Source organism: Sphingobium sp. B1D7B, from assembly GCF_025961965.1.
In the GTDB taxonomy this organism is placed as follows: Bacteria; Pseudomonadota; Alphaproteobacteria; order Sphingomonadales; family Sphingomonadaceae; genus Sphingobium.
This window is the reverse complement of sequence record NZ_JAOQOR010000001.1, coordinates 3,428,493-3,482,650: the sequence shown is the minus strand read 5'-3', so window position 1 is coordinate 3,482,650 and position 54,158 is coordinate 3,428,493. Positions and strand designations below refer to the sequence as shown.

The 54,158-nt window shown below is 65.1% G+C and carries 60 protein-coding genes, 1 tRNA gene and 2 pseudogenes (2 of these 63 cut by a window edge); 29 read left to right on the top strand and 34 right to left on the bottom strand.

The window, feature by feature from the left end; translation table 11 throughout:
• Together M2336_RS16320 and M2336_RS16315 are read right to left on the bottom strand one after the other, a co-directional pair.
• On the bottom strand, nt 1–891 hold the 5' portion of the coding sequence (locus M2336_RS16320; RefSeq protein ID WP_264573294.1) for an efflux RND transporter periplasmic adaptor subunit. The gene continues 456 nt to the left of window position 1, outside the view; 891 of the gene's 1,347 nt are visible here — the first part of the coding sequence; it begins with the start codon at nt 889–891; its stop codon lies off the left edge, out of view.
• A gap of 14 nt (nt 892–905) precedes the next feature.
• The gene (locus M2336_RS16315; protein WP_264573293.1) at nt 906–2,348 is read right to left on the bottom strand and encodes an efflux transporter outer membrane subunit; all 1,443 of its coding nucleotides are present in this window, start codon (nt 2,346–2,348) and stop codon (nt 906–908) included.
• A 692-nt stretch (nt 2,349–3,040) separates the two neighbouring features.
• Between M2336_RS16315 and M2336_RS18075 the strand changes: the two are divergent.
• Nucleotides 3,041–3,136: pseudogene (locus tag M2336_RS18075) on the top strand (PEPxxWA-CTERM sorting domain-containing protein); the annotation flags it as partial.
• Nucleotides 3,137–3,194: 58 nt separating this feature from the next.
• Here the strand turns inward: M2336_RS18075 and M2336_RS16305 are convergent.
• On the bottom strand, nt 3,195–3,509 hold the full coding sequence (locus M2336_RS16305) for a hypothetical protein (protein WP_264593266.1): 315 nt from the start codon (nt 3,507–3,509) through the stop codon (nt 3,195–3,197).
• A 15-nt stretch (nt 3,510–3,524) separates the two neighbouring features.
• Entirely contained in the window at nt 3,525–5,810 is a 2,286-nt protein-coding gene (locus tag M2336_RS16300) for a glycosyl hydrolase 115 family protein (RefSeq protein ID WP_264593207.1), read from the bottom strand.
• A gap of 467 nt (nt 5,811–6,277) precedes the next feature.
• On the opposite strand from M2336_RS16300, the gene M2336_RS16295 reads away from it, so the two are divergent.
• Nucleotides 6,278–6,610, top strand: coding sequence for a hypothetical protein (locus tag M2336_RS16295; RefSeq protein ID WP_264573290.1), 333 nt, complete (start codon nt 6,278–6,280; stop codon nt 6,608–6,610).
• A 47-nt stretch (nt 6,611–6,657) separates the two neighbouring features.
• On the opposite strand, the gene M2336_RS16290 is transcribed toward M2336_RS16295, so the two are convergent.
• The 8 genes from M2336_RS16290 to dapB form a co-directional block, all read right to left on the bottom strand.
• A tRNA-Thr gene (locus M2336_RS16290) sits at nt 6,658–6,732 on the bottom strand.
• A 65-nt stretch (nt 6,733–6,797) separates the two neighbouring features.
• Complete coding sequence (locus M2336_RS16285; protein WP_264593206.1) at nt 6,798–7,262, bottom strand: hypothetical protein; 465 nt, start codon at nt 7,260–7,262, stop codon at nt 6,798–6,800.
• Nucleotides 7,259–7,741: a lysozyme gene (locus M2336_RS16280; protein WP_264573288.1), complete on the bottom strand. Its 483-nt coding sequence runs from the start codon at nt 7,739–7,741 to the stop codon at nt 7,259–7,261. Before M2336_RS16280 ends, M2336_RS16285 begins: the two co-directional genes overlap by 4 nt.
• Nucleotides 7,738–8,001 carry a hypothetical protein gene (locus tag M2336_RS16275; RefSeq protein WP_264573287.1) on the bottom strand — a complete coding sequence of 88 codons (264 nt, stop codon included), beginning with the start codon at nt 7,999–8,001 and terminating at the stop codon, nt 7,738–7,740. The genes M2336_RS16280 and M2336_RS16275 overlap by 4 nt, the downstream gene beginning before the upstream one ends.
• A complete protein-coding gene (locus M2336_RS16270) occupies nt 7,998–10,391 on the bottom strand; it encodes a sialate O-acetylesterase (RefSeq protein ID WP_264573286.1) in 2,394 nt (797 codons plus the stop codon). Before M2336_RS16270 ends, M2336_RS16275 begins: the two co-directional genes overlap by 4 nt.
• A gap of 104 nt (nt 10,392–10,495) precedes the next feature.
• Nucleotides 10,496–10,762 carry a spike base protein, RCAP_Rcc01079 family gene (locus M2336_RS16265; protein ID WP_264573285.1) on the bottom strand — a complete coding sequence of 89 codons (267 nt, stop codon included), beginning with the start codon at nt 10,760–10,762 and terminating at the stop codon, nt 10,496–10,498.
• Between the two features lie 104 nt (nt 10,763–10,866).
• The gene (gene nth / locus M2336_RS16260; protein WP_264573284.1) at nt 10,867–11,523 is read right to left on the bottom strand and encodes an endonuclease III; all 657 of its coding nucleotides are present in this window, start codon (nt 11,521–11,523) and stop codon (nt 10,867–10,869) included.
• A gap of 3 nt (nt 11,524–11,526) precedes the next feature.
• Nucleotides 11,527–12,294: a 4-hydroxy-tetrahydrodipicolinate reductase gene (gene dapB, locus M2336_RS16255; protein ID WP_264573283.1), complete on the bottom strand. Its 768-nt coding sequence runs from the start codon at nt 12,292–12,294 to the stop codon at nt 11,527–11,529.
• A 112-nt stretch (nt 12,295–12,406) separates the two neighbouring features.
• On the opposite strand from dapB, the gene M2336_RS16250 reads away from it, so the two are divergent.
• From M2336_RS16250 to M2336_RS16215, 8 genes and pseudogenes are all read left to right on the top strand, one after another.
• Nucleotides 12,407–13,033, top strand: a complete 627-nt coding sequence (locus M2336_RS16250) for a restriction endonuclease (protein WP_264593205.1) — start codon at nt 12,407–12,409, stop codon at nt 13,031–13,033.
• Nucleotides 13,034–13,079: 46 nt separating this feature from the next.
• Nucleotides 13,080–13,781, top strand: coding sequence for an NAD-dependent deacylase (locus tag M2336_RS16245; protein WP_264573281.1), 702 nt, complete (start codon nt 13,080–13,082; stop codon nt 13,779–13,781).
• A 57-nt stretch (nt 13,782–13,838) separates the two neighbouring features.
• The gene (locus M2336_RS16240; protein ID WP_319801479.1) at nt 13,839–14,516 is read left to right on the top strand and encodes an MBL fold metallo-hydrolase; all 678 of its coding nucleotides are present in this window, start codon (nt 13,839–13,841) and stop codon (nt 14,514–14,516) included.
• A 229-nt stretch (nt 14,517–14,745) separates the two neighbouring features.
• The gene (gene rpmF, locus M2336_RS16235; RefSeq protein ID WP_264570885.1) at nt 14,746–14,925 is read left to right on the top strand and encodes a 50S ribosomal protein L32; all 180 of its coding nucleotides are present in this window, start codon (nt 14,746–14,748) and stop codon (nt 14,923–14,925) included.
• A 22-nt stretch (nt 14,926–14,947) separates the two neighbouring features.
• On the top strand, nt 14,948–15,994 hold the full coding sequence (plsX, locus tag M2336_RS16230; RefSeq protein ID WP_181560212.1) for a phosphate acyltransferase PlsX: 1,047 nt from the start codon (nt 14,948–14,950) through the stop codon (nt 15,992–15,994).
• Nucleotides 15,991–16,962: a beta-ketoacyl-ACP synthase III gene (locus M2336_RS16225; RefSeq protein WP_319801478.1), complete on the top strand. Its 972-nt coding sequence runs from the start codon at nt 15,991–15,993 to the stop codon at nt 16,960–16,962. The genes plsX and M2336_RS16225 overlap by 4 nt, the downstream gene beginning before the upstream one ends.
• Nucleotides 16,963–17,118: 156 nt before the next feature.
• Nucleotides 17,119–17,415: an integration host factor subunit alpha gene (locus M2336_RS16220; RefSeq protein ID WP_264570883.1), complete on the top strand. Its 297-nt coding sequence runs from the start codon at nt 17,119–17,121 to the stop codon at nt 17,413–17,415.
• Nucleotides 17,416–17,500: 85 nt separating this feature from the next.
• Nucleotides 17,501–17,731 (top strand): annotated as a pseudogene (locus M2336_RS16215) (MerR family transcriptional regulator); the annotation flags it as partial.
• Nucleotides 17,732–18,016: 285 nt separating this feature from the next.
• On the opposite strand, the gene M2336_RS16210 reads toward M2336_RS16215, so the two are convergent.
• From M2336_RS16210 to M2336_RS16200, 3 genes are read right to left on the bottom strand one after another with little or no spacing between them, the layout of a single operon-like run.
• Nucleotides 18,017–18,568 carry a SixA phosphatase family protein gene (locus M2336_RS16210; protein WP_264573280.1) on the bottom strand — a complete coding sequence of 184 codons (552 nt, stop codon included), beginning with the start codon at nt 18,566–18,568 and terminating at the stop codon, nt 18,017–18,019.
• Complete coding sequence (locus M2336_RS16205; RefSeq protein WP_413716184.1) at nt 18,565–21,363, bottom strand: ATP-dependent DNA helicase; 2,799 nt, start codon at nt 21,361–21,363, stop codon at nt 18,565–18,567. The genes M2336_RS16210 and M2336_RS16205 overlap by 4 nt, the downstream gene beginning before the upstream one ends.
• Before the next feature lie 54 nt (nt 21,364–21,417).
• The gene (locus M2336_RS16200) at nt 21,418–22,791 is read right to left on the bottom strand and encodes a PLP-dependent aminotransferase family protein (RefSeq protein ID WP_264573278.1); all 1,374 of its coding nucleotides are present in this window, start codon (nt 22,789–22,791) and stop codon (nt 21,418–21,420) included.
• 89 nt (nt 22,792–22,880) lie between these two features.
• Here M2336_RS16200 and M2336_RS16195 point away from each other — a divergent pair, with 89 nt between their 5' ends.
• Entirely contained in the window at nt 22,881–23,321 is a 441-nt protein-coding gene (locus M2336_RS16195) for a DUF983 domain-containing protein (protein ID WP_413715978.1), read from the top strand.
• A complete protein-coding gene (locus M2336_RS16190) occupies nt 23,318–23,530 on the top strand; it encodes a hypothetical protein (RefSeq protein WP_264573276.1) in 213 nt (70 codons plus the stop codon). The genes M2336_RS16195 and M2336_RS16190 overlap by 4 nt, the downstream gene beginning before the upstream one ends.
• A 12-nt stretch (nt 23,531–23,542) precedes the next feature.
• Here M2336_RS16190 and M2336_RS16185 read toward each other — a convergent pair whose 3' ends face one another.
• The gene (locus M2336_RS16185; RefSeq protein WP_264573275.1) at nt 23,543–23,902 is read right to left on the bottom strand and encodes a PilZ domain-containing protein; all 360 of its coding nucleotides are present in this window, start codon (nt 23,900–23,902) and stop codon (nt 23,543–23,545) included.
• Between the two features lie 179 nt (nt 23,903–24,081).
• On the opposite strand from M2336_RS16185, the gene M2336_RS16180 reads away from it, so the two are divergent.
• The gene (locus tag M2336_RS16180; protein WP_264573274.1) at nt 24,082–25,683 is read left to right on the top strand and encodes a lysine--tRNA ligase; all 1,602 of its coding nucleotides are present in this window, start codon (nt 24,082–24,084) and stop codon (nt 25,681–25,683) included.
• A gap of 44 nt (nt 25,684–25,727) precedes the next feature.
• On the opposite strand, the gene M2336_RS16175 is transcribed toward M2336_RS16180, so the two are convergent.
• The 8 genes from M2336_RS16175 to M2336_RS16140 form a co-directional block, all read right to left on the bottom strand.
• Nucleotides 25,728–26,174: a hypothetical protein gene (locus M2336_RS16175; RefSeq protein WP_264573273.1), complete on the bottom strand. Its 447-nt coding sequence runs from the start codon at nt 26,172–26,174 to the stop codon at nt 25,728–25,730.
• A 141-nt stretch (nt 26,175–26,315) separates the two neighbouring features.
• Nucleotides 26,316–28,148: a DUF885 domain-containing protein gene (locus M2336_RS16170; protein ID WP_264573272.1), complete on the bottom strand. Its 1,833-nt coding sequence runs from the start codon at nt 28,146–28,148 to the stop codon at nt 26,316–26,318.
• A 185-nt stretch (nt 28,149–28,333) separates the two neighbouring features.
• Entirely contained in the window at nt 28,334–28,774 is a 441-nt protein-coding gene (locus M2336_RS16165; protein WP_264573271.1) for an RcnB family protein, read from the bottom strand.
• A gap of 161 nt (nt 28,775–28,935) precedes the next feature.
• Nucleotides 28,936–29,625, bottom strand: a complete 690-nt coding sequence (locus M2336_RS16160) for a 2OG-Fe(II) oxygenase (RefSeq protein ID WP_264573270.1) — start codon at nt 29,623–29,625, stop codon at nt 28,936–28,938.
• Nucleotides 29,626–29,773: 148 nt separating this feature from the next.
• Nucleotides 29,774–30,718, bottom strand: a complete 945-nt coding sequence (locus M2336_RS16155; RefSeq protein ID WP_264573269.1) for an RcnB family protein — start codon at nt 30,716–30,718, stop codon at nt 29,774–29,776.
• Between the two features lie 121 nt (nt 30,719–30,839).
• Nucleotides 30,840–31,400 carry a (2Fe-2S)-binding protein gene (locus M2336_RS16150; protein WP_181560199.1) on the bottom strand — a complete coding sequence of 187 codons (561 nt, stop codon included), beginning with the start codon at nt 31,398–31,400 and terminating at the stop codon, nt 30,840–30,842.
• 10 nt (nt 31,401–31,410) lie between these two features.
• Complete coding sequence (locus M2336_RS16145) at nt 31,411–33,513, bottom strand: prolyl oligopeptidase family serine peptidase (protein ID WP_264593203.1); 2,103 nt, start codon at nt 33,511–33,513, stop codon at nt 31,411–31,413.
• A gap of 58 nt (nt 33,514–33,571) precedes the next feature.
• Entirely contained in the window at nt 33,572–34,330 is a 759-nt protein-coding gene (locus M2336_RS16140) for a class II aldolase/adducin family protein (RefSeq protein WP_264573267.1), read from the bottom strand.
• A gap of 174 nt (nt 34,331–34,504) precedes the next feature.
• On the opposite strand from M2336_RS16140, the gene M2336_RS16135 reads away from it, so the two are divergent.
• The 3 genes from M2336_RS16135 to M2336_RS16125 all read left to right on the top strand — a co-directional run bounded on the left by M2336_RS16135 (nt 34,505) and on the right by M2336_RS16125 (nt 37,255).
• Entirely contained in the window at nt 34,505–36,238 is a 1,734-nt protein-coding gene (locus M2336_RS16135; protein WP_264573266.1) for a bifunctional metallophosphatase/5'-nucleotidase, read from the top strand.
• Nucleotides 36,239–36,414: 176 nt separating this feature from the next.
• Nucleotides 36,415–36,621, top strand: coding sequence for a 30S ribosomal protein S21 (gene rpsU / locus M2336_RS16130; protein ID WP_181560196.1), 207 nt, complete (start codon nt 36,415–36,417; stop codon nt 36,619–36,621).
• 67 nt (nt 36,622–36,688) lie between these two features.
• Nucleotides 36,689–37,255, top strand: a complete 567-nt coding sequence (locus tag M2336_RS16125) for an FKBP-type peptidyl-prolyl cis-trans isomerase (protein ID WP_264573265.1) — start codon at nt 36,689–36,691, stop codon at nt 37,253–37,255.
• 82 nt (nt 37,256–37,337) lie between these two features.
• Here M2336_RS16125 and M2336_RS16120 read toward each other — a convergent pair whose 3' ends face one another.
• Nucleotides 37,338–37,700, bottom strand: coding sequence for a darcynin family protein (locus M2336_RS16120; RefSeq protein ID WP_264573264.1), 363 nt, complete (start codon nt 37,698–37,700; stop codon nt 37,338–37,340).
• A 77-nt stretch (nt 37,701–37,777) separates the two neighbouring features.
• Here M2336_RS16120 and M2336_RS16115 point away from each other — a divergent pair, with 77 nt between their 5' ends.
• A complete protein-coding gene (locus tag M2336_RS16115) occupies nt 37,778–38,389 on the top strand; it encodes a TetR/AcrR family transcriptional regulator (RefSeq protein ID WP_264593202.1) in 612 nt (203 codons plus the stop codon).
• Between the two features lie 25 nt (nt 38,390–38,414).
• Here the strand turns inward: M2336_RS16115 and lepB are convergent, their stop codons facing one another.
• From lepB to pyrE, 4 genes are read right to left on the bottom strand one after another with little or no spacing between them, the layout of a single operon-like run.
• Nucleotides 38,415–39,332 carry a signal peptidase I gene (gene lepB, locus M2336_RS16110; RefSeq protein WP_264574899.1) on the bottom strand — a complete coding sequence of 306 codons (918 nt, stop codon included), beginning with the start codon at nt 39,330–39,332 and terminating at the stop codon, nt 38,415–38,417.
• Between the two features lie 14 nt (nt 39,333–39,346).
• A complete protein-coding gene (gene acpS / locus M2336_RS16105; RefSeq protein ID WP_264573262.1) occupies nt 39,347–39,748 on the bottom strand; it encodes a holo-ACP synthase in 402 nt (133 codons plus the stop codon).
• Nucleotides 39,745–40,503: a pyridoxine 5'-phosphate synthase gene (locus M2336_RS16100; RefSeq protein ID WP_264593201.1), complete on the bottom strand. Its 759-nt coding sequence runs from the start codon at nt 40,501–40,503 to the stop codon at nt 39,745–39,747. The genes acpS and M2336_RS16100 overlap by 4 nt, the downstream gene beginning before the upstream one ends.
• A complete protein-coding gene (gene pyrE, locus M2336_RS16095) occupies nt 40,500–41,078 on the bottom strand; it encodes an orotate phosphoribosyltransferase (RefSeq protein WP_264573260.1) in 579 nt (192 codons plus the stop codon). The genes M2336_RS16100 and pyrE overlap by 4 nt, the downstream gene beginning before the upstream one ends.
• A gap of 189 nt (nt 41,079–41,267) precedes the next feature.
• Between pyrE and coxB the strand changes: the two genes are divergently transcribed.
• From coxB to M2336_RS16045, 10 genes are all read left to right on the top strand, one after another.
• Nucleotides 41,268–42,287, top strand: a complete 1,020-nt coding sequence (gene coxB, locus M2336_RS16090) for a cytochrome c oxidase subunit II (RefSeq protein WP_181560189.1) — start codon at nt 41,268–41,270, stop codon at nt 42,285–42,287.
• An 11-nt stretch (nt 42,288–42,298) separates the two neighbouring features.
• Nucleotides 42,299–43,969 carry a cytochrome c oxidase subunit I gene (gene ctaD / locus M2336_RS16085; RefSeq protein ID WP_181560188.1) on the top strand — a complete coding sequence of 557 codons (1,671 nt, stop codon included), beginning with the start codon at nt 42,299–42,301 and terminating at the stop codon, nt 43,967–43,969.
• 157 nt (nt 43,970–44,126) lie between these two features.
• Nucleotides 44,127–45,056 carry a heme o synthase gene (locus M2336_RS16080; RefSeq protein ID WP_264573259.1) on the top strand — a complete coding sequence of 310 codons (930 nt, stop codon included), beginning with the start codon at nt 44,127–44,129 and terminating at the stop codon, nt 45,054–45,056.
• On the top strand, nt 45,053–45,175 hold the full coding sequence (locus M2336_RS16075) for a hypothetical protein (protein ID WP_264570860.1): 123 nt from the start codon (nt 45,053–45,055) through the stop codon (nt 45,173–45,175). The genes M2336_RS16080 and M2336_RS16075 overlap by 4 nt, the downstream gene beginning before the upstream one ends.
• An 11-nt stretch (nt 45,176–45,186) precedes the next feature.
• Nucleotides 45,187–45,762, top strand: coding sequence for a cytochrome c oxidase assembly protein (locus tag M2336_RS16070; RefSeq protein WP_264573258.1), 576 nt, complete (start codon nt 45,187–45,189; stop codon nt 45,760–45,762).
• 53 nt (nt 45,763–45,815) lie between these two features.
• A complete protein-coding gene (locus M2336_RS16065) occupies nt 45,816–46,646 on the top strand; it encodes a cytochrome c oxidase subunit 3 (protein WP_181560186.1) in 831 nt (276 codons plus the stop codon).
• Between the two features lie 136 nt (nt 46,647–46,782).
• Nucleotides 46,783–47,211, top strand: coding sequence for a DUF983 domain-containing protein (locus M2336_RS16060; protein WP_264573257.1), 429 nt, complete (start codon nt 46,783–46,785; stop codon nt 47,209–47,211).
• Complete coding sequence (locus M2336_RS16055; RefSeq protein WP_264573256.1) at nt 47,208–47,846, top strand: SURF1 family protein; 639 nt, start codon at nt 47,208–47,210, stop codon at nt 47,844–47,846. Before M2336_RS16060 ends, M2336_RS16055 begins: the two co-directional genes overlap by 4 nt.
• A 44-nt stretch (nt 47,847–47,890) precedes the next feature.
• Nucleotides 47,891–49,294, top strand: a complete 1,404-nt coding sequence (gene thrC, locus M2336_RS16050; RefSeq protein ID WP_264573255.1) for a threonine synthase — start codon at nt 47,891–47,893, stop codon at nt 49,292–49,294.
• Between the two features lie 136 nt (nt 49,295–49,430).
• Nucleotides 49,431–50,324, top strand: a complete 894-nt coding sequence (locus tag M2336_RS16045; RefSeq protein ID WP_264573254.1) for a class I SAM-dependent methyltransferase — start codon at nt 49,431–49,433, stop codon at nt 50,322–50,324.
• A gap of 192 nt (nt 50,325–50,516) precedes the next feature.
• Here the strand turns inward: M2336_RS16045 and M2336_RS16040 are convergent, their stop codons facing one another.
• Both M2336_RS16040 and ccmA read right to left on the bottom strand, forming a co-directional pair.
• Nucleotides 50,517–51,158, bottom strand: coding sequence for a heme exporter protein CcmB (locus M2336_RS16040; RefSeq protein WP_264573253.1), 642 nt, complete (start codon nt 51,156–51,158; stop codon nt 50,517–50,519).
• The gene (gene ccmA, locus M2336_RS16035; protein WP_264573252.1) at nt 51,155–51,769 is read right to left on the bottom strand and encodes a heme ABC exporter ATP-binding protein CcmA; all 615 of its coding nucleotides are present in this window, start codon (nt 51,767–51,769) and stop codon (nt 51,155–51,157) included. Before ccmA ends, M2336_RS16040 begins: the two co-directional genes overlap by 4 nt.
• 57 nt (nt 51,770–51,826) lie before the next feature.
• On the opposite strand from ccmA, the gene M2336_RS16030 reads away from it, so the two are divergent.
• Nucleotides 51,827–52,120 (top strand): 4a-hydroxytetrahydrobiopterin dehydratase, encoded by a 294-nt coding sequence (locus M2336_RS16030; RefSeq protein ID WP_264573251.1) that lies wholly within the window; start codon nt 51,827–51,829, stop codon nt 52,118–52,120.
• 27 nt (nt 52,121–52,147) lie between these two features.
• On the opposite strand, the gene M2336_RS16025 is transcribed toward M2336_RS16030, so the two are convergent.
• A complete protein-coding gene (locus tag M2336_RS16025; RefSeq protein WP_264573250.1) occupies nt 52,148–52,762 on the bottom strand; it encodes a DNA-3-methyladenine glycosylase family protein in 615 nt (204 codons plus the stop codon).
• Nucleotides 52,763–52,856: 94 nt separating this feature from the next.
• Between M2336_RS16025 and M2336_RS16020 the strand changes: the two genes are divergently transcribed.
• Entirely contained in the window at nt 52,857–53,174 is a 318-nt protein-coding gene (locus M2336_RS16020; RefSeq protein ID WP_264570850.1) for a 2Fe-2S iron-sulfur cluster-binding protein, read from the top strand.
• Nucleotides 53,175–53,214: 40 nt separating this feature from the next.
• Here M2336_RS16020 and M2336_RS16015 read toward each other — a convergent pair whose 3' ends face one another.
• A complete protein-coding gene (locus tag M2336_RS16015) occupies nt 53,215–53,628 on the bottom strand; it encodes a DUF2147 domain-containing protein (protein WP_264573249.1) in 414 nt (137 codons plus the stop codon).
• Nucleotides 53,625–54,158, bottom strand: the 3' portion of a protein-coding gene (locus M2336_RS16010) for a hypothetical protein (RefSeq protein ID WP_319801645.1). 240 nt of this gene lie beyond the right edge of the window; the window shows 534 of its 774 coding nt (coding positions 241–774); the start codon falls outside the window, past its right edge; it ends in the stop codon at nt 53,625–53,627. The genes M2336_RS16015 and M2336_RS16010 overlap by 4 nt, the downstream gene beginning before the upstream one ends.

Here is a 54,158-nt window from a genome sequence, read left to right as displayed (position 1 = left end):
CGACGTCGAGGAGGTGCTGGCCGCGCTGGCCGAGAGATTGGAGCCGATGTCGACACGGGTGATGACGGCCGGGAAGGTCCGCTCAGGGAAGGCATCCACGATGAACGTCGCCTTCTGGCCCTCCTTGACCGTGCCGACATCGGCTTCGTCAATGGCGACTTCCAGCTTCATCTTGGAGAGATCCTCGGCGATCACGAACAAGGTCGGCGTGTTGAACGAGGCCGCGACCGTCTGGCCGGGGTCGACCTGACGAGCGAGCACGACGCCCGCCACGGGCGAGCGGATGATCGCGCGGGCCCGCTGTGTCTGGTTCTGGGAAAGCGCGGCCTGGCTGGCGACGACATTGGCCTCGGCCACCCGCAGCGCAGCCTGCGCGCGCTGCACATTGGCGCGTCCGGTCTGCAATTCAGTCTTGGAAGGGACGCGTCCGCCGGAAAGTCGGGCGACCTCTTCCAGCCGGGCAAGCTGCGCCTGCGATTCGGAGAGGGTTGCCTTGGCCTGCGCCACCTGCGCCTGATTGGCAGCAAGCTGCGCGCGGCCCTGGCGAATCTGGTCTTCGATCTGCTCGGGGTCGATTTCGGCGAGTGGCTGGCCCTGCGTCACGCGGTCGTTCACGTCCACCAGCACGCGCACCACCAGTCCGGAGAGCTGCGAGCCGACCGTCACCTGATTGGTCGGCGCCAGCTTGCCGGTCGCCGAGACAGTGGTGACGAGGTGGCTGCGCTGCACCGGCGCGGTCACATAGCCGGGCGCCTCCGCGCTGCCGAAGAAGCGCCAGGCGAGCAGAATGAGTAGCAGCGCGCCGGCGACGATGGCGACCCATTTGAAATGGCGACGCCAGGCCGGCTGCGGCTTCACGCCGAGGAAATCATCGAGTTGCTGATCTGCCATGCTTGTGCTTCCGGTCATTGAGGCGCGGTCGGCGTGACGGTGGAATCCCACCCGCCACCCAGTGCGGTGTAAAGAGCGATCAGGGCGGTTGCCTTGTCGGCGCGGGCTTGCACCAGGCCGTTGCGGGCCGAGATGAGCGAGGCTTCCTGCGTGTTGAGCGTGGTGAAGTCAGTTAGGCCGGTGCGATACTGGTCCCGCGCGAGCAAAGCGGAGGTGTTGGCCGCATCGAAGGCGATGGCGAACTGTCGTTCCCGCTCACCGGCGGTGCGCAGCGCAACCAGCGCGTTCTCGACATCTTCCAGCGCGGTCAGCACGGTCGACCGATAGCTGGCGAAGGCGCCTTCCGCACCCGCCTGCGCGGAGCGGATCTGGGCGCTGGTGCGGCCGCCATCGAAAATGAGCTGGCTGAGGCTCGCAAACAGGCTGCCGGTGATCGTATCGAGCACGCTGCCGATGCTGGTGGCGCCCGCGCTGAGGCTACCGCCGATGCTGAGTGCCGGGAAAAGCTGCGCGCGCGAGACGCCGATCTGCGCGGTAGTGGCGGCGAGGTTTCGCTCGGCGGTACGCACGTCGGGGCGCTGGCGCAGCACGTCGGCGGGGATGCCGGCAGCGATCTCCTCCGGCCCATGGGGGATCGGCTTGGGCGCTGCCAGCATCTCCTTGAGCGCGCCGGGTGCCTGCCCGGTCAACACGCCGATGCGGGAGACGGCGGCATTATACTGCTGCTCGATCTGCGGCACGCTGGCGGCAGTCTGTGCCCGGCTTGCCCGCGCCTGCTCGGCATCCAGCGAAGAAACCAGCCCCGCCTGCACGCGGAAGCCGGCAATCTCCAGATTATCATCCTGGATCGCGAGGCTCGACCGCGCATTCTCGATCTGCGCCTGATAGGCACGCGCCAGCACATAATTGCGCGCGACCTCGCTCTGCACCGAGAGCAGCACGGTCGCATAATCGAAGCCCGCGCCTTCATATTGCGCCCGGCTGGTCGCCACGGAGCTGCGCACGCCGCCGAAGAGATCGAGCTGGTAGCTGGCGTCCAGCCCCAGCGAGAAGCTGTCGGTGCCGCCGTCGCCGACGGTCACGACCGAGCCATCCGGCAGCGTCGTCGTCCTGTCGCCGCCCCGCAGCGGTTCGGTTCGGCGGTAACCGGCCGAGCCGCTGGCCGATGGGAGAAGGCTCGAGCGGCTGATCACCAGCGCCTCGCGCGCCTGCCGCAGCCGCGCCGTCGCCTGTGCGAGGTCGAGGTTGGATTGCGCGGCCTGCTCCACCAACTGGCCCAGCACCGGATCATCGAAGCTCAGCCACCAGCGGGTCAGGTCCGCCCGGTCCGGCGTTGCCGGCACGGACCACTGATCGGGCACCCCCAGAGCGGAGGCGCTTTTCGGCTCATAAGCGGGAGCCATGGTGCAGGATGGCAGCAGGACGATGCCCGATAGCAGCAGGAATGCGCGGTTCATGCCCGATGAATGGGTGAGCGCGCATTTTTCGTCCAGCCGCAAATTGTCACAAATTATACCGAACGGGTGGATTGCCGCTACGGAACGCTGCGCGGAGAGGCCTTATCCATTCCTTAAGATATTGATGGTTAAGGAAGTTGTTCGGTGAATGCGCGTCGATTATCATGGCTGCAACAGGGCCGGATCGTCGATAGCGAAGCACCAGGACGGAGCCCGATCTTCTTCGAGAGAACAGCATGATGAACGTGAGGCTTGGCGCTGCGGCGCTCGCATTGTCTTTGGTGTCGGTCCCCGCTTTGGCGACCTCGACCATTACCGACGGGATCAACAACCCAGCAGGCCAGTGGGCCGGCATCGATTATTGGGGCGTCCAGGTCTCCCAATTCTCGACGGTGGACCAGACATTCACGTTCAATCTGCCCACCTACAGCAAGGTGGATCTGTTTCTGAGCGGTTCGCCGAAATTCCAGTTCACGGACATTTTGCTCAACGGCACGAGCATCGCCAGCAATCTGACGCCGGGCTGGAGCAACGCGCTGATCGGCTCCGGCTTTGCCGATGCCGGGTCGGTAACCCTGCAGTTCAAGGCGAACTACACCTGCCCCGATTGCTGGGGCGACTGGTTCGGCGGCTATGTGCAGGTGAGCGAGGCGGCCTATAATCCGCCTGTGACGCCGCCGGCCTCTAATCCCATTCCTGAGCCTGCGACCTGGGCGCTGATGCTCGGCGGTCTGGCGCTGGTGGGTATTATGATGCGCCGCCGCAAGGTGTCGGTCAGCTTCGGCTGACCGGTTTCGTTCGCAGCGAAATGAAGAGAGGGCCGGATTTCCGGCCCTTTTTCATGGGTCATGCCGGAGCGGGCGCGCGGCCCTCTTCGCCGGCCATGCTCAGCACCAGCTTTTCCAGCACGACATTGTCGTCGATCCGCCAGATGCTGATCCGGTGCCGCCCGGCCTGAACCGGGCCGAGATCGGCGGTCAGGCGCACGCTGTTGTCGATGACCGCCTGGGCCCAGCGCTGCTTGGCGGATGTGTCCTGCGCGCCGCCCGTCGGCTCCAGCACGGCTCGCAAGACCGTGACCGGGCCATCGTCCAGAGACACGCCGAGCGCGACTCCGGCCTGTCCCATCGTATCCAGCGTGGGGACGAGATAGGCCGTGATCTGGCCGGTCCCGGCCTAGGGGACGTCCACCTCATAATCGAGCGCGACCCCGTCGGTCGGGGTGGTCGCCGGCCTGCCTTGCGGCAGAGCCACCATCGCGCTGCCGCCCTGGCCGAGATGGGCAATGGGGGTCCAGCGCAGACCCTTGGCATGGCGCGCGCGGGAGAAGTCGTTCGCCGCGATCGTGATGACGCGGGGGTCTGCAGGGCGGGGCGTGACGAAGAGGGGGGCGCCCTTCGTCGTGCCATCGCCGACCCGCGATATGCTGGGCATGCTCTGTTGGGTCGGCTGCTGCCAGATGACATAGCCGATGTGCACCTGCGCCATCATGCCATCCCACTTGCCGCCATTGAGCGTATGATAGTGTGCGGTCAGATCGGCATCGCGCTGGTAGCTCGTTTCCACCATGTCCGCGAAATGGTTGGCGCGCGGGTCGTTGTCCTGCGCCAGCCGCTTGTTCCACGCCGCGCCATAATAGAGCCGATACAGATTGGCCATCGCGCTGATCGGATAGGCGAGGAGCTGATCATAAGCATCGTGCTGCTCGGGGCGTAGCCGCGTCCGCGTGGCGAGCATCCGGCGTTCGAGCGCATCCCACTCAGCGACCAGCGCCCCGAACACGCCGCCGTCCAGCGCTCGCGGTGTGATGTCGCCCAGCGGGAAGCTGTCCTGATCGATCAGTTCGGGTTTCCGCCGCGCGGCATATTGGCTGTAGGCCGTTATCATCGCACCGATCGCCTCGGCCTGTTCGGGGCCGAAGATCGCCGCCGCCCAGCGCGCCGGATAAGCGGCCAGCGCCTGCGGCGTCATGGCCTCGGGATTCCAGGCCATCGCCAGGAAGAAGCTTAGCGGATGTTCCATGGGCTTGATGTCACCGACATTGACGATCCACATCGCCCGGGCATCGCGCTGATAGGCGAGGTCCATCTGCTGCCAGACCTTCTCGATCTGGTTGGTGTTCAGCCACTTATAGTTGCGCGGCACGCCCACATAATCGAAGTGATAATAGACCCCATAGCCGCCGCTGCGGGGTTTCGCGGCCGGATCGGGCAGGCGGCGGATTTGGCCCCAATTGTCGTCGGCGAACAGCAGGATGACATCGTCGGGCACCTGCATGCCGTGGTCGTAATAATCCTGCACTTCCTTGTAGAGCGCCCAGACCTGCAGGATATTGTCTGCGCTCTGGCCGGTCACCTGGGCGATAATGGCGCGCTGGTCCGTCACGATCTGTTCGAGCAGCGGGATCGCGGTGCCTTCCGCCATGGCTTCGTCGCCATCGCCGCGCATCCCGATGGTGACGACGGACTCATAGCGCCCGCCGTTCCCTTTCGACATCATGCGGGCGATCCCGCCGCGCCAGAATTCGCGCAGATTGTCGGCGTTGGTCGTGTAATCCCAGCGTCCGCCGGTCACGCCGCCCTCATGATTGCGGTGCCACTCGTCCTGCGCCCGGAGCATCGGCTCGTGGTGGGAATTGCCCAACACCACGCCCATTTCATCGGCAAGGATCATGTTCTGCGAGTCGTCGGCGGCGAAAGCGCGCGGCGCCCACATCGCCGGCCAGAGATAATTGCCCTTGAGGCGCAGCAGAAGCTCGAAGACATGGGCGTACATCGCGGCATTGAAGCCGCCGAATGTCTTTTCCGCCCAACCGCTCAGGCAGGGTGCCTCGTCGTTTATGAAGAACCCTCGGTAGCGCACCTTGGGCTGATCCCGCACCGGCGTGGCGGCGATCGACACGTCCGGCCGTCGCCTGACCGGCACATCGGCAAACCAGTGCCATGGCGAGACGCCGATCTGCTCGGAGACATCATAGGTGCCGAACACGGCGCCGCGCCGATCCGACCCCACGATCACCAGCGCGCGCTCGATCCCCTTGGCCGGATGATCCACGACGATTCGCCGAAAGGCTTCCCAGGCCCCCGCGAGATCGCCCACGTCGATCTTTCCGGCAGCGATCAGACCGTCGATCAATCGGCTTTGGCCCAGCACGCCTATGATGACAGCCACGCCGGAAGGCGCGCTCCCATAGCCTTTCGACACGCGCGCAGCCGTGCCGCACACCCGCCCAATATCTTCCGCGAATCGCGTGGCGACATGCCCCACCGCAGTGTCGGCCTCGCTATCGATTATCACCGCAGCCGGCACGCCGCTGCGGATCAGCGGGAAGGGCGCTTGCGCTCCCAATCCCAGCGCCCCGGTGCGCGCGGCGAGTGGTGAACCGAGCAAAGCGAGCGTCCCGGCAGCCGCGCCTCCCATCAGCCGTCGCCGCGTGACTCCGCTGGCCGCGTGCTCGCGCATGATCCGCTCCCTTCACTCTTCGCCTGTCTGCGGCGCCTCAGCGCATCATCACGCGTTTTACTCCGACAAATAAAGTGCAAATAGTTGAGCCCGCTGTCAAATGCATCGTGCCGTTTTAATACGGTTTTCGGTCGAGCAGAGGCATGCCGGTGGCAGTGCTTCTGCGGTCATCAATTGGGCATGACGCGCTAACGCTAGCGCGGTCGGAGCGTGCCATATCCCAGAATTTCTGCCATTCTGGCGGGGTTTGGACTTCCGCGCTCAACGCCGTTGGCGCAGGGAACTCTCCATCGCGGCGCCAAACGATCCATTTTTTGCCTCAAATCGAGTGCCCGCAGCGCCGCTCGGCGCGCGATTTTTCCCACGCGGATGGCAATTGCTCCGCCCAAAAAAGGGTGTAAACGCTCAAGGCAGCAGAAGGTTGCACCGGCCTGTAAATGCTTCGGGGCGTCGACGGGGGACTTTACGTGATCAAAGATGTGATTGTTGGTTGGCGTCGCCGTTCCATGAGCCCCGTCTCCTATGCCAACCCTGTGGGCGATGCGCTCCAGGCGTCCGGTTCGCTGAGGGATTCCGTCGTTCGATTGATGGACGGAATTGCCGGCTACAAGTGGGCCGGCGAGACCAAGCCCGAGGTCTCCAACACTGCTGCAGACGCGCCTCTCAACCGAGCGAAACAGCAGCGCGTTTTTGCTGGACTGTCGCGCAGTTTTCATCCCGATGAGCGCTCGGATGCAATGCACCTGAGCGCCGACCTGAATGCTCTCGACGATCGCCGGACATCCATCCGCGCGCTTTGAGGCGAAATAGGGCGAGGTTTTGCATCCACCCTCACATCATGAGGAAATGGTGCCGGATGCAGGATTTGAACCCGCGACCTTCGGTTTACAAAACCGCTGCACTACCACTGTGCTAATCCGGCAAGGTCGCAACTCCCTATGATTTCGCCGCGCGGGGGTCAATCCGCAATGAGGCTCGGCCGCAAGGTCACGGCCCGGTCTGCATCTCCAGCGCCCAGGCGCGCGCCGCCTCCAACCGGGCAGTATTGGTCGCGCAGATCAGGGCGTCGGCGCGGTCAAGAAGGATGGGATCGCGACCGGATCGGTCAACAGGCTGGGCATCGCCGGGCGCGGGCAGGCCGGGGCGATTGGAAGCACAGGCAGCGGGCGCGACTGGCAGGCGCACAACGCGATCGCGATAGACAAGGGTGAGAGCCTCGCTCTTCTGTTCGGCAGCATCGTTGAGCCTCCTGTTGTGGACGCGTAGCGCGGCGACCTGCGCGTCGAAATCCGCCTGCGCCTTGGCCTGGGCGGCGCGATAATCCTGACGAGCCTGTGCGAGTGCGGCGGCATGGCGTTCGCGCAGATGGTCTACACGCATCCCCCATGCCAGCGCGAGAATAAGAGCCAGGGCGAGCGCGCCGGTGGCGGCGGGCCATCCCCGCGGCGTCACAGGTTGGTCAGGCAGAGCCGGCGCTCTGCCTCCCGCCGGTTGACCAGCCCCTGCACGCGCCGCTCATCGACCATCACCCAGAGCCGGAACGCATCGCAGCCGCCGGGCCAATCGCCCGCGTTGAATCGCCGCGCGACTGTCGAGCGCGCAAAGGCCGCCTCGCCAATATTGTAGGTGAGCGAGATGGCTGCCGCGAACTGGTAAGGCCGATCCTTGAGCGCTGGCACGGCGCGCAGCACCGCGGGCGCCCAGTCGGCGGCCAGCGTTCGATCCAGCATCGCTGCGCATTCGGAGGGCGTGTAACGCCGCATCGGCGCGCGGGTCTCGCCGGTGCAGACCGTCCAAATGCCGGCAATGTCGCGATAAGGGTCGGTCCGTGTCCCTTCCCATCGCGCGATGAACGGCGCCGCGATCATGATGGCGAGGCCGATGAAAGCGCTGCCGACCGCGCCGCCCAGCAGCGTGTCCCGCGCGTTCATTTGCTCAAGCCCTTGAAGGCCGCGAACGCGGCGATCATCGAGGCGATGAAACCCGCCACCCATCGGCTCCAGCGCAGCCAAAGCTTCGCCGCGCGCCAGGCTTCGATCACTTCCATGGTCCGCTTGGTGTCCTGCTCGACCAGCGCAAGCCGTTCGGATGCGCGGCCGATTTCCTGCGCCTGCCGGTCGACCGTCTCGGCAAGGCTTTCCACCTTGCCGATCAGTTGATCCAGCTTCCGCGCGAGTTGCGGGCCGGTCATCGTGTCACCGCATCCTTTGCGTCGCCATCGCAGCGATAGAGCGCGACGATATCCGCTTCATCGCCGGTGAACGGGCCGCTCGGGCAGGCGTAGCTCGTGCCACTGTAGCGCTCGCTGTTGAACACCGCCCATTCATCCAGCGCGCCGCCGGTGAGCCCGTATTCGCCGTTATGGTTGCGGAGCGAATAGCCCGAGGCGGCCGGCACGATCGTCTCGCCGAACGCGGCATAGCTCTCGCGGGTGCCGGGAAGGCCATCGGTGACGTTGGTCACATAGAGCGCCAGCCCTCCCGGCCCGGCCTGGCAGGCGACATGGTAGCGCTTGCCGGGCGCCAGCACGGTGGTGCCGGTCAGGCCGCTCCAGACCCGCAGCTTGCCGGCGCCATCGATGGCGACAAAGCGGGAGCCGTTGCTTCCGAACCCGCCGAACAGGACCTGGATCGCGCCCGGGAGCGGGTCCGGGCAGGTGAAGAAGCCCTCCACGGTAATCGGCGCGAAGACCGGGCTGTAACTGCCACGGGCGGAGCCGCCGGTGATCTGCTGGCCGAACGCCGCGCCCCCGGTGCTGGCGGCGTAGGTCGTGCTTGTCTCGGCCATGCTGAGCGGGCTGATCGGCGCGATGAAGCCGCTCGGCGGGGCATTGATCGCGCCGCCCGGCGTCGGCGCCGCGATGGCGATGGGGAGCGTGCTGCCCTGCACGATGCGTCCAGTGGTGATGCCGTCTCCATCGGTCCGGTCATCGCGGATCGTGTCGGTCGCTGCATTGGCAGGGCCGCTCGGGAAGTAGACCCAGAGGTCGAGCTCATGTCCGGGGCCGGGATCGTTGGCGAGCGTGATCGCGAGCGTCGTGGCGTTCACTGCGCTGACCGATGCCACCGGGAAGCGGTTGTCGGTCGCGTTGTTGGCCATCGGGTTCACCCGGCCGCGCGGGAACACCCACAAGCGGTTGCCCGGCGTGCCGCTCAGCACGAGAGCGCTCTGGCCGACATTGCTCAGCGTAAGCGTGATGGTGGTGCCGGATCGGGTGGCGGAGAGGGGCGCGGGGCCAAGGCCTGCGCTCGCGCCATAAGAACTGCGCAGCGCGCGATACAGGTGGCGCGCCATGGTCAGCGAGCCGGCTTGTGTCTGGTGGATGCCGTCGCCGCTCATCAGCGTATCGTCCATGTGGACATACGTCGCACCATTGGCCGCGCACCAGTCCTGCGCGCCTTTGCGGATGCGGCTCACCTGCCACGGCGTGCCCCAGCTCCGCAGCAACCCCATGGAGGGGATGGTCCAGACGAGACGGGCGAAGGATGGCAGGCTGTTGAGCGCGGTCAGCTGGCTGAAGAGGGTGCTCAGGGCCTGACCATAAGCCTTGGGCGGGATGCCATAGAGGGCCTCGGTATGGCCCTGGCCCCAGACAAAGGCCTCGAAGCCATTGCCGGCCCGGTTCATCACCTCGGTGAGCGCCGTCCAGTTGCTCTGCCCGCTAAAGAAGCTGGCGATAGTGGTGCCGCCGACCGCATGGCCGACAACGCCACAGTTGACGCCGGTCAGCGCAATCATGCGGTTGAGATATTCACCGACGCCGACGGAATTGGGGCCGGTGCTATTGCTCATGTCGCCCGGCGTCTGCCAGGGCATGGTGGCGGAGGCGGGATTGTAGGTGTTGCCATCCACATATCGCGCCAGCACAGCGCTGTTAGGATCTGGCACGATGCCCAGCGAGGCGAAGGTCGCTGTCGAATCGGTGGCCTGGCGCCCCAGCATCCGCACGGTGAGCGATTGACCCGCAAAGCCGGTCAGCATGCCCATGCCGACCTTGACGGTGCCGAGCTGCCAAGCGCCATCCGCGCCCTTCAGATCGACGAAGAACCAGCCAAGCCGCGCGTCCACGCCGGTTACGTCGACATAGGTGGCGCCGCTTGCGATCGTGCCGGCGGTCCATGGCCCCTGCAGGATCGTCGTGCCATCATCGGCGGAACGGATGCGCACCCCGACCGTGCCGGCGGTGACGGTGCCAGACAGCGGCACGCGGATCGTGCCGGTGCCCTTGCCCTGGCCACCGCCGCTGGTTGTGGCGCGCTGGTAAATCCGCTTCTCTTCGTAGCTCGGAAACTGCGCCAGCGTGAAGCCTGCGCTGTAACTCGCCGCGATGAGCGCCGCAGCGACCGGCCCGACGGGGTCCGCATCGGCCGACCCACTGCCGCTGGCCCCGTTCGCCAGCTCGCGCGGGCCGATCATCGATCCCGTATCGGCTGCGGACAGCACATAGCTGTTGGCGGTGGCGCCTGCGATCGGTACGCCATCGCGCAGCCATTGCCAGCCCGTCGCCGCGCCGTTCACGATGATGCCGCCCAGAGCGGTGAGCATATCGCCGACGCGCGGAGGGCTGGCGGCGCCGGTCATAGCGGGTCTGCTCGTCCAACTGGGGGCGGGCGTCGGGGAGACGCCAAGGGGCCGATGGCGGCGCCCAGACCCTGCAGCGCCGAATCCAAATCCGGGACCGACCATCAGGCAAGGCCCACAATGTCGGCCGCGGTCGTGCCGCTGGCCCGGATGAAGCGGGCGCGAATGTCAAGGATCTGCCCTGACGCGACATTCTTGAGCACCACGTCCGTGCTGGATCCCGCCGCGCGCAGGGTGATGGCGCCGCCTGTTCCAACATAAATGGCCTTGGGCAGCGGGTCGATTTCGTTGGTGGCGTGGGGCGTAATGGCAAAGGCCTCGCGCGCCGGCTGGGTGAGGGTGTCGGTCTGGGTTTCGAAGCGGTCGGCCATGTCCGTGTCTTTCCTGTGGCAGGTGCCGCGGCCGAATCGCCGCAGCGCCCTTAAGCCACCGAATCGGTGCTGTAGGACAGGGAAAATTTACCTATATGGTGAAATCAGGGTGCGGGCGTCTTTTCTTTGAATAGGCATACATCGCTGATGATGCAGCGCCAGCATTCGGGCTTACGGGCTTTGCAGACATAGCGGCCGTGCAGGATCAGCCAATGGTGGGCATCACGTCGGAAGGGCTGAGGGACGCGCTTTTCCAAGCCGTTCTCGACGGTAAGAACCGTCTTGCCAGGGGCCAGCCCCGTCCGGTTGCCGACCCGGAAGATGTGCGTGTCGACCGCAAAGGTTTCCTCGCCGAACGCCGTGTTCATCACCACATTGGCTGTCTTGCGCCCCACGCCCGGCAGGGTGGTCAGCACGTCCCGGTCGCGCGGCACTTCGCCGCCATAGGTCTCCACCAAGGCCTGCGAGAGCGCGATGACATTCTTGGCCTTGGTGTTGAACAGGCCGATGGTCTTGATGTGTTCCTTGAGCGCCTCCTCGCCGAGCGCCACCATGTCCGCCGGCGTTTTCACCGTTTCGAACAGCCGCCGTGTCGCCTTGTTGACGCCTGCATCGGTCGCCTGCGCGGAGAGGACGACGGCCACCAGCAACTGGAAATCATTGCCATAATCCAGCTCGGTGCGCGGCTCGGGATTATGTTCCGCCAGTCGCGAGAACAGCGTGAAAATCTGGTCGCGGTTGAGAATGCGCTGGCGGCTCAAGACCTACAGCCCCAGCACATCCGTCATGGCATAGCGTCCCGGCGCCTTGCCGATCAGCCATTGCGCGGCCTTCACCGCACCACGGGCGAAGATGATGCGACTTTCGGCCCGGTGACCCAGCTCGATCCGCTCCTGATCGGCGGCCAGCACCACAAGATGGTCGCCCGCGACCGATCCCCCGCGCAGCGCCGCAAAACCGATGTCGCCGGCCTTGCGCGCGCCGGTGATCCCGTCGCGCCCCCGCGCGCTATGCTCGGCAAGGCTGATCCCGCGCCCGGCCGCCGCCGCTTCGCCGAGCAGCAGCGCCGTGCCGGAAGGAGCGTCCACCTTGTGGCGGTGATGCATCTCCAGAATTTCGATGTCCCAATCGTCGCCCAGTCGCGCGGCCGCTTCCCGAACGAGCGCAGCCAGCAGATTGACGCCGAGCGAGGTATTGCCCGTCTGCAGCACTGCGATGTGCGCCGACGCGCGGTCGATGGCGGCGTGATGCGCTGCTTCGAGGCCGGTCGTGCCAATCAGCAGCGGCTTCCCCGCCGCGACGCAGGCATCGAGATGCGCCTGCAGCGCGCCGGGCACCGAGAAGTCGATCAGCACGTCCGCGCTGTCTGCAAGACCCATCGCGTCGCTGGTGATCGCCGCGCCTTCTGCGCCGATGGTCCCGCCCGGCTGACTGTCCGTTCCGCCGGCCACCGCAATCCCGGCATCCGCAGCAACCCCCGCGATCGCCTGACCCATGCGCCCCCGCGCGCCAAAGATGCCGATCGCCGTCATGATGCTTGCGTCCTTCGCCCCAAATCTGTCTCATCGCGCCGATGCCAGACTCGAACGCACTTGTCATCCCACCGGCTGAGGCGTTCCCCTTGGGGGATGTCGGATTGCCAAAGTGGCAACCAAAGGGCATGGTCTTGATATGGTAGGGATGGGGTTAGGTCTGGGCTTGGATCTCGGTACGAGGCCATCGTTGGCAATTCGTCCGCGGGGCTCGCCGGAATTGCTTCTTCAGGCCGAGCTCATCTTCCGTGGCGACAAAACCAACGAAGGCGTTTTGATCCGTGCTGCCGGATTACCGTGGCTGGCGATTGTTGAAGAGCTTGGGCGCGATCCCAACTTTCTTTTCCGTTTCGTACAGGAGCCAAGGAAATTTGAAGAGTTCATCGCCGCCTGTTATGAAAAAGCAGGTTTCGACGAGGTCACCTTGACCCCTCAGAAGGGGGACAAGGGCAGGGACGTGATCGCTGTGAAACGCGGCCACGGCTCCATAAGAATTCTAGAGCAAACGAAGGCTTACAAGCCCGGACATCGCGTGACACACGATGATGTCCGAGGAATGCTGGGAGCGTTGATGATAGATGATGGCGCGTCCAAAGGGATCATCACAACAACCTCTGAGTTTCAGCCCGGGATATTAAAGCCAAGTAGCGAATTCGCGCGATTTATGCCTCACCGACTTGAATTGAAAAACGGTCCAGCGACCTTGGACTGGGTGAACTCCCTCGCTGCAAAAAGATGAGAAGGATCCGCTTTGACTTTCTGAAGCCGTGGCTTTCCGAAACGTCATGACGGAACGTGGTAATATCGTCATCCTCACCGGCGCCGGCATCTCGGCAGAAAGCGGCTTGGAGACCTTCCGCTCGGAGGGTGGCCTTTGGGCGCAGCATCGGATCGAGGATGTCTGCACGCCTCAAGCGCTGGCGCGCGATCCTGCGCTGGTCCATCGCTTCTATGATATGCGTCGCGCCGCGTTGGACCGCGTTGAGCCCAATCCCGCGCATGAGGCGCTCGCCCGGCTGGAAGCGCATTGGCACGGCGAGCTCCTGCTGGTCACGCAGAATGTCGATGATCTCCACGAGAGGGGCGGCTCGCGCAACCTCCTCCATATGCATGGCGCGTTGAACAGCGCGCTGTGTGCCGCCTGCGATCATCGTCTGCCGTGGACCGGTCTTCTCCCGCCTGCAGCGGCGTGCCCTATCTGCGGCGCGCGCGACCTACGGCCCGACATCGTGTTTTTCGGAGAGATGCCTTATCAGATGGCCCGGATCGAAGCGGCGCTGGCCCGTGCCGATCTGTTCGTGTCGATCGGCACGTCGGGCGCTGTCTATCCGGCCGCCGGGTTCGTCCGCATGGCGCAGGCCTACGGCGCGCGCACGCTGGAGCTGAATCTCGAACCGTCAGAAGGCAGCGCCTGGTTCGACGAATCCCGCCTCGGCCCCGCGAGCCAGCTGGTGCCGGCATGGGTCGAGGAGATGCTGGCGTCCTGAACGGCGCTGCCCCGCGCAACCCTTGCGCCGGGCGGGTTCGACTGCCAGATCAGGCTCATGACTGCCGATCCCCAAAATCCGCCGATGCGCGCCGCGATGATCCCGGTGACGCCGCTCCAGCAGAATTGCTCGCTCATCTGGTGCACCAAAACCATGCGGGGCGCGTTGGTCGATCCCGGCGGGGATCTGGCGCGGCTCAAGAAGGCGGTGGCGGATGCCAGCGTAACGCTGGAGAAGCTGCTCGTGACGCACGGTCATATCGATCATTGCGGGCAGGCCGGCGTGCTCGCCAAGGAATTGGGCCTGCCTATCGAGGGGCCCCATGAGGATGATCGCTTCTGGATCGCGCGGCTGGATGATGACGGCAAGCGCTGGGGCGTACCCGGCGAGCCGTTCGAGCCGACGCGCTGGCTGGTCGATGGGGACACGGTCACCGTCGGCGAGCTGGTGCTGGATGTCATCCATTGCCCCGGCCACACGCCGGGTCACGTCGTGTTTCATCATGGCCCGTCAAAGCTCGCCATTGTAGGCGATGTCCTCTTTCAGGGCTCCATCGGCCGCACCGATTTTCCGCTTGGCAATCATGGGGATCTGATCGCCTCGATTACGCGCAAGCTCTGGCCGCTGGGTGGTGAGACCATCTTCGTGCCGGGCCATGGCCAGCCCAGCAGCTTTGCGCATGAGCGGGCAAGCAACCCCTTTGTGGGCGACAGCATCACGGGCGTGCGCGACTGATGGCGCGATGCGGCCTTCCTATCACCCAATGTCCGGTCTGGTCCCGCAAGCGCCCAGTTTGTCCAATGAATCGGTTGCACCATCAGGAAAAAGCGCTATAGGCGCTCACTCTCGCGAACGCCCGGCTCTCGGTTGGCCGCGGTCCTCTGTGGCCGCCAAGACGCCTTTGCAGGCGGCCAGGCAAGCGAACCCGTTATTGATGTTTTGCGTTTTTTAGACAGGTGCCCTCATGGCTGTCCCAAAGAGAAAAACTTCGCCGTCCAAGCGCGGCATGCGTCGCAGCCATGACTCGCTGCGCGTGGAATCCTATCAGGAATGCCCCAATTGTGGTGAGCTGAAGCGCCCCCACAATCTGTGCACCGCTTGCGGGCACTATAACGGCCGCGAAATCATCGCGATCGGCGCCTGAGGCCCGACCGGGGAATCATGCTGTGAAGACGCCGCGGATCGCGATTGATGCGATGGGCGGTGACGAGGGCGTCCGCGTGATGATCGCGGGCGTTGCCTTGGCGCGTCGTCGGCATGAAGGGCTGCAATTTCTGCTCTTTGGTGACGAGACGCGGATTCGTGCCGCGCTCGCCAACCACCCCAATCTCTCGCAAGCCGCTGAAATCGTTCACACCGACAAGGTGGTGAACGCGGGCGACAAGCCCAGTCAGGCGATCCGCCAGTCACGCCAGAGCTCGATGGGCTTGGCGATTCAGGCTGTGAAGAACGGCGAGGCGCAGGCTGCCGTCTCCGCCGGCAATACCGGCGCGCTGATGGCGATTGCCAAGCTTGCCCTGCGCACGCTGCCGGGGATCGACCGGCCCGCCTTGGCTGCATTCCTGCCCACGCTGGGCGACAATGATGTCGTCATGCTCGATCTCGGTGCGAACACCGAGTGCGACGCGCGCAATCTCGTCGAATTCGCGGTCATGGGCGCCGCTTATGCCCGTGTCGTGCTCGATCTCGAGATGCCGCGCGTGCGCCTGCTCAACATCGGCACCGAGGATTTGAAGGGCACTGACGAAATTCGCGATGCCGCTGCGGTCCTTCGCAAGGGTATTGGCCTGCCGCTCCGCTTCGATGGTTTCATCGAGGGAGACAAGATCGGCTCGGGCGATGCGGATGTGATCGTCGCCGAGGGCTTTGCCGGCAATATCGCGCTCAAGACGGCCGAAGGCACCGCCCGGTTCGTAACCGACGTGCTGCGCCGTGCCTTTACCAGCTCGTTGCGCTCCAAGGCCGGTTTCCTGCTCTCCAAGCCGGCGCTGCACCTGCTCAAGGTGCATCTTGATCCTAACAATCATAATGGCGCCGTCTTCCTCGGCCTCAACGGCATGGTGGTGAAGAGCCACGGCAGTGCCGACGAGAAGGGCATCGCCAATGCCGTCCACGTCGCCGCGCGGCTGGTGGAGGAAGATTTGAGTGCCCGCATCGCGCAGGACATCGCCCGCGTTGGGCCTATTGGAAAAGAGGAACTGGTCGCCAAATGACCTTGCGGTCCGTGATCGAAGGGACCGGGTCCGCCCTGCCCCGGCGCCGTGTCGACAATCATGAGTTGGCGCAGACAGTGGACACGAGCGACGAGTGGATCGTCGAGCGGACCGGCATTCATGCTCGCCATCTCGCCGGGGAGGGCGAAACGACCTCCACGCTCGCGGTCGAGGCGGCGCGCAAGGCTTTGCAGGCGGCAAATGTCCCGGCCACCGAGGTCGATCTCATCATTCTGGCGACGACGACGCCCGATCAGACCTTCCCGGCGACGGCCACGCGCGTTCAGACCGGTTTGGGCATCAATGATTGCGTCGCATTCGACGTGGCAGCGGTATGCTCGGGCTTTCTGTACGCGCTGACTGTCGCGGACAACATGATCCGTGGCGGCGCGGCAAAGACCGCGCTGGTGATCGGCTCGGAGACGATGAGCCGGCTGCTCGACTGGGAAGATCGCGGCACCTGCGTGCTGTTCGGCGATGGTGCGGGCGCCGTGCTGCTGCGCGGGCAGGATACCGATGAGGAGACCGGTCGGGGCATTCTCGCCAGTCGCCTCCACGCCGATGGCCGGCATAACTGCCTGCTCCATACCGATGGCGGCGTCTCGACCACGGGAACGGTCGGCAAGCTGCGGATGAAGGGGCAGGACGTCTTCCGCCACGCGGTGGTCAACCTTGCGCAGGTTCTCCGCGAAGTGCTGGAGGCGGCCGATATCGCGGTCGAGGATATCGACTGGGTGGTGCCGCATCAGGCCAATGCCCGCATTCTCGATGCCACGGCGCGCAAGCTCGGGCTGGAAGCGGAGCGGGTGATCGTCACCGTCGATCAGCATGCCAACACCTCGGCCGCGTCGGTCCCGTTGGCGCTCGATACCGCCGTGCGGGACGGGCGCATCAAGCGGGGCGAACTCCTCGTGCTTGAAGCGATGGGCGGCGGCTTCACCTGGGGCGCGAGTGCTCTGCGGTTTTAGCCCGTGTTCTGATAATCTTATTTTTCAATAATATCGCGAAATAACTGCGGCTTGTTTCGATTCTTGCCGATTGCATTGTAAGAGTTTCTGCCGCAGAGACGGCGATGTGGCCTGTTGGGGGACAGGGCGCGCTTGGTTTCGTTATTTGGGGGCGAAATGAGTTCAGAAGACACGTTGACCCGCGCTGAGATCGCTGATCGGCTCAACCGCCAGATCGGCCTCTCGCGGTCTGAATCCGCACAGATTGTCGAGCAGGTGCTCGATCTTGTGAGTGAGGCACTTGAGCAAGGCGAGAATGTCAAAATTTCCGGTTTCGGGACGTTCGTGCTGCGCGACAAGAACGAGCGCGTCGGGCGCAATCCGAAAACTGGTGTCGAGGTACCGATCACGCCGCGTCGGGTTCTCACCTTCCGGCCGAGCCAGACGCTGCGCGAACGCGTCGCGGGCGCCTGAATATCTCACGGCTGACTGTCGCGTGATGGGCTCGTGCGGTCGGTCGCGGATTGACCCGCGCGCGTATCTCGTTGCAGAATAAGGCATGGCCAAAGATGACGGCGCGTTTCTGACGATTGGAGAGCTTGCTCGTGAACTGGGCGTGGCGCAGCATATCTTGCGCTACTGGGAGACCCGGTTCTCGCAGCTTCGTCCGCTCCAGCGTTCTGGTAATCGCCGCTATTATCGGCCGGCTGACGTGGAACTTGCGCGTCGGATCCATCGACTGTTGAACGAGGAAGGCTTTACTGTGCCAGGTGCGCAGCGGGCCTTGGCCGGCGTGCGCAAGGCGGCGTCGGCGCCTTCCTTCCATGAGGCAGATGCGGCGCAACCCGCCGAGCGGGTCGTGCGAGCCGCTGCGCAGGCACCGAGCGACGAGCGCTCCAGTCCGGCACGGACCGCAATGGACGACCTGTTTTTGGGGGCGGGCGTCGATCAGCCGATCCGCCCGCGCGCGCCGGACTCGCCGGACATCTCCACGGTGATCGCAAGGCTGAGGGTGATCCGCAACAATCTCGAGGAGGCGCTCAACCCCGGTTGAGCGGCCTGCCGGTGATGCGAATCAGCGCTGATCCGGCCCCAGACTCGGATCCAGATCGCGTGGCCGTACAAAGGCTTCAAGCGTCGCCGCATCAGCGAATCCGCTGGCGAGGTCCGCCCAGCCCGCCACATCGAAGGTCAGCACGGCCATGGCGGCGGTCGGAAATTTCGTTTCGACGGATGCGCGCAGTCCGGCCAGCCGCTCTTGGCCGCTGGCCGTCAGGATGAAATCCTCAAGGCCGGGACTGTGGGCGGCCAACAGAACCGAGGCCCGGTCCGGCGCGGTTTCGCTCAGCACCTCTGCTATGGTTCCGGCAGAAGCCAGATAGAGCCGCATGTCCCGCATGGGTTCGGGGCAGGGGCCATAAGCGTCGCGAAAACGCGCCAATGTCTGCGTCACGCGGACGGCGGGCGATGCCATGATCGTCTCGAAGGTCACGCCGTGACCGGCGGCCCATTGGCCCATCACGGCCGCCGCGCGTTCGCCGCGGCCGTTCAGCCCGCGGTCGAAGTCGCGCAGCGCGGCATCGCTCCAGTCGGACTTGGCATGGCGCAGAACGATAACCGTCTTCATTCCTTGGTGGACACCCTAGTCTCATAAGATCCGTCCAGCGGTCTCTGCCCGATATCGGCCGAGGAACCAAGGCGTGAGCGCACGCGAGCGATGGCTTCATCGAGCGGAATGCGCAGGATGGGGACATCGGCTGGGAAAGCACTCAACAACCGGCTGGGCATGGCCGAGGAGAGCATCACGAACTGGCCGCTGTCGTCACCCCGGCGGATCAGCCGCCCGAATGCCTGGGCGAGGCGGGCGCGGACCAGCCGATCATCATAGGCGGTCGGCTCACCACTGGCCTGCCGCCGCGTTGCGTGCAGCACTGAAGGTTTGGCCCAGGGCACGCCTTCCATCACCACCAACCGCAGCGAATCGCCCGGCACGTCGATCCCGTCACGCAGCGCGTCCGTGCCGAGCAGGGAGGCGCGCGGATCGTCCCGGAACATGTCGATCAGGGTTGCCGGGTCGAACGGGTCGACGTGCTGCGCATAGAGCGGCAGGCCGGCACGGGCGAGCCGATCGGCAATGCGCTTCTGCACGGAGCGCAGCCGGCGAATGGCCGTAAACAGTCCCAGCGTCCCGCCGCCCGCCGCCTCGATCAGCCGGGCATAGGCGCCGGCCAGCGCGGGCAGATCGCCGCGCTTGATGTCGGTGACGATCAGCACTTCGCTCTGCCGCGCATAGTCGAAGGGGCTGGCCGCCTCGAACCATTTAGGCGCGCGCCCCAGATGCACCGCGCCCGATCGCTCGACGGCCGTCTGGGTATCGCCGCCGGCCCGCAGTGTCGCCGACGTGACGAGCACGCCATGGGCCGGCCGCATCACCGTCTCGGCCAGGGGCTTGGTCGGGTCCAGCCAGTGGCGGTGCAGGCCGATGTCATATTCCTTGCCCTCGACGCGATCCACCGCCAGCCAGTCGACAAAGGCCGGCTCGGGCGGCCCGCCGACGCGCAGCAGGAGCGCAATCCAGGCGCGCAGCAGATCGCACCGCCAGCCAAGGGCGGAGATCGCGCCATCGATGCGCGCGCGTGCCGGGCCATCCAGCCAGTCCGGCGCCAGCTCAATGACGGCGACGAGGCGCTTGCCCAGCCGCTGGAGCGGCCCCAGCAGCGCCTCCAACGCGCGCGCGGCATCCGTGGCAGCATCGATCAGTGCGCCGTCCGCTTCGCTCAGGTCCACTTCCAGCCCATAGCCCGGATCGGTGTCGCGTCCGTCCCGTTCGGCGCGGGCGTAGACGGTGTCGCGCACGGCGGCGAGCACCGCCTCGATCGCTCCCTCGGCGCCATGCTCGACGACGCGGCGCAGCCAGTCCTCGCCCGGCAGGGCGCGAGCGGCTTCGCGTGCGGCGTCGATGGCCTCGGCGCCTTCCTCGTCATAGCTTGCGACATCGGAGAGACGGGCGGCGAGGCCCCGCCGGCGGCCCTTGCGCTCGCTTTCCGGCCCCATGATCCAGCGCCGCAGCTCGATCGCCTCGCGCCCGGTGAGTGCCGCGCCGAAGGTCGAATCCGCTGCATCGAACAGATGGTGCCCCTCGTCGAAGACGATCCGGGTCGGCGTGCCTTGGGCTTCCCGCCCGCGCGCAGCGTTGATCATCACCAGCGCGTGATTGGCGATCACAATGTCCGCATTCTGGCTGGCGCGGGTCGCCCGTTCGATGAAGCAGGTGCGGAAATGCGGGCAGCCTGCATAGATGCACTCGCCGCGCCGGTCAGTGAGCGCTGTCGCGCCCGCGCGGCGGAACAGGGCCATCAGCCAGCCCGGCAGATCGCCCCCGACCATATCCCCGTCGCGCGTATAGCCCGCCCAACGCGCCACGAACTGCGCCAGCACCGCCGCGCGCCCGGCGAAGCCGCCCTGCAGGGCATCTTCCAGGTTGAGCAGGCAGAGATAATTCTCCCGGCCCTTACGGATGACGACATGGCGGCGGAAGGCGGCATCGTCCGGATAATGGCGCCGGGTTTCGCGGTCGAGCTGGCGTTGCAGGGCCTTGGTGTAGGTGGCGATCCACACCGTCCCGCCGGATTGCTCGGCCCATAGCGTCGCGGGCGCGAGATAGCCGAGCGTCTTGCCGATGCCGGTGCCGGCCTGAGCGAGCACGACATTGGGCGTATCTTCACGCGGCCGGGGCGCGAAGCTGCCGGACGCGGCGGCGGCGAAATCGCGCTGGCCCTGCCGCGTTTCGGCGCCGCTGCCGGTGAGGCTGCGCAGGCGCGCCAACACATCCGCCTCGCCGAGGGTCACCGGGCGCGGGGCAGGGCGGGGCGCCTGCTCCTCCCATTGCGGCAGGCGCGTGAACAACCATCGCTCGGCCTCAGCCGGTTGACGAATGCGCGGGCGCAGCAGCGGCGCCCAGCTCCACCGCAGCCGCTCGAGCTGATTGAGGCTGGTCCAGGCGCCTTCACGTTCCGCCCAGTCGGCCCGCTCGGTCCAGCCGAGCATGGAGCTGGCAATCTGCGGGATGAGCCGGGCCGTCTCGGCATCGCTGGCCGGCGGCGCCAGACCCATGGCCCGGGCCAGTCCTGCGACGGTGGGAATCACGAATTGGGCGGGGAAGAGGAAGGCAAATAGCTCCAGCAGGTCGAGGCCAGAGAGATCCGCATAGCCCAATCGCGATCCCAGCAGCGGCGCATTGACAAGCAGCAGCGGCGTATCTGCGGCGCGCGCAAGGGCCTGGCCGCGACCAAGCCCGATGGTCTGCTCGCCGCTGCCATCGGTCAGCCAGATGCCGGCATGGCTGGCATGGAGCGCCGGTGGCAGGCCCGGCAGGATCGGATCGGATGGGGACACCCGGCAGCCATAGCGTGCTTGGTCCATAAGGGGAACGCGCGTTCGGTCATTTTACCGCATAACCGCCCGCCGGGGTCGGGCTCAGCGCACCAGTCGGTCCCGGAGGTGCCGCAGCGCACGTTCGATTGCCCCATGGTCGAGCGCGCCGCCGACGGACAGACGCATATGCGTGGACGAGTCATCTTCAACGGCGAACGCACTGCCGGCCACGGCAGAAAGGCCCATGCCGCCTAACACACCGATCAGCGCGTCGATATCCGGCGCCCGTCCGCTGGTATCGCGCAGGTCCAGCCAGAGATGGTAACCCTCGGGCTGCATCCGGTAGGGCAGGCCGCCGAGATGGCGCGTCACGAGCCGGTGCCGCGTGACCGCTTCCGCCCGCACGCCATCGATCAGCGCACCGAACAGCCCCTCGCGCAGCCAGTGGCTGACCAGAGCGACGTTCAGCGGCGGCGCCATCACGGCACTGTCGCCCAGCGCCGCGCCCAGTTGCAGATTCTGCTCTGCGGAGGGCGCGCGAACATGCGCGACGCGCAAGGCCGGCGAGATGAGCTTGGACGTGCCGGCGATATACCAGCTTTGCACCGGGATCAGCGCCGCGCAGGGCGGATGGGCGGCGCGGCAGAGCTGCCCATAGGCGTCGTCCTCGATCAGTGTCGCGCCATGGGTGACGATGACGGCGGCAATCTCCTCCCGGCGCCGCAATCCCATGGTGATGCAGGTGGGATTGTCATTGGTGGGCGTGAGATAGACTGCGCGGGCGCCCTCGCGCAGGGCAGCGTCCAGCGCATCCGGTATCAGCCCATCATCATCGACATCGACGGGCGTGAGCACCAGCCCCCGCCGCCGCACCAGCGCGATCATGCCGGGATAGATGAACGGCGCACAGCACAGGCGGTCGCCCGGCTCCAAGATGGTGTGGACCAGCCCGTGCAGGGCATGTTGGGCGCCTGCCGTAATGGCGATCTGGTCCGCCTCGCTCGGCAAGCCGAGCGCCGCCAGCCGCTCAGCCCCCTGCGCGCGGTCCGCGATGTTGCCGAGGCTCGGCTGATACTGGAGGATCGGGGAATGGCGACCGGCGCGCAGCAGGCTGGCCATGCCATGGTGGATCGCCTGTGGCAGCAGGTTGAAGCCCGGCTGCGGTGGCACATTCATGCCCCGGTCGCTCGCGGTTTCGCCAAAGCGGGGCAGGGCAATGTCATTGCGCACGAAGCTGCCGAGCTTCCCGGCGCCTTCGATCAGCCCGGCCTCGCGCACCAGCGTGTAGGCGCGGGTGACCGTCGTCAGGTCCACGCCGAGCTGCGCGGCCAGATCGCGCTGCGCGGGGAGGCGTTCTCCGGGTCGCAACTCGCCGGAGTGGATCGCGCCGCGGAGGGCATCGGCAATGGCCGCATATTTTGGTCCATGGTCCGCGCGGAATTTCTCGGCGCGGATCAGGGCAACCCAGTTCTGCATGGCGAGCGCCCGCTTTATGTATGGTAGGATGATGCCTACATATCGCCTATCTGATTGCCAAAGGAAATGGAGCAATCGCCGTGTCTAACCTGACCACGCAAGAGCAAGAAAACGGGCCTCGGCATGACCCCGTGCGCACCGGGTTGCGCGGCCGCTGCCCACGCTGCGCGCAGGGCCGGCTATTTAAGGGATTCCTGACGATCCGCGACTCCTGTGAGGTCTGCGGGCTCTCATATGATTATGCCGAGCCGGCCGATGGCCCCGCTTTCTTCGTAATCTGCTTCGCCTGCGTGCCGGCAGTCGTTTTCGCGCTCGTGCTGCAGGTAAAAGCCGACCCGCCGCTGTGGATGCATCTGGTCACCACCCTGCCGCTGGTGTTGGCCACCTGCATCCTGCCGTTGCGGCCGCTCAAGGGCTGGCTGATCTGCAGCCAGTATTTCTTCAAGGCGCGGGAAGGGCGGGTGTCGCAACCCTGGCACCCTTATGGCGCGGATGGCCCGCTGGTGGCCCCTTCAGGCGACCGGCCGTGACGACTGCCCCCATCGATTTGGCCCGCAAGGCCGCAGCGCAGCATCTGCGCGAGAGCGGCTTTGCCGAAGAGGCTCAGCGCGTGGTGACGGGCGAGGGTGATGATTTCGTGGAAGTTAGGCTCGCGCTTGCTCTGCTCAAGATTCTCCAGCCAGAATCCGGCCCCCCGGTCCGGCGCCACGGCCGGCGGCTCGTCGGCGAGGAATGTTGAGGTAGGCCGAATTCAGGCGAGGCGGCGCCCGAAACCGCGAATTGGGCTAGCGCTGGCATCCGCGAAGGCCGCACTTTCCGCGAAAAGGGCTGATCGGGCCAGTTCGAGATGCTGATAGAGCGCGCCATCCCTTAGCGGGAAAATGAATCGGCAGCCGGTGCGGTCAACCTCATGCCAGATGGACTGGGCATAGATCGTCTCGCTCATATAATCGATCTGGAAGCGTGTGCCTTCGCTCAGGCTGCATCCTGAAATTAGGCCGCCATCTTCGGTCAGGTCCACCAAGGTGGCCTCCTGCACGTCGAGCACGGTCGTTATGATAACAGGAACTTGGACGCAGACGCGCTGCGGCCGGTCGATCTTATGGTCCACGGTGAGACTCCCACACAAGCCCACCCGATTCTCCCCTCCCCAGGGGTTTTGCGTCTCCGGCGGACGTTCACGATGTCTTACACCAATTGGTAAAATTTTCGTTTCGTCGCATTTCTGTTTTTTGCTCTCCGGCCTTTTTGGTTGTTGCGCGCGCGCTCTTGGCGCTAGAGGCTCGCCGCATGACTGATGCTGATTATGCCGCTCAACTGCGGGAGGCCGCGAAGGTCTCCAAGGCCTGGCCCTATGAAGAAGCGCGCAAGCTGCTCAAGCGCTATCCGCAGGGCAAGCCCGGCGATGCGCCGATGCTCTTCGAGACCGGCTATGGCCCGTCGGGGCTGCCGCATATCGGCACGTTCAATGAGGTGCAGCGCACCACCATGGTCCGCCACGCATATGAGGAAATGACCGGTGCGCCCACGCGGCTCATTGCCTTCAGCGATGATATGGACGGGCTACGCAAGGTGCCGGACAACGTCCCCAATCAGGCCATGCTGACCGAACATCTCGGCCGCCCGCTGACGCAAGTGCCCGATCCGTTCGAGAAATATGAGAGCTTCGCGCATCACAATAATGCGATGCTGCGCGCGTTTCTTGATCGCTACGGGTTCGATTATGAGTTCGTCTCCTCGACCGACATGTATCGCGGGGGCCAGTTCGATGACGCCCTGCGCAACGTGCTGCGCAACTATCAGGCGATCATGGACATCATGCTGCCCACGCTGCGCAAGGAGCGGCAGGCAACCTATTCGCCGGTGCTGCCGATCAGCGCGAAGAGCGGCATCGTGCTGCAGGTGCCGGTCGAGGTGGTCGATGCCGATGCCGGGATCGTCCGCTTCGAGGACGAAGGCGAGACGATCGAACAGAGCATCCTCTCCGGCGGCGCCAAGCTGCAATGGAAGGTCGACTGGGCGATGCGCTGGGTGGCGCTCGGCGTCGATTACGAGATGGCCGGCAAGGATCTGATCGACAGCGTCACGCAAAGCTCAAAGATCGCTCGGGCGCTCGGCGGACGCCCGCCCGAGGGCTTTAATTACGAGATGTTTCTGGACGAAAAGGGAGAGAAGATCTCCAAGTCCAAGGGCAATGGCCTCAGCATCGAGCAGTGGCTGACCTACGGCTCGGAAGAGAGCCTGGCCTTCTATATCTATCGCGAGCCCAAGGCGGCCAAGTCGCTGCACATCGGCGTCATTCCGCGCGCGGTCGATGATTATGAGCAGTTCCGCTCCGCCTATGCCACGCAGGCCGTGGACAAGCGCCTCGGCAATCCCGTCCACCATGTCCATGGCGGACAGGTGACGGACGATCCGCTGCCGGTGACCTATGGCCTGCTGCTCAATCTGGTCGGCGTCATGGGCGCCGATGCGACCGAGCATCAGGTGTGGGCCTATCTGCGCAACTACGCGCCCAATGCCTCGGTGGAGCGCTATCCGCGCGTCGCCGGCCTCGTGCGTAATGCGCTGGCCTATAATCGCGATTTTGTCGCCCCCACGCTCAAGCGCCGCGCGCCGGAGTCCAACGAAGCGCTGGCGCTGCGCGAACTGGATGCCCAGCTCGCCGCTTTGCCGGACGACGCCTCGGCTGAGGACATCCAGAATATCGTCTACGAGATCGGCAAGGACCCGCATTACGGCTTCGAGCAGCTGCGCGACTGGTTCAAGGCACTCTATGAGACCTTGCTCGGCGCCCAGCAGGGGCCACGCATGGGCAGCTTCATCGCGCTCTATGGCATTGCAAACAGCCGCAAGCTGATTGCCCAGGCGCTGGATCTGGCAGCCGCATAATCGGTAGAACGGGGGGCAAGCTACCCCTCCAGCTTTCCCCGCGTTCAGCAGCCGCATCGGTTCTCGGGGCGATGCGGCTGCAATTGCGCGGACCGGATGGCCGCCACGGCTGCGACGGTCTGGTGAAAGAGGAAATGCGTGACATCGCAGGGCAGCGTCTCGCGCAGCAGGCGCGTGGCCTCCGCCTCGTCGCCCTGGATCGCCGTCAGCGCCAGATCGCCAAGCAGCGCCTCGTCAGGGCTGAGCGACATCGCGCAGGGTCGATGCACGAGGAAATGTTCGGGCCAGCCCTCCTGCAATCCCCGCACGAGCAGAATGACGCGCCGGGCGGCATCCATGGACCGCAAGCGGACGGCGAGGTCCGGCACAGGATCACGGCCTGACTGGCCGTAGATAATGCACAGCCGCGCGGCCATGATGAGGTGCATGGCCGTCAACGGAAAGGACCGCAGGTCCCGAAAGGCGAAAAGAGCGGATAAATCCCTGGTCATGGCGACCCCTTCCAGCAGAATGAACGCTGGCAGGATATGCTATTGCGAACGAATTGCAATAGTGATTGAGGCCGATGTCAGAGTCAATCCCGGTGGCTCTCGCTTGGGCGGGGCCACCGGGTGCACTCAGGGCACGGCTGATTACCGAGCCTTGGCGTGAGCGATCCAGTCGTCGATCTTGCGCTCCAGCACGCTCATCGGCAGCGCGCCGGTCATCAGCACCTGATCGTGGAAGGCCTTGACGTCGAACCGGTCGCCAAGCGCCGCCTGCGCCTTCTTCTTCAGCCGCTGGATGGTCAGCGCGCCGATCTTGTAGGAGAGGGCCTGGGCTGGCATGGCGATGTATCGCTCGACCTCGGCGGTGGCGTCCGTCTTCCCCATCGAGCTGTTGTCGAGCATGTACGCAATGGCCTGATCGCGGGTCCAGCCCTTGGCGTGGATGCCGGTATCCACCACCAGCCGCATCGCACGCAGCATCTCATCGTCGAGATGGCCCATGCGCTGATACGGGTCTTTGAACAGGCCGAAATCATAGCCCAGCGTCTCGGCATACAGCGCCCAGCCTTCAACATAAGCCGTGTTGCCGCCGAAGCGGATGAAGTCGGGCAGGCTGGCATTTTCCTGCGCGAGGCTGATCTGGAAGTGATGGCCCGGCGCGCCTTCGTGCAGATAGAGCGTCGTCATGCCGGGAATGCTGCGGGAGGGCAGGTCATAGGCGTTGAAGTAGAACACGCCGGGGCGCGTGCCATCGGGCGTGCCATTCTCGTAGGAACCGCCAGCCTCGAACTTCTCGCGGAATTCGGGATAGGGCCGGATTTCCAGCTTGGCCTTGGGCAGCGTCGAGAACTGGCTCGGCACCTTCTCATCAACGATCTTGCCGATGCGGTAGAATTCTTCCGTCATCCACTCGCGGGACTTGGGGTGAAATTCCGGGGCCTCGCGCAAATGGGTGAAGAAGGCGCCGAGGGTGCCCTTGAATCCCACTTCGTCCCGCACCTGCTCCATCTCGCTGCGGATGCGCGCGACTTCCGAAAGGCCGAGATTGTGGATATAATCCGGCGTGAGCGGCAGCGTCGTCATGCTCTTGACCAGCGCGGCATAAAGCTCCGCGCCACCCTTCATGGCGCTGAGGCCGACGCCCTCGCGTGCCACCGGCAGATAGTCCGCTTTCAGGAAGTCGCGCAGCCGCTTCTGGGCGGGGTTGATCTCGTTGATCAGTGCATCCCGATAAGCCTTGGTCAGCCGCTGCCGGTCAGCCGGCGCGATGTCCTCGGGAAAATCCTTCACCGGCTGGTAGAAGGGCGACTCGTCCACCGGCTGGGCCAGCAGGGCGTCGAGCTGCGAGATCGTATTGCCGATGGTCAGCTTGGTCTCGACAACGCCGCTCGCCATGCCCTCGCGGAAGCGGCCGATCGCGCGGTCGAGATAGCGCACATAGTCCTTGTGGCGCTTGAGGTTGTTCTCATAGTCGGCGAGCGTCTTGAACGGCGCCGCGCCCTTGCCGGACGACAGGGTCGGGTAGAAGGTGTGCAGCCCCGTGAAATGATTGATCGGGATGACCGCGCTGATGTTGACCAGCGGAGGGCTGAGCTTCGTCAGCTTGTCCTGCACTTCCCACTCGAACACATCATAGGCGATCTTGTTCTGGGCGTTCAGCCGGTCGCGGTTGACGGCATGGAGAGCGGCGAGATTGTCCTGCGCGATTTTGCGCTCAGTCGCGAAATAGGCGTCGCTGATATAATCGCCCATGCGGTCGGCATGGCGCATATCACCCCGAAACAGCGCGTCGAGCGGGTTGTTGGCGAGCGTGGCCTCGTTGGCGCGGGCGAACAGCGCGGTCAGGCGTTGATCCTCGCTCGAGGCGGTCTGACCGGCGGGTTGCGCCGCAGGCGTCTGGGCCAGCAGGGGCGTGGCAAAAGCGGTGGCGGCAAGCAGCAACGAGAGGCTGCGGGTAAGGCGCTGGGCGCGGAACATGGGAAGTCCTTTCCGGGAAGGTCGATCAGAAGATCGCATGCATGGATGCGTAGCGCCGCGCGCTGTTCATCACAACGCTCGACCGGCTCGTTTCGTCGCGGGGAAGCATGCTCAGGCGCATAAAAAGGGCCGCGCCGAATGTCGGCGCGGCCCTCTTCATTCTTATCCCGAGAAGGGAAGCGTGATCAGCGGTAACGGAAGGCGTTGTGGATCACCTTCACGACCCTGCCGGTGCGCGTATTCACGAGCAGTGCGTCGTCATAATGGCGTACCCAGACCTGGTTCGCACGGGGGGCATCCCAGTGGAAGCGGCGCCAGTCATTCACGACATAGTTGCGGCCGTAATAGGCGGGCCGGATGGTGACGCCTGCCTTGAAGCTCTGATATTTGAACGGGGCCGCGCGCCACGGGCGCTCTCGATTATAGTCGCGCACCTCGCGCTGATAGTCCCAGCGGGCGCCGCGCAGGTCACGCTTGGCATCGCGAACATCGCGACGGGCGTCGTTCACGTCGCGACGAGCTTCCCGCACATCCTGCCGGTCCTGGGCGTGATAGGGCTGGGCCATCGCGGTGGTGGGGATGAGGGTGAGGGCTGCAAGCCCGCCGAGCAGAAACTTTTTCATCATGTGACACTCCTTTCAGTGCCGGCCAGGCGCCTCGTTCTGCGGCCTTGGTCGCCTGATCCTTATCGGCTCGACGGGCTGAATGGCGCGCGAACGCCTGTGTCAGCTTTCGCTCATAAGTGTCGCAATTTGTCTGAGGTTCCCACGCGTGGCGGAGCGCGGAGTCAGGGCTTGTTACGCGGTTCCCACGGGCGCTCGCGATACCAGCGGGTCACGACATATTTGGCGCCTTTGGCAACGGGCAGGGCCGCATGCAGCGTATCGTAATTGGGGCTGCCGTCCGCGGTCATATTGTTCCAGATGAGCAGCGTGCCGGTGCGGGGCGGGATCGTTACGCCCAAGCGCGGAAACTGCGTCTCGCCCCCCGCTTGGACGTCGCACAGATAGGCCATCGCCGTCCAGCAGCGTTGTCCGCCGGTCGCCCGCATCGCCGGCCAATAGTGCACCTTCGCGGGGAAATAATCGCAATGCAGCTGATATTGCTGGGACTCGTAATAACGCTGGCCCTGCAGCAGCTCGCCATAGTCGCCTTCGATGCCCATCAGCGCGTCGATGCGCTTCGTCACCGCGACCACGAGTGGATCGTAGATGTCGAGATTGCAGCTGCTGCTGGTGCGGTACCCCGACTCGGTGCCGGAAAACAGCTTGGAGGGTTTGCACCCGGCATCGATCTTGCCGATCAGCTCGGTGCATTCCTTGGGCGTCACCAGCCCGTGGCGCAGGAACATCTCGGCCCGCTCGGTCTGCACCCGGCTGATCATCGGGTTGCGGGAGAGGCGCTGGCGCACGCGGACGCCGATCTCCGCGCGGGCTTGCGAGGGAAGTTCCGCGTCATCTGGCCAATTTTGCTTCATGCCTGTCTCCTGCCATCCCGATCCCGGGCTTAGCAAGGGGAGGCGGTGCGCCCGCACCCAAAAAAGGACCGGCCCCTGCCGAAGCGGGAACCGGCCCAGTCTTTCCTGAAGGCCGCTCAGGAAGGGCTTGGTGCGGGCTCCGACCCGCTCACCAGAAGAAGTCGTGGATCACATCGACGACATAGCCGTCGCGGGTGTCGACCAGCAGCGCATCGTCATAATAGCGCACCCAGCGCAGCGAGCCGTAGACGGGCGGCAGGCGGTACTCGTAGGGATCGCTGATCCAGTAATTCCGCCCAAACAGCATGTCGTTCAGGTAGATGCCGATCGAAAAGCGGCGGTAGCCGTAGTTCCAGCCATAGGGCGCGTAATAGGTCGGCATCCTGTAGACCGAGCGATACTGCGTACGGTAGCGTTGCCAGTCATAGCGCCGGTCGTTGCGCCAGCGATTGTCCCAGCGGCGCTGGTCGGCCCAGCGTTGGCGCTCGTTCAGGCGCTGCCGCTCCCAGTCGGCGCGGTCCCGGCTGGTGCTGTCATTGCGTCGCCAGTCATTGTCGCGGCGACCATCCCAGCGGCGCGCGTCGTCGCGGTCTCGCCAGTCGGTGCGGTTGCCATCCCGATTGGCCTGCTCGCGCCGACGTTCCCATTCGGCGCGGTTCTCGGCCTGCTGGCGGCTATCGTCACGCCAGTTGGCATTGTTCCGGCTGGTGTCATTCCAGCTGCGCGGCTGATCCCGGGGACGCTCGCGCTGCTCGGGCCTGTCGGGCCGTCCGGCCTGGTCGGGTGCGCGACGGTCCTGCCAATTGGGGCCGGGCGCATCGGACGGCGCGACGCGGGTCGTGGTCACCGTAGCGGGCGCGCGCTGCTGCGGAGCCGGCTGCGGGCGCATGCCGTCCCCACGCGACGGTCCACCGCGCTGTCCCGACCAGTCACGCCGGCGATCGCCGCCACCCTGCCGCGGTGCAGATTGCTGCTGCTGCTGGTTCTGGTTGCGGATCCAGTCGCCCCGGTTGGCGCTGCGCTCCTGCGCAGCAACCGGCGCGGTGGCCAGCATGGTGGAAGCCAGCAGGCCGAAGGTCAAAAGACGGCTCATCGTGGTTACATCCTCAAAGCAGGCGGTTCTTCGCCATTAAGGATGTGTTTACGACAAGGCCGCTGTCGTCATGCTGAACATTGCTGACAGCGATGCGAAAGCTTGTCTCGCCGCGGGACGCTCAATCGGCGGTCGAGCGCCCGTCATTGGGCGGCGTCATGGCGGGCACATGGCGCGCGGCATCTGCCGGCGCGATGCCCGGTGCCGGCGCGGCCGCGACGCGCTCCTCACCGCGCATGATGCGCCCCGCCTGCTTGATCGCCTCGCGAATGCGCGGATAGGTGCCGCAGCGGCAGATATTGGTCATCGCCGCGTCGATCTGCGCGTCGGTCGGGTTGCTGTTCCGGCGCAGCAGCACGGAGGCCGCCATGATCATGCCGGATTGGCAGTAACCGCATTGCGGCACCATCTGCGCTGCCCAGGCCTGCTGCACAGGATGGCTGCGATCGGGCGACAGCGCCTCGATGGTTGTGACGAACCGGCCTTCCATCGCTGCGATCGTGACCTGGCAGGAGCGGATCGCGAGGCCGTCAATGTCGACTGTGCAGGCGCCGCAGTCGCCCGTGCCGCAGCCATATTTGGTGCCGGTGAGGTTGGAGGCGTCCCGCAACGCCCATAGCAAGGGCGTCTGCGGGTCCATTTTGTACTCGACCGGGCGGTCGTTGACGGTGAACTTGGTCATCGGCCCCGCGTCACTTGCCGTCGACGAGCTTGCGGGTGAAGTAGACCATTTCCATCGCTTTCAGCCGGGCACTTTGCTCGATGTCCGCATCGCCCGAATGGCCGCCTGCTGTGTCCTCATAGAAGAGATAGGGGATGCCATAATCCTTGAGCCGCGCCGCGAACTTGCGAGCGTGCTGCGGGCCGACGCGGTCGTCCTTGGTCGTCGTCCAGATATAGGGCTCGGGATAGGCCTTGCCCTTCACCACATTATGATAGGGCGAGATGGTCTTGAGGAACGCCTTTTCCTCCGGCACCGAGACGCTGCCATATTCATCGACCCAGCTTGGCCCGGCGGCGATCTGCTCGAAGCGCAGCATATCCAGCAGCGGCACCTGAATGACCACCGCATTCCACAGCTCGGGATGCTGGTTGAACTCCACGCCCATCAGCAGCCCGCCATTGGAGCCGCCGAAGATGCCGAACTTCTTGGGGCTTGAGAGCTTGCGCGCGAAGATGTCCTGACCCACAGCCGCAAAATCATCATAGATGATCTGGCGCTTGGTCTTGAGCCCCGCCTGATGCCAGGCTGGTCCGAACTCCCCGCCGCCACGGATGTTGGCGATGACGAAGCTGCCGCCCCGCTCCAGCCACAGCTTGCCGATCAGCGCGGAGTAGGACGGCGTGTAGGAAACCTCGAACCCGCCATAAGCCGTCATGATCGTGGGCGTGCTGCCATCGCGCGCCATGCCCTCGCGGTGGACGATGAAATAGGGGATTTTCGTTCCGTCAGTGGAGCTGGCCTCGAACTGCTCGACCACCAGCCCGCTGGCATCGAAGCGGGCAGGCAGGGCCTTCACCTGCACCGGCGCCGGCTTGGCGGCATCGATCTGCCAGAGTGTCGTCGGCTGGAGAAAACCGGTGACGGAGAGATAGGCCGCATTGTCCCGGTCGCTGGCCGCCGCGATGCCGATGGAGGCATTGTCGGGCAGCGTCAGCGCAGTCGATGTCCAGCCCGTCGCGGTCGGCGTCAACACGGCGGCGCGGCCACGCACATTGTCGGTGGTGGCGAGGATGACATGGTCGCGGGTCGTGGCGACCTGCTCGACCGATTGCCGGGCGCCCGGTGCGAACAATATTTGGGGCACCAGCGTCCGCTCGGCGCGCAGATCATCGAGCGAGATCGCCACCGCGCTGCCGGTCGGCACGTTCACGCCGCCGCTGCGCCATGGCTCGCTGGTCTTGAGGATAACTCGGCCGGCAATCATGCCCGAGAGTGTGGACTTTGCCGGCAGCGGCAGTTTGCGCACGCCCTGCGGCGTGACGAGAATGTAATCATTCTCGAAGAAGGTCCGCGAGCGCACCAGAATCACTGCTCGATTGCCCGCGCCATCGTTGAGCACCGCCGGCCAAACGCCGACATCCTCCTTCGCGCCGCGAAACACCTCTGTGGCATCGCTCAGCGGCGCACCGCGCTTCAGCGTCTTGACGACGAACGGATAGCCCGATGCCGTTAGCGTGCCTTCGCCCCAGTCGCGCGAGGCGATGAGCGTGTCGGCATCGACCCAGTCGACACCCTGCTTCGATGTGGAGAGCGCAAAACCGCCCTTGACGAAGGCGCCGGTGGCAAGATCGAACTCGCGAATGTCGGTGGCATCCTCGCCACCGTCAGAGAGCGAAATCAGGCAGCGTCGCTCATCCGGCTCCAGGCAGGTGGCGCCTTTCCACACCCATTTCTTCGCCTCGGCCTTGCTCAGCGCGTCGAGATCGAGCGCGGTCGTCCAGCGCGGGCTGGCCTGCGCATACTCGCTGGCGCTGGTGTGCCGCCAGATGCCCTGCGGATGCGCGGCATCCCGCCAGAAATTATAGATGCGCCCGCCGATCAGGCTCGGCATCGGAATGCGGTCGGTCGCGGTGGCGATGGCGATCGCGTCCTTCACCATGCTGGGGTAGTTCGGGTCGTTCTGCAGCACGTTCACGGTGCGCGCATTCTCCGCCTCCACCCAGGCCATGGACTTCTCCCCATGCCAGTCCTCGAGCCAGAGGAAGGGATCGTCCTGCGCCACAGTGTCTGCCGTAGCCGCCGTCGTTCCGCTTGCGAGGGTGATCGCAGCCGCCATTGCCAATACCTTCATGGAGAATCTTCCCGGAAACACGCCCCTGATTGCCACCAGCGGCGTGCCGGAGCAATGCTCAGTCGCGCCAGCTCGGGTCGATCCGGTCGATCACGCGCACCATCGCGGCAAAGTCGAGCATCCCGAACCGTTCGGCCGGAATGGCCGAAAACATGTCGCGCTTATGCACGGCCAGCACCTCGTCTGGGATGATCAGCGGCGTGCCCGCCTGCCGGGTCGCCAGCTGGATTTCGCAGGCCCGCTCGAATACGAAATAGCGCAGGAATGCCTCCGGCAACGTCTGGCCCATCACCAGCAGGCCATGGTTGCGCAGGATCATGAAGCGCTTGTCGCCCAGATTGGCGACGAGGCGCGCGCCTTCCTCCGTGCGCACGGTTACGCCCTCGAAATCATGATAGGCGATGTTGCCGACCAGGAAGCCGGCATAGAAGTTCGTCGCCAGCAGCCCTTCCTGGGTAGACGAGACGGCCATGCCCGCCGTGGTGTGGGTGTGGATGATACAATGCGCGTCCGGCACATGGCGGTGGAAGACGCTGTGCTGCACGAAGCCCGCGCGGTTGACCGGGTGCGGGCTGCCATCCAGCGTGTTGCCGTCAATGTCGATCTTGACGAGATTGGATGCCTTGACCTCCGAATAATGGAGGCCGAAAGGGTTGATGAGAAACGCCTGCTCTTCGCCCGGCACGCGCAGCGAGATGTGATTATAGATCAGTTCGTCCCAGCCCATATGAGCGAAGATGCGGTAGCAAGCGGCCAGTTGCTGGCGGGCCTGCCATTCGGCATCGCTCATCGGGTGTGTTTGGGCGGCTGTGGCCATGATCCTCTCTCCTTGCGCCGGACCCTCCTGGGTCTCGTGGGGCGATGGCTTGGATGATGCGCGGGAGAGGGCGGGTTGTCGAGTGAAAGGCGGCGGCCTGTGCCGCTGTCACTGCGATGACCCGGAGCATCTGCTAACAGAGACCCGCTTTTCGCCAGCTATGGACGAGTGACGATGCAATTTTCCTCGATGATCCGCGCCAGCCTCCCGCTTGGCCTTCTTCTGCTCGGCGCCTGCGCGCAGACGGCGCAGCGGCCCGCATCCCCGGCTGGCGACAGCATTGCGCGGCTGCAGATCATCGCCTTCAATGATTTTCACGGCCATATCGATACTGTCGGACAGACCGTGCTCCCACCGGGCGCCGCTGCCGATGCGCCGCGCACGGCAGCGGGCGGCGCGATCCACTTTGCGCAGGCCGTCTCCCGCCTGCGGGCCGAGAATCCCAACAGCGCCGTGGTCTCCGCCGGCGACATGATCAGCGCGTCGCCGCTCATCTCCGGCCATTTCCTCGATGAGCCGACGATCCGCGTGATGAACACGGTCGGCGTTGATTTCAACTCGGTGGGCAATCATGAGTTCGATCGCGGGCCGGACGAGCTGCGGCGGATGCAGACCGGCGGTTGCACGCAGTTTACACGATTGCAGCCCTGCCAGGTGATGAGCGATTTCCCGGGCGCGCGCTTTGGCTTTCTTGCGGCGAATGTGCAGCAGGCCGATGGGCAGACCTTGTTCCCGGCTTATGGCCTCAAGCGCTTTGCCCTCGCTGGCGGCAAGACGGTGACCATCGGTTTCGTCGGCGTCACGCTCAAGGGCACGCCGGCGATCGTGGCGCCCAGCGGTGTCGCCAATCTGCGCTTCCTCGATGAAGCGGAGGCGGCCAACAGCTATGTCGCCGCGCTCAAGCAGGCCGGGGCAGAGATATTGGTGCTGCTGATCCACGAAGGCGGCTATCCGGGTGGGGAGGGCGATCCCGGCGATTGCGGCTCGCTTTCCGGACCGCTGCCGCAGATCATGGCGCGGCTCGATCCTGCTTTCGATCTCGTGATTTCCGGCCATACCCATCAGGCCTATGTCTGCCGCTATGGCACGGTCGATCCGGCTCGGCCCTTCCTTGCCACCAGCGCCGGGCAATATGGCACGCTGCTCACCCGCATCACGCTCGATTATGATGTCGCCGCACATCGGCTGGTCGATAAGCGGGCCGAGAACCTTCTTGTGGAGCAGCGCGAGGATGCGCCTGTCGCCCAGCCCGAGCTGACCGATCTCGTGGCCCGCTATCGCACGGCGGCCTCCAGCGTGAGCGACCGAGTCGTCGGCAAGCTGGCCGGCAGCCTGACCCAGATCGCCGATGCGAGCGGCCAGAGCACGCTCGGCAACTTCATCGCGGATGCGCAGCTGGCCTCCGTGCAAGCGCCGGAGCGGGGCGGGGCGCAGCTGGCCCTCATGAATCCCGGCGGATTGCGCGCGCCCATCGCGCCCTTGGCCGATGGCAGTGTGCGCTTCGGTGATCTCTATTCCGCGCAGCCCTTCGGCAATGTGATGCTCGTCAAGCAGCTCTCGGGCGCAGATATCCGTGCCGCGCTGGAGCAGCAGTTCACCCGTGGCGATCGCCCGTCGATTCTCAGCGTTTCCAGGGGATTCAGCTATGAATTCGACGCCAGCCGTCCCGCCGGCGCCCGCGTCTTCAACATCCGGCTGAATGGCGCGGCATTGCGCGACGAGGGCACTTACCGGGTCGCCATGAACAATTTCATCGCGCAGGGCGGTGATGGGCTGCGGCTGTTCGCGCCGGCGCCGGTGCTGGCCGAAGGGCCGGTGGATGTGGACGCGCTGGAGGTGTATATCGCCAGCGACTCGCATCGCGGCCCACCTGCCCTGGACCGCATCCGCAATGCCACACCGCAATGATTGTGGCCTTTTCCAAGCCTTTCCGGTCTTGATCCGGTAAGGTCACCCTGATAAGGGCAGCCCGTTCCGCCGTGGCAGATTGTCGCGGCGTATGTTATTTTAGGCAGATTGATACCGCGTCCGGAGTGTGCTCCGGTCCCTGCGGACAAGCGATAGAACTGGAGACTGACGAGCTTATGCAAATCATCGTGCGCGACAACAACGTCGACCAGGCGCTGCGGGCGCTCAAGAAGAAGCTGCAGCGTGAGGGCGTTTATCGCGAGATGAAGCTCCGTCGTCACTATGAGAAGCCCTCCGAGAAGCGTGCGCGCGAAAAGGCTGCGGCCATCCGTCGTGCCCGCAAGCTGGAGCGCAAGCGCGCCGAGCGCGACGGCGCCCGTTAAGTTACTTTCAGGGCCGCGCTTGCGGCCCTGTTGATTCTCCCGGTTTCAATAAGAAGAGGCACGGCCCATGTCCGTCACGGCGGTTCCCTTGCAGCCCATCCGGCGCGGTTCGGTTCGTCGTTTCTGGCTTGCGGTCGTGCTGGTGCTGGCCGTTGCGGCGGTGCTGGCCTGGGCTGGCAGCCGCCAGTTCGGTCATACCTCCAGCGGCCTGCGCTACCAGATGATAACGCAAGGGTCGGGCGAAAGCCCCACCCGCGATGATTTTGCGCTCGTCGCCTATAAGGGCACGCTGCCCGATGGCACGGTGTTCGACGAGAATGAGAGCGCGCCGATGGACCTGCAGTCGCTGGTCCCCGGCTTTGCGGAGGCGGTGACCCTGCTCAAGCGCGGCGGCAGCATTCGCGCATGGATCCCCGCCGAGCTGGCTTATGGCGACAGCCCCCCTCCGGGCGGCGTCATCCCGCCGAACACGCCCTTGCAGTTCGAGATCAAGCTGCTTGAGTTCAAATCCCGTGCCGAGGTCATGCAGGCCCAGCAGATGATGCAGATGCAGCAGATGATGCAGCAGCAGGGCGGAGGTCCGGGTGGCCCGGGCGCGATGCCGCCGGGCGCGCCGGAGATGCCGCAGCCCTGATGGGGAAGGGGCGCCGATCCGGCGCCCGCTTCACACATCTCATTCCCGGCCCGGCATCTGGGCCGTCATCCTGTTAGACGCCTCATCCGCTAATGACCGGCCGGCCATAATTCTTGGCATAGGCATTTTCGACACCGGTCAGAATTTCGACGATATCGAAATAACGGTCCCAGAAGGCTGTTTCCCGCAGGTCCTCGACCAGCAACTGATAGGCGTGGTGGTCGATCGCATCCCACATCCAGATGTCGGTTACGCGCGTCGCGTAGAACTCCACGTCGAAGAAGCGCAGCGCAACCTTGCCGGCGTGCTTGCGCAGAATGGGCGCGAATTGCTCGTTCAGCAGCGCGAAACGCTGATCGACGGGAAAGCCGAGCCACTCTGGCGACGTCTTGACCAGCATGAAGACGGTGAGGGCGGGTTCGAACGAAAGGCTTGCATTGGTCATGATAGGTCCTTGTCAGTCTGTGTCTGCGCGGACTAAATGCGAGCAAATGCTCAAGATTGGCTACTCGCATTGACGTCATGACCAACATCCCTTCCCAGCAGCGCTCCATCCCCAGAAAATCGCCGCGGCAGAGCCGCTCTTTGGAGACGGTAAAGGCCATCGTCGAAGCGACGGCTCGCATTCTGGAGGAAAAGGGACTCGGCGGACTGACCACCAATGCCGTTGCTGAACGTGCTGGCGTCAGCATCGGGTCGCTGTATCAGTACTTTCCGGGCAAGGACGCCCTGATCGGCGCGCTGATCTTGCGGGAAACCGCGCTGCTGATCGCCGATTGGGAGGCGGCGACAACGGCCGAGACGGGGCAGGCGGCGCTGGCTCTGCTGATCGCAGCAGCGGTCGCGCATCAACTCCGGCGCCCCGTTTTGGCGCGCCTTCTTGATATCGAGGAGGCCCGGCTGCCGCTCGATCCGGCAATTCACGCGGTGAGCGTGCGGCTCCGCGAGATCGTTACCAGCGTGTTACAGCGCCCGGATCTTCCAACCCAAGCCGACACGGCGTTCGCCGCGCAGGACATGCTCGCGATCATCAAGGGCATGGTCGACACGGCTGGCGCGCATGGAGAACAGGACCGGCCCGGTCTGGAAGAACGCGTCGGTCGGGCCGTGCGCGGCTATCTCGGCTATCGGTGAGGAGCCGCTCTTACCGCAAAAGCGCTCAGCGCTGCGCCGAACCTGCTGTCTCTTCAGGATGCAGCGACATCCCTGCCCGGCCACTGCGGAAGCTGCTGATCCAGGTGGCCGGATTGAGCCGCGTCGAGCCGTCGAGCGAGAAGGTGATAAACTCGGCGCGGCCACCCAGTGATTCCCACGGCACAGGGCCGCCAAGGCCCTGCATTGCGGCAGAGACGCGGCTGTCCGCGCTATTGTCGCGGTTATCGCCCATCAGGAACACATGGCCGGCAGGGATGCGCACCGGGCCGTACCAGTCGGTCTCGCGTGTGCCCATGTCGATGATCGTGTAGCTGCGCCCATTGGGCAGCGTCTCACGCAGCACCGGGAGCACGCACACCTGCGTGCCATCCGGCTGTGCCTCAAGCGCGCCGGGGAACTGGCGCGGATCGCACCGGCTATTGGCGTCCACCGGCATCCGCATGGCGGGCAGGGCCTCCTGCTTGACCGGCTTGCCGTTGAGGATCACCACGCCGTCCCGCACTTCCAGCAGATCGCCGGGCAAGCCGATGACGCGCTTGATATAATCCTCGTTGCTGTTCTGCGGCGTCACGATCGCGATGTCGCCGCGCTCGGGCATCTTGCCCCAAACGCGCCCGTTCATGAACGGCAGCGTGACACCCCAGGGCTCGGGCGGTCCGCCCAGCAATGTGGTGCGCAGGATCGCGGCCGGATTGGGAATCGTCGGGGAGACGTAGGACCAGCCATAGGCATATTTGGAAACAATGAGCCGGTCGCCCACCAACATGGTCGGCATCATCGATTCGGACGGGATGTAGAAAGGCTTGGCCACGAAGCTGTGGAACGCCAGCACCGCCGCGAGCAGCAGCACGATGCTCTTGATCTCGCCGACCCAATCGGTCTTCTTGTCAGCGCGTTTCCGGCGCGTTTCCTGCGCCTTGATCGATGCCTCATCCGTCACGGAAAGCGCGCCTCCAGAATGACGAACGCCTGCGCCCAGGGATGATCGTCGGTCAATGTCAGGTGAACAAATAGGCTGGCGCCGGGCGGGGTCAAGGCATCCAGTCGCGCTTTGGCGCCGCCCGTGAGGGCAAGCGTCGGTGCGCCGGATGGCAGATTGACGACGCCAATGTCCTTCATGAAGACGCCGGCCTTGAATCCGGTGCCGACTGCCTTGCTGAAGGCCTCCTTGGCCGCGAAGCGCTTGGCCAATGTGCCGGCCTTCGTAAACGGGCGTCGATTGGCTCGGGCGATCTCATGGTCGGTGAACACCCGCTGCTCGAATCGCTCTCCGAACCGGTCCAGAGAAGCCTGGATTCGCTCGATATTGCAAAGATCAGAGCCCAGGCCGACGATCATGCCTGGCCGCGCGCCTCGTCCATCAGCTTGCGCATCTGCGCCACGCTGTCGCGCAGGCTCAAGAAGATCGCCTCGCCGATGAGGAAATGGCCGATGTTGAGTTCCGCGACCTGCGGAATCGCTGCGATTGGCGTGACATTCTCGTAAGTCAGGCCATGGCCGGCATGGGGCTCGATGCCGTTCTTGGCAGCCAGCGCCGCCATTTCGGTGATGCGCCGAAGTTCCGCAGCCTGCTCGGGGCCTTCGACCTCGCAATATTTGCCCGTGTGCAGTTCCACCACCGGCACCTTGAGGCGCAGCGCCGCATCGACCTGGCGCGGATCGGCCTCGATGAACAGCGAGACGCGGCAGCCCGCTTCGCCGAGCCGATCGACCATGGGCGCGAGGTGATTGTGCAACCCGGCCGCGTCCAGCCCGCCCTCGGTGGTGCGCTCCTCGCGACGTTCTGGCACGAGGCAGACGGCGTGCGGCTTGTGGCGCAACGCGATCTCCAGCATTTCCTGCGTCGCCGCCATCTCGAAATTGAACGGGATCTCCAGCTCGGCGGACAGGCGCGCAATGTCCTTGTCCGTGATGTGCCGGCGATCTTCACGCAAATGTGCGGTGATGCCATCAGCGCCGGCTTCCTGCGCGAGCAGGGCGGCGCGGACCGGATCGGGGTAGGAGGCGCCCCGCGCATTGCGGATGGTCGCCACATGATCGATGTTGACGCCCAGGCGCAGGTGGCGGCCGCCTTGGTCCGCCATTGCTGTCATGCCCGGCTGCCCGGCTTGGTGGCCGGGATCGCGGCCAGTTCGGGCGGCAGATCGTCAGCGTCGTACACGGGGAAGTTGAGGCTCACGAGCGGGAAGAAGGGCACGCCGAGATTGGCCTCGCCGGCCGAGCGATCGACCACGGCGGCTTCGGCGATGACCTCGCCGCCTTCCGCGCGCACCGCTTCCATGGCCTGGCGGGAGGAGAGGCCGGTCGTCACGACGTCCTCGACCATCAGCACCTTCTGGCCGGGCGTCAGCGAGAAACCGCGACGGAACAGGAAGGTGCCCTGCGGCCGCTCGAGAAACAGCGCATCGCAGCCCAGCGCCCGGCCCATTTCGTGGCCGATGATGATGCCGCCCATCGCCGGGGAGACAACGACGTCGATGGCGGCGCGAATATCGCGCGGGATAGATTGGGCGATCGCAACGGCGATGCGGCCGGCGCGCTCGGGATTCATCAGCACGCGCGCGCACTGCAGATAGTTGGCGCTGTGCTTGCCCGAGGACAGCAGAAAATGCCCCTGGAGCAGCGCGTCACAGGCGCGAAATTCAGCGAGCACTTCCGATTCTGTCATGTTTCCCCGACCTCTTATATAGAGCGGCGCAGATAGCGGCGGACGGGCTGACAATCAACGGCTGGCATTCGGGCAATTTCTGCGCTTGAGGCTGGGAGGCTGGCTGCGTATAGGGGCCGCAAGATCAATGAGGGGGGCCGCAGTCGATGTCTTTCGCTAGCGGCCTGAAATTGAAGGCAGGTCGACCGCATGACTAGAAGAATCAATGGCTTCATGGTGGCGATCGCGCTCGGACTGAGCACGCTCGCGCCATCTTCCGCTTTCGGGCAGGCAGAACAGGCTGCTGCGCCCGCGGCGTCGACTGCGGAAGCCGCACCGGCCGCCGCCGCTGCGCCCGCAGCTCCCGCCGCGCCGGCGTTCGATCATGCCGCGCCGGTCGAAGGCATCGGTCAGCCTGCCGTGGGCGAGACGACCTTCCAGAAGCAGGTGACCTCCACAGGCAATTATGCGCTGTGGATGCACAATGTGATTCTGCTGCCGGTCATCACGGTTATCTCGCTGTTCGTGCTGGGGCTGCTGCTCTGGGTCGTGGTGCGTTATCGTCGCGCCGCCAACCCGGTGCCCTCGCGCACCTCGCACAACACGGCGATCGAGATCGTCTGGACGCTGGCGCCGGTGCTGATCCTCATCGGTATCGCCATTCCGTCGATCGACCTGCTGGCCAAGCAGTTCAAGCCGGCCCCCGCCAACGCCATCACCCTCAAGGTGACCGGCTATCAGTGGTACTGGGGTTATGAGTATCCCGATCTCGGCATCGGCGAATACGTCTCCAACATGCTGCCGCCCGAAGAAGCGCTCAAGCGTGGCGAACCCCGCCTGCTGGGCGTCGACAATCGCGTCGTCCTGCCGGTCGGCGTGCCCATCAAGGCGATCATCACTGCGGCTGACGTGATCCACTCCTTCTCGATTCCCGCGTTCTGGGTGAAGGAAGATGCTGTGCCGGGTCGTCTCAACGAGAAGACCTTCACCATCGAGAAGGAAGGCGTCTATTACGGCGTCTGCTCGGAGCTGTGCGGTGCACGCCATGGCTTCATGCCGATCTCGATCGAAGCGGTGAGCCCCGAGCGGTTCGCACAGTGGGTCCGCTCACAGGGTGGCCAGATGCCGGGTGACGCAGCCGCGCCTGCCGCTGCCGCCGAAGCACCCGCCGCCGCTCCTGCTCCCGCCAACGCCGAGACGCCCGCTGCGGCGCCCGCGACTGCATCCTGAGGACTTCCAAGATGAGCACCACAACCGCAGACGATTTCCACGGGGCGCACGCCCATGGCGATCATGATGCCGATCACAAGCCGGGCTTCTTCGTCCGCTGGTTCATGTCGACGAACCACAAGGACATCGGCACGCTTTACCTGATCTTCGCGATCATGGCCGGCGTCATCGGCGGCGCCATCTCGGGCCTCATGCGTCTCGAGCTGGCTGAGCCGGGTATTCAGTATCTCCAGCATTGGGCCACCTTCGCGGACGGTCCCGATGCGACGATCGATCAGGCCTATCACCTCTGGAACGTGCTGATCACGGCCCACGGCCTCATCATGGTGTTCTTCATGGTGATGCCGGCGATCATCGGCGGCTTCGGTAACTGGTTCGTTCCGATCATGATCGGCGCGCCGGACATGGCCTTCCCGCGGATGAACAATATCAGCTTCTGGCTGCTCATCCCTGCCTTCCTGCTCCTGCTCGGCTCGGCCTTCGTGCCCGGCGGCACCGGCAATGGCGCGGGCACCGGCTGGACCGTCTATGCCCCGCTGTCCACCAGCGGCAGCCCTGGTCCGGCGGTCGACATGGCGATTCTCTCGCTGCACATCGCGGGCGCCAGCTCCATTCTGGGCGCGATCAACTTCATCACCACCATCTTCAACATGCGCGCACCGGGGATGACCATCCACAAGATGCCGCTGTTCGTGTGGTCGGTGCTGGTCACTGCCTTCCTGCTGCTGCTCGCACTGCCCGTGCTGGCTGCGGCCATCACCATGCTCCTGACCGATCGTAACTTCGGCACCGTCTTCTATGACGCCGCCGGCGGTGGCGACCCGGTTCTCTATCAGCACCTGTTCTGGTTCTTCGGCCACCCCGAAGTGTACATCATGATTCTGCCGGGCTTCGGCATCGTCAGCCAGATCGTGTCCACCTTCAGCCGCAAGCCCGTTTTCGGTTATCTCGGCATGGCCTATGCCATGGTCGCCATCGGCGTCGTCGGCTTCATCGTGTGGGCGCACCACATGTTCACCACCGGCATGACCGTGAACATGAAGATGTACTTCACGGCCGCCACCATGGTCATCGCGGTGCCGACGGGCGTGAAGATCTTCTCGTGGATCGCCACGATGTGGGGCGGCTCGATGAGCTTCAAGACCCCCATGGTCTGGTCGCTTGGCTTCATCTTCATGTTCACCGTTGGTGGCGTGACCGGCGTGGTGCTCGCCAATGGCGGCATCGACGATAACCTGCACGACACCTATTATGTGGTTGCGCACTTCCACTATGTGCTCTCGCTCGGCGCCGTGTTCTCGCTGTTCGCAGGCTTCTACTACTGGTTCCCGAAGATGTTCGGGAAGATGTACAACGAGTTCCTGGGCCAGCTCCACTTCTGGGTGTTCTTCATCGGCGTGAACATCATGTTCTTCCCGATGCACTTCCTGGGCATGAGTGGCATGCAGCGCCGCGTGCCGGACTACACCGATGCGCTGGCCTATTGGAACGGCATCGCCTCGTTCGGTTATGCGATAATGGGCGTGGGCGTTCTGATCTTCTTCGTGAACGTCTTCATCTCCCTGCTGGCTGGCAAGAAGGCCGCTGCCAATCCGTGGGGTGAGGGTGCCACGACGCTGGAATGGACGCTGTCCAGCCCGCCGCCGTACCACCAGTTCGAAACTCTGCCGGTCATCGATTGATCGACAGCGGGTTTCACCCGCGAGCCGCCGTCTTCAGGGTGGCGGCTTGAACAGACAAGATGGCGATCGGGGGCGCGCAAGCGCTCCCGCTTGCGATATGAACTGACGAGTTGAACTGAACGCAAGGTCAGAGGTTTTGGCGAGCAAGGCATCGATCATGGGCACCGCGCCACAACAGTCTCCGCTTGGCGGGTCGACGGTTCCGCTCCCCGCGGACTGGCGCGATCTGCTCGCGCTGACCAAGCCGCGCGTGCTGACGCTCGTCGTATTCACCGGCCTGTGCGGATTGCTGGTCGCACCCGGCAGCCTGTCTCCGGTGCTCGCCTTTACCGCTATTCTCTGCATCGCCCTCGGCGCTGGTGCGGCAGGTGCGCTCAATCAATGGTATGAAGTCGACCGCGACGCGAAGATGAAGCGCACCGCAGGTCGTCCGCTGCCTGCCGGCCGGATGAGCCGGGAAACGGCGCTGCATTTCGGCGTCGGCCTCGCTGCCTTTTCTGTGTTGCTGATGGGCTTTGCGACCAACTGGCTCGCCGCCGGCATCCTGGCGACGTCGATCCTCTTCTATGTGTTCATCTACACCATCTGGCTCAAGCCACGCACGGCGCAGAATATCGTGATCGGTGGTGCGGCCGGTGCCTTTCCGCCATTGATCGGCTGGGCGGCGGTGACGGGCGATGTGGCGCTGCTGCCCATCGCTTTGTTCATGCTGATCTTCTTCTGGACCCCGCCGCACTTCTGGTCGCTCGCGCTGTTCGTGCGGATGGATTACGCCAATGCGGGCATCCCGATGCTGCCGGTAGTGGCCGGGGAGGTGACCACCCGCCGCCAGATACTGGGCTATACCAGCATCATGGGCGTCGCCGCGCTGGCGCCGGTGGTCCTGCGGCTGACCGGCCCGATCTACGGCGTGACCGCTTTGCTGGCGACGGCGGTGTTCGCGGCCATGGCCCTGCAGGTCTCGCTGCGCCGGGAGAGCAATCCCGCCCAAATGAAGCCGGAGCGGCGGCTGTTCAAATATTCGGTTCTCTATCTTTTCCTGCTCTTCGGCGCGGTTGTCGTCGACCATTGGGTGTTTGCGGTATGACCCCTGAAGACCAGAAACTCATTCAGGAACGCCAGCGGGCGCGGGCGCGGATCATGGCGTGGATCCTCGCCGCATTGGTCGTGCTTTTCTTCGCGATCACCATCGCGAAAATGGCCTGAGGAGCGGCGCGATGACGACGATTGCTGGAAAGCGCGTGAGTAACCGCAAGACAGCCCTGCTGGCTGCGCTGGTGGCGGTGGCGATGCTCGGCCTCGGCTTTGCGGCGGTCCCGCTCTACCGCCTATTCTGTCAGGTTACCGGCTTCGGCGGGACCACTCAGCGCGTCGACGCCGCAGAGGCCGCCAAGGCGGTCTCGCTGCAGACGCAGGGCCGGCAGCTGTCGATTCGGTTCGACTCGAATATCGGCGGCGGCATTCCGTGGGAATTCTACCCCGAGAAGCGCCGCGTGACCGTGGGCGTCGGCGGCAAGTCGATGGCGATCTTCATCGCCAAGAACACCTCGAATAAGCCGGTCACCGGGCGGGCCGTGTTCAACGTCACGCCCGAATATGTCGGCAAATATTTCAGCAAGGTGCAGTGCTTCTGCTTTACGGAGCAGACCTTGCAGCCGGGGCAGCAGGTGCGGATGCCCGTGCTGTTCTACGTCGACAAGGCGTTCCTTGATGATTCTGACGGCAAGGACGTCCAGGAAATCACGCTGAGTTACACATTCTATCCGGTTGAGAAGCCGGACGACCAGAGCTAAAGAAGCGCGCAAACGAGCGCTCGGATAAAGCGCTTAGATACAGGGAATACGATATGGCCGGCGCCAAGAATCACGATTATCACATTCTCCCCGCCAGTTTCTGGCCGTTGATGGGCTCGATGTCGGCCCTGGTGATGGCGCTGGGCGCCGTTGCCTGGATGCACCCCTCTGAAATGGGCAGCTGGGGCGGCGCGGGCTTCTTCCTCGGTCTGGCCGGCGTACTCGCCACCATGTTCTTCTGGTGGGCGGACGTCATTCGCGAGGCGCATGCCGGCGATCACACCCCTGTCGTGCAGCTTCACCTGCGCTATGGCATGATCCTGTTCATTGCCTCGGAAGTCATGTTCTTCGTGGGCTGGTTCTGGGCGTTCTTCGATTTCAGCCTCTTCCCGACGGCCCTGCCGCCGATTGACGGCCTGTTCCCGTCCGAGGGCATTGAGGTCCTCAATCCCTTCGAGCTGCCGCTCCTCAACACGCTGATCCTGCTCTGCTCGGGCACCACCATTACCTGGGCGCACCATGCGATCATCCATGGCGACCGGGACGGCCTGAAGAAGGGCCTGTGGCTCACGATCATCCTCGGCATCGTCTTCACCTGCGTGCAGGCCTATGAATATGCCCACGCGCCCTTCGCCTTCGGCACAACGCCTTATGGCTCGGCCTTCTACATGGCGACCGGCTTCCACGGCTTCCACGTTCTGGTCGGCACGATCTTCCTGATCGTCTGCCAAGTGCGGGCCTATAAGGGTCACTTCACGCCGCGCCAGCACTTCGGGTTCGAGGCGGCGGCCTGGTACTGGCACTTCGTCGACGTGGTGTGGCTGTTCCTGTTCGTCTCGATCTATGTGTGGGGCGGCTGGGGAGCTCCGATGCACGCGGGCTGATCGGCCGGGGAGCACGGCATGTGCGGCGCCAAGGCCCATGCTTGCTCCTCATCTATCGATAGCAAAGGCGACGCGCGGAAAGCCCTTCCGCGCGTCGCTTCGTTTCCGGCACGCGGCATTGCGAAGGACAGGTTGGATGAGCGAGACTAAGCCCGCAGAGGCGCCAAAGGCAGCCGCTGTCACACCGGCTTATCTGGTCAAGGCGAGCGTCAAGGCCCGCTGCCCGCGCTGCGGCGTCGGGCCGCTGTTCGATGGCTGGGTACGATTCGCGCCGCGCTGCCGGGCCTGCGGGCTGGATTTGGCCGCGTTCAATGTCGGGGATGGCCCTGCGGCCTTCCTCATTCTGATCGTCGGCGGGCTGGTCACGGCGCTGGCTCTGATGGTCCAACTGGCCGCCGATCCGCCATTCTGGGTGCATATCCTGCTCTGGGTGCCGCTCACCACCGCGCTGGTCATCGGCTGTTTGCGCCTGTCCAAGGCAGCACTGCTGATCATCGAATATCGCAACAAGGCGCGCGAGGGGCGCATTGCCGATGCGCGTCAGCCGGGCGAGGGCGCGCCATGAGCCGCCGCGTGCCGCTGGTGCCGACCGTGCTGGTTGGACTCGCCGTCGCCGTGATGATCGCGCTGGGCATCTGGCAGATCGGTCGCGCCCAGCAGAAGGAGGCCGCGCTGGATGCCTGGCGCGCGAATCTGCATCTGCCGCTCACCGCCTATCCCCGGCAGAACCCAACCGATCAAAGCTACATGTTTCGCCGTCTCGCGGCCCAGTGTCTGCGCGTGGTCGACTGGCAGGTGATCGGCGGTCGGGCGCGCAGCGGCGAGACCGGATGGCGGCACATCGCATATTGCGCGACCGGTGCCGAAGGGCCGGGACTTGTGGTGGACATGGGCGTGAGCGTGCGGCCGGATGGCAAGACCGACTGGCAGGGCGGCCCGGTGACTGGCACAGCCACCCATGAGCCGGACAATTCCTCGCTGATGGCTCGGGTGCAGGGCAAGGCATCGCCCTTGCGGCTGATGATCGTTGCGGACGAGCCGGCGCCCGGGCTGCTCGCCTCCGCGCGGCCCGATCCCTCATCCGTGCCCAATAATCACCGGTCCTACGCGGTGCAGTGGTTCCTGTTCGCCACGATCGCGCTGGTGATTTATGCGCTCGCCCTGCGCAAGCGCTGGCGGGGCGAAGCGCGCGAGGGTTGATCCACTCCGTTGCGCTACGGCAGCCACAAGGCTAAGGGCCGGTCATGCAATATGTGAGCACCAGGGGGCGCGCGGCTGCGCTGGATTTCGAGGGCGCAACGCTGGCAGGGCTGGCGAGCGATGGCGGGCTGTATCTGCCCGAGCATTGGCCCAGCTTTTCCGCCGACGAGTTGGAGGCCATGCGCGGCCTCTCCTATGTCGAGACTGCCGTTCGCGTCATTCGCCCGTTCGTGGGCGATTGCCTGAGCGAAGACGAACTGCGCGAGTTGTGCACGCAGGCTTATGGCCGCTTCTCTCACGCCGCGGTGACGCCGCTGGTGCAGCTCGATCATCAACACTGGCTGCTTGAGCTGTTCCACGGGCCGACACTGGCGTTCAAGGACGTCGCGCTGCAGATGCTCGGCTTGCTGTTCGAGAAGTTCCTCAGCCGGCGCGACACGCATCTGACCATCGTGGGTGCCACGTCCGGCGACACCGGCTCAGCTGCGATCGATGCCGTCGCGGGCCGTGCCAAGATCGACATCTTCATGCTCCATCCCGCAGATCGCGTGTCCGACGTGCAGCGCCGGCAGATGACGACGGTGCTGGCGCCGAATGTCCACAACATCGCCATCGAGGGCAGCTTCGACGATGCGCAGGCGCTGGTGAAGCGCATGTTCAACGATGCCGAGTTCGCCGGCCGCTTCGATCTGTCGGCGGTGAACAGTATCAACTGGGCGCGACTCGTGGCGCAGGTGGTCTATTATATCTATGTCGGCGTGCGCCTCGGCGCGCCGCATCGGCAGGTCGCCTTTTCCGTGCCGACCGGCAATTTCGGCGATGTGTTCGCCGGCTATGTCGCAGCGCGCATGGGACTTCCCATCGAGCGGCTGATCGTGGCCACCAATGTGAACGACATTCTGCACCGGGCGCTCTCGCAGGGCGACTACAGCCAGGAAGGCGTCGTGCCGACGGCCACGCCCAGCATGGACATTCAGGTCTCCTCGAATTTCGAGCGGCTGCTGTTCGATCTCGGTGGGCGCGATGGGCTGGCGCTGGCCGAGCAGATGAAGGGCTTTGAGGCGACAAAGGCCATGCGCCTGACGAACGCGCAGCGCGACGGGGCGTCCAAGCTCTTCTCGTCCGCGCGCGTCGATGGCGACGACATGTCGCGGGCGATGCGCTGGGCTTATGATGCGGCCTCTCAGGTCATCGACCCGCACAGCGCAGTCGGCCTTGCGGCGGCCCATGCCGTGCCGCTGGATCCGTCCGTGCCGGTGGTGACGCTTGCGACGGCGCATCCCGCCAAGTTCCGCGATGCCGTGGAACGCGCAACGGGTGTGCGCCCCTCGCTGCCGTCACGCGTGGGCGATCTGTTCGGGCGCGAGGAGCGCTATGTGACGCTGCCCGGCACGTTCGAGGCAGTAACCGAATATATCGCGGAACGCGCCACACCGCGCCGTGGGTAAGACCGATGATCGCTCGCCCCTCCCCTTCAGGGGAGGGGTTCGGGGGTGGGGGCGATGCGGAGCAGCGCTCGCGCAGCGATTAGGCTCATCTGTAGCAAGCCCCACCCCAACCCCTCCCCTGAAGGGGAGGGGCTAGATGTCAGTCACGCCCTCCCCCCTCCCACTCGCCACAATGGTCGGCGAGCCCTGGGGCGATTATGGTCTCATCGATAGCGGCGCCGGTCGCAAGCTGGAGCGCTATGGCCCCTATCGCTTCATCCGCCCGGAGCCGCAGGCGATGTGGCAGCCGGCGCAGGCTGACTGGGACGCGCATGGCAGCTTCATCCCCGCCTCGGACGAGGATGGCGGCGGGCGCTGGCATTTCGACAAGCCGATGCCGCGCGATGGCTGGCCGCTGCGCTGGGAGGAAGCGCGCTTTCAGGCAAGCTGCACGCCCTTCCGGCATCTCGGCTTCTTCCCCGACATGGCCCCGGTCTGGCAATGGGCACGCGAGCGGCTGCACGGAGTCGACGCGCCCCATTTCCTCAACCTGTTCGGCTATACCGGCGTTGCCACGCTGGCCCTTTCCGCGACCGGGGCGCAGTGCGTGCATGTCGATGCCTCCAAGAAATCGGTCGCGCAGGCGCGTGCCAATGCGGCACTCTCCGGCATGGAGAGCAATCCCGTCCGCTGGATCATCGACGATGCCGCCAAATTCGTGGCACGCGAGGTGCGGCGCGAGCGGCGCTATCATGGCATCCTGCTCGATCCGCCCAAATATGGCCGAGGGCCGGATGGCGAGATCTGGCGGCTTGAGGAAGACCTGCCCGGCCTGATCGCCGATTGCCGCCGCTTGCTGGATGGCGAGAGCCGCTTCCTGTTCCTCACGGTCTACGCCGTGCGCATGTCCGCCCTGGCAATCGGTGAACTGCTCCGCGCGCATCTGGGCGATCTGCCAGGACGGATCGAATGCGGCGAGCTGGCCGTGCGGGAAGAGGCGCGGGGGCTGTTGCTCCCCACCGCAATCTGGGCGCGCTGGACGCGGGACTGAGGGGCTTTCGGGGGGAGGGGTTCGCTCGTAGAGTCAGCGCACCGCAAGCGCCTGCGTAAACCCGCCTACCTTTCCGTTCGTGTCGAGCGAAGTCGAGACACGTCCAGCGCTGAGCTTGGTGTCTCGACTTCGCTCGACACGAACGGGGAAGAGGGAAGGCCTGGTATGCGGCGCCCCTCAATCCAGCCCTACCTAATCCCGTCCCGCCCTTAGCGCCGCACCGCCCGCGACGGGCGCCACCACCCACAGTAACAGCGAGCAGGCCGCGACCAGCTTGAGCGCGCTGTCGCTGCCAAATTGCAGGGCCCCGGCACCGAAGATCAGGATCGGCACCGCCAGCGGCAGCACCAGCAGGCCGGTCAGCGCGCCGCTGCCCCGCAGGCCGGCGGTGAGCGCTGCCACCAGCAGGGCGAGCGCGGCAAGGCCGGGCGTGCCAAGCGCCAGACCGATCATCACCAGCCGCAGCATCTCCGGCTCCAGCTTGAGCAGGGCCCCGGCCGGCAGCGCGGCGATCAGAAGCGGCGGGCCAAAGCTCAGCCAATGCGCGACGCCCTTGGCAAACAGGATCGTGCCTTCCCCCACGCCGCGCAGCACGAGCTGGTCGATCACGCCGCTGTCGCGGTCCGGCTCGATCAGCCGGTCAATGGGCAGCAGGCTGGCCAGCAGCGCGGCGACCCACAGCAGTCCTCCGCCGGTCTGGCTGAGCAGCGTGGCATTGGGGCCGACCGCGAAAGGAAACAGCGCCGCAATCAGCAGCAGAAAGGCCAGCGGCAGCCAGATGCCACCGCTCCGCCACGCCCGGCCAAGGTCGCGCAGGATGATCGGGCCGATCATGCGTCGCGCTCCTCGCCCGCAGCCGGGGCCGGCGCATGAAGGTTGATCACCGCGTCCTGCGTCCAGGCGAGGGGCATATGCGAGGCTGCGAGCACAATGCCGCCGCGCGCACGGTGCTCGTCGACCAGGGTGCCGAGCTGCGCGGCAGAGGCGACGTCGAGGCCGTTCGCCGGCTCATCCAGCAGCCAGATCGGCGCCGCGGTGATCAGCGTGCGCGCCAGCGCGGCGCGCTTGCGCTGGCCAGTCGAGAGCATCCGCACCGGAATATCGCGCAGATGTGCAATGGCGAGGTCATCGAGCGCGGCGTCGATGCGCGCGGACGGCGCTTCGTCCACCTTGGCCCAGAAGGCGAGGGCATCGTGCACCGTGCGGTCACGGTCCAGCGCATCGAGCTCGTCGGTCAGCGCCACCGCGCCCTCGCAGGTCACCGTCCCCGCAAAGGGCCGCAGAAGCCCGGCAATGATGCGCAGCAGGCTCGATTTGCCGATGCCGTTCGGCCCCGCGATCTGTGCGCTGCCGCCTGCCGCCAAGCTGAGATTGACGCCGGCGAACAGCAGCCGTCCCCCGCGCAGGCAGGCGACATCCTCCAGCCGGAGCGCTGCGCCGCTCATGGCTTGACGGTCCATGCGCGCGTGGCCGAGAAGGGGGCGCGCGAAAAGGAGACCGCCATGCCAAGGATCGCCCGTCTCTCCGACGAGGAGCGCGCGCAAGCGCTCAGCACCGTCCCGGCCTGGAGGCTATCGGATGATGCCAGCGGCATTTCGCGCAGCCTGAGGTTCGATGATTTCGTCGCCGCCTTCGGGTTCATGAGCAAGGTCGCCCTGCTGGCCGAACGCGCCGATCATCACCCGGAATGGTCGAACGTCTATAATCGCGTGGATATTCGCCTGACCACCCATGATGCCGGGGGCCTGAGCGCGCGCGACATTGCCCTCGCCAAGGCGATCGACGTGTTGCTCTGACGGGGAGGGGGCGGGGGAGACGGCGCATCAGAAGACAGGCGTATTATAATGATGCCATGCCATCAGCGCCATGGCACTGCGGTGCGGGCGCCAGGCTTCGGCCAGCGCCCGGGTTTCGCGCTCGGCTGGGCGACTGTCGAGGCCCATGATCTGCCCGACCGCGATCTGCACGGCGAGGTCGCCCGCCGGCCAGATGTCCCTGCGGCCTTCCGCGAACAGCAGATAGATCTCCGCCGACCAGCGCCCGATGCCCTTGATCCGCACGAGCGCGGCAATGGCCTCCTCATCATCTTGTGGCAGAGCGTGCAGGTCCAGCCCGCCGCTGACCACCAGTTCAGCAAGGCTGCGGGCATAGCCCTGCTTCTGGCGGGAGAGGCCGCAGGCGCGCAGCGTATCGAAATCCTGCGCCAGCAGGGCATCGGGCGCGCATCCGGCGCCGAGTGCGGCCTCCAGCTTGCTCCATACGGAGGCTGCCGCGGCGACGCTCACCTGCTGGCCGACGATGGTGCGCAGCAGCGTTTCGTATCCCGGCTCACGCTGGCGGGACGGGGGGTAACCGAGCCGCTCGATCAACGCGGCGATCGCCGGCTGATCTGCCGCCAGCGCATCCAGCGAAGTCCGCAATGCGGCATCATCGAGCATGGTTCGTCCCAGGATAAAGAGCGGCGCGCGTCGCCGGGTTGATTTCTGTCCAGCAGCCCCTCATAGCGAGCCAAACCATGGTTTGGAGATAAAAATGCCGCAATTGACGGTTGTGACACGGGACGGCGCGCGCCACGAGATCGAGGCCCAGAATGGCCACACGGTCATGGAAGTGATCCGCGACAACGGAATCGACGAACTGCTGGCCATTTGTGGCGGCTGCTGTTCCTGCGCAACCTGCCATGTCTATGTTGACGAGGCTTATGCGGACAAGCTCCCGCCGCTCAAGGGCGACGAGGACGATCTGCTCGACAGCTCCGAGCATCGCAATGCCTCCAGCCGTCTCTCCTGCCAGATCCCGGTCAGTCCGGAGCTCGAGGGCATGGTCGTCACGATCGCACCGGAAGACTGAGCGCTTTGGCCCGGTGCGCGCCAGCGGGCGCCCGCCGGGTCTAGTTGTCCACCCGGGTCCAGACCTGTGATCGGCAGCCGATGCGGCCGATCAGGCAGCCTTGCGCGCTCAGCGTCCGCTCGTTGACCAGGGTGATGGTGCCGGAAAAGGTCTTGCCGATATCCGGTACGAACACCTTGCCCCGCCAGACATTCTCCTTCTCGGGCACGAAGCCGCTGAACAGGCGCGCGCCGATCAGATTGTCCATCCCGCCCTTGCGCGCATCCGCGCGGGCTTTTTCGCTGGCTTGAATCACCGTCCCGCACATCGCCGTGCCGCAGCGATGCGCGCGCACCTGCACGCTGCGCTGCGGATTGGTCCAGATGCCAAGCGATTCGCTTTCCGCCGCGCGGCCTGCGCTAGCGCTTAGAGCGGCGCTAGCGATCAGCAGCCCAAGGCTTGCGTGCACCCTCATGGCAGCGGAGCCACGCGTAGCACGGCCATTGGTGCATCCTTGGTGGCCGGGGTGACCTTCCAGACGATCCGTCTTTGTCCATCCATCATGGTTTCGGCGCCTTCTTCCTGATTCTGGCTGACGATCTCTGCCGACGTGGTCAGCGTGAATGTCCCGTCCAGAAGCCCGCCAGGGCTCTCACGACCGCTCGCCGTGCCCATCGGCAGGGTGGCGGCATCGCTATCATTGGCAAAGCCGGGAGCCTTCACGCGCACGCGATCCTTGCCGCGCAGTTCGATGGCGAGGAAGGGAAGGACGACTTCCCCATCCGGGTTGAACGGGAAAACGAAGCCATGGTCGAGCCGCCCGCTGATCCGGTAATCGATGGCCAGCTTGCGGTCGCCGATGTACCGCGCGGAACGGTAGCCATATTCCTTGCTCAGCGCCTCGGCGAGACGCCGGAGTTGCGCCTCATCGTCGGCATCGGCGTCGTCCGCAGTCCCGCTCTTGCTTTGCGGCTGGCTGGCGATCTTGAACATCTGCGCATCGTC

Bases quoted from the DNA above. Each gene is read 5' to 3' on its own strand.
- M2336_RS16220 (WP_264570883.1), top strand. From the start codon at position 17,119: ATGAGTTCAGAAGACACGTTGACCCGCGCTGAGATCGCTGATCGGCTC.
- ctaD (WP_181560188.1), top strand. From the start codon at position 42,299: ATGAGCACCACAACCGCAGACGATTTCCACGGGGCGCACGCCCATGGC.
- thrC (WP_264573255.1), top strand. From the start codon at position 47,891: ATGCAATATGTGAGCACCAGGGGGCGCGCGGCTGCGCTGGATTTCGAG.
- M2336_RS16145 (WP_264593203.1), bottom strand. From the start codon at position 33,513: ATGAAGGTATTGGCAATGGCGGCTGCGATCACCCTCGCAAGCGGAACG.
- M2336_RS16125 (WP_264573265.1), top strand. From the start codon at position 36,689: ATGTCCGTCACGGCGGTTCCCTTGCAGCCCATCCGGCGCGGTTCGGTT.
- M2336_RS16030 (WP_264573251.1), top strand. From the start codon at position 51,827: ATGCCAAGGATCGCCCGTCTCTCCGACGAGGAGCGCGCGCAAGCGCTC.
- M2336_RS16075 (WP_264570860.1), top strand. From the start codon at position 45,053: ATGACCCCTGAAGACCAGAAACTCATTCAGGAACGCCAGCGGGCGCGG.
- M2336_RS16065 (WP_181560186.1), top strand. From the start codon at position 45,816: ATGGCCGGCGCCAAGAATCACGATTATCACATTCTCCCCGCCAGTTTC.
- M2336_RS16140 (WP_264573267.1), bottom strand. From the start codon at position 34,330: ATGGCCACAGCCGCCCAAACACACCCGATGAGCGATGCCGAATGGCAG.
- M2336_RS16165 (WP_264573271.1), bottom strand. From the start codon at position 28,774: ATGATGAAAAAGTTTCTGCTCGGCGGGCTTGCAGCCCTCACCCTCATC.
- M2336_RS16300 (WP_264593207.1), bottom strand. From the start codon at position 5,810: ATGCGCGAGCACGCGGCCAGCGGAGTCACGCGGCGACGGCTGATGGGA.
- M2336_RS16245 (WP_264573281.1), top strand. From the start codon at position 13,080: ATGACGGAACGTGGTAATATCGTCATCCTCACCGGCGCCGGCATCTCG.
- M2336_RS16080 (WP_264573259.1), top strand. From the start codon at position 44,127: ATGGGCACCGCGCCACAACAGTCTCCGCTTGGCGGGTCGACGGTTCCG.
- M2336_RS16170 (WP_264573272.1), bottom strand. From the start codon at position 28,148: ATGTTCCGCGCCCAGCGCCTTACCCGCAGCCTCTCGTTGCTGCTTGCC.
- M2336_RS16155 (WP_264573269.1), bottom strand. From the start codon at position 30,718: ATGAGCCGTCTTTTGACCTTCGGCCTGCTGGCTTCCACCATGCTGGCC.
- rpmF (WP_264570885.1), top strand. From the start codon at position 14,746: ATGGCTGTCCCAAAGAGAAAAACTTCGCCGTCCAAGCGCGGCATGCGT.
- M2336_RS16315 (WP_264573293.1), bottom strand. From the start codon at position 2,348: ATGAACCGCGCATTCCTGCTGCTATCGGGCATCGTCCTGCTGCCATCC.
- pyrE (WP_264573260.1), bottom strand. From the start codon at position 41,078: ATGACAGAATCGGAAGTGCTCGCTGAATTTCGCGCCTGTGACGCGCTG.
- dapB (WP_264573283.1), bottom strand. From the start codon at position 12,294: ATGACGGCGATCGGCATCTTTGGCGCGCGGGGGCGCATGGGTCAGGCG.
- M2336_RS16025 (WP_264573250.1), bottom strand. From the start codon at position 52,762: ATGCTCGATGATGCCGCATTGCGGACTTCGCTGGATGCGCTGGCGGCA.
- M2336_RS16020 (WP_264570850.1), top strand. From the start codon at position 52,857: ATGCCGCAATTGACGGTTGTGACACGGGACGGCGCGCGCCACGAGATC.
- M2336_RS16280 (WP_264573288.1), bottom strand. From the start codon at position 7,741: ATGAACGCGCGGGACACGCTGCTGGGCGGCGCGGTCGGCAGCGCTTTC.
- M2336_RS16175 (WP_264573273.1), bottom strand. From the start codon at position 26,174: ATGACCAGGGATTTATCCGCTCTTTTCGCCTTTCGGGACCTGCGGTCC.
- M2336_RS16070 (WP_264573258.1), top strand. From the start codon at position 45,187: ATGACGACGATTGCTGGAAAGCGCGTGAGTAACCGCAAGACAGCCCTG.
- M2336_RS16055 (WP_264573256.1), top strand. From the start codon at position 47,208: ATGAGCCGCCGCGTGCCGCTGGTGCCGACCGTGCTGGTTGGACTCGCC.
- M2336_RS16040 (WP_264573253.1), bottom strand. From the start codon at position 51,158: ATGATCGGCCCGATCATCCTGCGCGACCTTGGCCGGGCGTGGCGGAGC.
- M2336_RS16210 (WP_264573280.1), bottom strand. From the start codon at position 18,568: ATGAAGACGGTTATCGTTCTGCGCCATGCCAAGTCCGACTGGAGCGAT.
- M2336_RS16115 (WP_264593202.1), top strand. From the start codon at position 37,778: ATGACCAACATCCCTTCCCAGCAGCGCTCCATCCCCAGAAAATCGCCG.
- M2336_RS16225 (WP_319801478.1), top strand. From the start codon at position 15,991: ATGACCTTGCGGTCCGTGATCGAAGGGACCGGGTCCGCCCTGCCCCGG.
- M2336_RS16240 (WP_319801479.1), top strand. From the start codon at position 13,839: ATGACTGCCGATCCCCAAAATCCGCCGATGCGCGCCGCGATGATCCCG.
- M2336_RS16100 (WP_264593201.1), bottom strand. From the start codon at position 40,503: ATGACAGCAATGGCGGACCAAGGCGGCCGCCACCTGCGCCTGGGCGTC.
- acpS (WP_264573262.1), bottom strand. From the start codon at position 39,748: ATGATCGTCGGCCTGGGCTCTGATCTTTGCAATATCGAGCGAATCCAG.
- coxB (WP_181560189.1), top strand. From the start codon at position 41,268: ATGACTAGAAGAATCAATGGCTTCATGGTGGCGATCGCGCTCGGACTG.
- M2336_RS16045 (WP_264573254.1), top strand. From the start codon at position 49,431: ATGTCAGTCACGCCCTCCCCCCTCCCACTCGCCACAATGGTCGGCGAG.
- M2336_RS16120 (WP_264573264.1), bottom strand. From the start codon at position 37,700: ATGACCAATGCAAGCCTTTCGTTCGAACCCGCCCTCACCGTCTTCATG.
- M2336_RS16180 (WP_264573274.1), top strand. From the start codon at position 24,082: ATGACTGATGCTGATTATGCCGCTCAACTGCGGGAGGCCGCGAAGGTC.
- ccmA (WP_264573252.1), bottom strand. From the start codon at position 51,769: ATGAGCGGCGCAGCGCTCCGGCTGGAGGATGTCGCCTGCCTGCGCGGG.
- M2336_RS16015 (WP_264573249.1), bottom strand. From the start codon at position 53,628: ATGAGGGTGCACGCAAGCCTTGGGCTGCTGATCGCTAGCGCCGCTCTA.
- M2336_RS16060 (WP_264573257.1), top strand. From the start codon at position 46,783: ATGAGCGAGACTAAGCCCGCAGAGGCGCCAAAGGCAGCCGCTGTCACA.
- M2336_RS16135 (WP_264573266.1), top strand. From the start codon at position 34,505: ATGCAATTTTCCTCGATGATCCGCGCCAGCCTCCCGCTTGGCCTTCTT.
- rpsU (WP_181560196.1), top strand. From the start codon at position 36,415: ATGCAAATCATCGTGCGCGACAACAACGTCGACCAGGCGCTGCGGGCG.
- M2336_RS16160 (WP_264573270.1), bottom strand. From the start codon at position 29,625: ATGAAGCAAAATTGGCCAGATGACGCGGAACTTCCCTCGCAAGCCCGC.
- M2336_RS16205 (WP_413716184.1), bottom strand. From the start codon at position 21,363: ATGGACCAAGCACGCTATGGCTGCCGGGTGTCCCCATCCGATCCGATC.
- M2336_RS16265 (WP_264573285.1), bottom strand. From the start codon at position 10,762: ATGGCCGACCGCTTCGAAACCCAGACCGACACCCTCACCCAGCCGGCG.
- M2336_RS16270 (WP_264573286.1), bottom strand. From the start codon at position 10,391: ATGACCGGCGCCGCCAGCCCTCCGCGCGTCGGCGATATGCTCACCGCT.
- M2336_RS16200 (WP_264573278.1), bottom strand. From the start codon at position 22,791: ATGCAGAACTGGGTTGCCCTGATCCGCGCCGAGAAATTCCGCGCGGAC.
- M2336_RS16275 (WP_264573287.1), bottom strand. From the start codon at position 8,001: ATGACCGGCCCGCAACTCGCGCGGAAGCTGGATCAACTGATCGGCAAG.
- M2336_RS16150 (WP_181560199.1), bottom strand. From the start codon at position 31,400: ATGACCAAGTTCACCGTCAACGACCGCCCGGTCGAGTACAAAATGGAC.